The 57671-nt window shown below is 34.3% G+C and carries 52 protein-coding genes and 1 pseudogene; 28 read left to right on the plus strand and 25 right to left on the minus strand.

Annotation, left to right across the window (positions count from 1 at the left end):
• Both ACSV4D_RS15585 and ACSV4D_RS15590 read left to right on the plus strand, forming a co-directional pair.
• Window positions 1-1365, plus strand: a pseudogene (locus tag ACSV4D_RS15585) (hypothetical protein); the annotation flags it as partial.
• Between the two features lie 145 nt (window positions 1366-1510).
• The gene (locus ACSV4D_RS15590; protein WP_439228995.1) at window positions 1511-2026 is read left to right on the plus strand and encodes a hypothetical protein; all 516 of its coding nucleotides are present in this window, start codon (window positions 1511-1513) and stop codon (window positions 2024-2026) included.
• 55 nt (window positions 2027-2081) lie between these two features.
• Here ACSV4D_RS15590 and ACSV4D_RS15595 read toward each other — a convergent pair whose 3' ends face one another.
• The gene (locus tag ACSV4D_RS15595; RefSeq protein WP_439228996.1) at window positions 2082-3032 is read right to left on the minus strand and encodes a TerC family protein; all 951 of its coding nucleotides are present in this window, start codon (window positions 3030-3032) and stop codon (window positions 2082-2084) included.
• Between the two features lie 137 nt (window positions 3033-3169).
• Entirely contained in the window at window positions 3170-4186 is a 1017-nt protein-coding gene (locus ACSV4D_RS15600; RefSeq protein ID WP_408082812.1) for a glutamine synthetase beta-grasp domain-containing protein, read from the minus strand.
• A gap of 272 nt (window positions 4187-4458) precedes the next feature.
• Between ACSV4D_RS15600 and ACSV4D_RS15605 the strand changes: the two genes are divergently transcribed.
• From ACSV4D_RS15605 to ACSV4D_RS15615, 3 genes are all read left to right on the plus strand, one after another.
• On the plus strand, window positions 4459-6648 hold the full coding sequence (locus tag ACSV4D_RS15605; protein ID WP_408082811.1) for a glutamine synthetase III family protein: 2190 nt from the start codon (window positions 4459-4461) through the stop codon (window positions 6646-6648).
• Between the two features lie 159 nt (window positions 6649-6807).
• Window positions 6808-7986, plus strand: a complete 1179-nt coding sequence (locus tag ACSV4D_RS15610; RefSeq protein WP_439228997.1) for an AIR synthase related protein — start codon at window positions 6808-6810, stop codon at window positions 7984-7986.
• 108 nt (window positions 7987-8094) lie between these two features.
• On the plus strand, window positions 8095-8460 hold the full coding sequence (locus tag ACSV4D_RS15615) for a hypothetical protein (protein WP_439228998.1): 366 nt from the start codon (window positions 8095-8097) through the stop codon (window positions 8458-8460).
• Window positions 8461-8507: 47 nt separating this feature from the next.
• Here ACSV4D_RS15615 and ACSV4D_RS15620 read toward each other — a convergent pair whose 3' ends face one another.
• The gene (locus tag ACSV4D_RS15620) at window positions 8508-9992 is read right to left on the minus strand and encodes a PAS domain S-box protein (RefSeq protein ID WP_439228999.1); all 1485 of its coding nucleotides are present in this window, start codon (window positions 9990-9992) and stop codon (window positions 8508-8510) included.
• A gap of 85 nt (window positions 9993-10077) precedes the next feature.
• On the minus strand, window positions 10078-11973 hold the full coding sequence (locus ACSV4D_RS15625; protein WP_439229000.1) for a heavy metal translocating P-type ATPase: 1896 nt from the start codon (window positions 11971-11973) through the stop codon (window positions 10078-10080).
• Window positions 11974-12249: 276 nt separating this feature from the next.
• Here ACSV4D_RS15625 and ACSV4D_RS15630 point away from each other — a divergent pair, with 276 nt between their 5' ends.
• Window positions 12250-12690: a hypothetical protein gene (locus ACSV4D_RS15630; RefSeq protein ID WP_439229002.1), complete on the plus strand. Its 441-nt coding sequence runs from the start codon at window positions 12250-12252 to the stop codon at window positions 12688-12690.
• A 58-nt stretch (window positions 12691-12748) separates the two neighbouring features.
• Here the strand turns inward: ACSV4D_RS15630 and ACSV4D_RS15635 are convergent, their stop codons facing one another.
• From ACSV4D_RS15635 to ACSV4D_RS15665, 7 genes are all read right to left on the minus strand, one after another.
• Window positions 12749-12970, minus strand: coding sequence for a hypothetical protein (locus ACSV4D_RS15635; RefSeq protein WP_408082805.1), 222 nt, complete (start codon window positions 12968-12970; stop codon window positions 12749-12751).
• A 171-nt stretch (window positions 12971-13141) separates the two neighbouring features.
• Entirely contained in the window at window positions 13142-14311 is a 1170-nt protein-coding gene (locus ACSV4D_RS15640) for a peptidylprolyl isomerase (protein WP_439229003.1), read from the minus strand.
• A 36-nt stretch (window positions 14312-14347) separates the two neighbouring features.
• Window positions 14348-15466, minus strand: coding sequence for a peptidylprolyl isomerase (locus ACSV4D_RS15645; RefSeq protein WP_439229004.1), 1119 nt, complete (start codon window positions 15464-15466; stop codon window positions 14348-14350).
• Window positions 15467-15483: 17 nt separating this feature from the next.
• A complete protein-coding gene (gene gldI, locus ACSV4D_RS15650; RefSeq protein ID WP_439229005.1) occupies window positions 15484-16146 on the minus strand; it encodes a gliding motility-associated peptidyl-prolyl isomerase GldI in 663 nt (220 codons plus the stop codon).
• A gap of 5 nt (window positions 16147-16151) precedes the next feature.
• The gene (locus ACSV4D_RS15655; RefSeq protein ID WP_408082801.1) at window positions 16152-17156 is read right to left on the minus strand and encodes a DHH family phosphoesterase; all 1005 of its coding nucleotides are present in this window, start codon (window positions 17154-17156) and stop codon (window positions 16152-16154) included.
• A gap of 69 nt (window positions 17157-17225) precedes the next feature.
• Window positions 17226-18473 (minus strand): voltage-gated chloride channel family protein, encoded by a 1248-nt coding sequence (locus ACSV4D_RS15660; RefSeq protein ID WP_439229006.1) that lies wholly within the window; start codon window positions 18471-18473, stop codon window positions 17226-17228.
• Between the two features lie 110 nt (window positions 18474-18583).
• The gene (locus ACSV4D_RS15665) at window positions 18584-18970 is read right to left on the minus strand and encodes a RidA family protein (RefSeq protein ID WP_073246716.1); all 387 of its coding nucleotides are present in this window, start codon (window positions 18968-18970) and stop codon (window positions 18584-18586) included.
• A gap of 239 nt (window positions 18971-19209) precedes the next feature.
• Here ACSV4D_RS15665 and ACSV4D_RS15670 point away from each other — a divergent pair, with 239 nt between their 5' ends.
• From ACSV4D_RS15670 to ACSV4D_RS15725, 12 genes are all read left to right on the plus strand, one after another.
• Window positions 19210-19809, plus strand: coding sequence for a hypothetical protein (locus tag ACSV4D_RS15670; protein ID WP_439229007.1), 600 nt, complete (start codon window positions 19210-19212; stop codon window positions 19807-19809).
• 145 nt (window positions 19810-19954) lie between these two features.
• Entirely contained in the window at window positions 19955-20629 is a 675-nt protein-coding gene (locus ACSV4D_RS15675; RefSeq protein ID WP_439229008.1) for a hypothetical protein, read from the plus strand.
• 124 nt (window positions 20630-20753) lie between these two features.
• A complete protein-coding gene (gene guaA / locus ACSV4D_RS15680) occupies window positions 20754-22283 on the plus strand; it encodes a glutamine-hydrolyzing GMP synthase (RefSeq protein ID WP_439229009.1) in 1530 nt (509 codons plus the stop codon).
• A 111-nt stretch (window positions 22284-22394) separates the two neighbouring features.
• On the plus strand, window positions 22395-24272 hold the full coding sequence (locus ACSV4D_RS15685; RefSeq protein ID WP_439229010.1) for a LysM peptidoglycan-binding domain-containing protein: 1878 nt from the start codon (window positions 22395-22397) through the stop codon (window positions 24270-24272).
• Window positions 24273-24283: 11 nt separating this feature from the next.
• Entirely contained in the window at window positions 24284-24517 is a 234-nt protein-coding gene (locus tag ACSV4D_RS15690; protein ID WP_073246726.1) for a DUF3820 family protein, read from the plus strand.
• A gap of 143 nt (window positions 24518-24660) precedes the next feature.
• Window positions 24661-26274 carry a CTP synthase gene (locus ACSV4D_RS15695; RefSeq protein WP_439229011.1) on the plus strand — a complete coding sequence of 538 codons (1614 nt, stop codon included), beginning with the start codon at window positions 24661-24663 and terminating at the stop codon, window positions 26272-26274.
• A gap of 65 nt (window positions 26275-26339) precedes the next feature.
• On the plus strand, window positions 26340-28232 hold the full coding sequence (gene yidC / locus ACSV4D_RS15700; RefSeq protein WP_408082793.1) for a membrane protein insertase YidC: 1893 nt from the start codon (window positions 26340-26342) through the stop codon (window positions 28230-28232).
• 93 nt (window positions 28233-28325) lie between these two features.
• On the plus strand, window positions 28326-29039 hold the full coding sequence (locus ACSV4D_RS15705; RefSeq protein ID WP_439229012.1) for a toxin-antitoxin system YwqK family antitoxin: 714 nt from the start codon (window positions 28326-28328) through the stop codon (window positions 29037-29039).
• 102 nt (window positions 29040-29141) lie between these two features.
• Window positions 29142-30329: a tRNA 2-thiouridine(34) synthase MnmA gene (gene mnmA / locus ACSV4D_RS15710; RefSeq protein ID WP_408082791.1), complete on the plus strand. Its 1188-nt coding sequence runs from the start codon at window positions 29142-29144 to the stop codon at window positions 30327-30329.
• 85 nt (window positions 30330-30414) lie between these two features.
• Entirely contained in the window at window positions 30415-32028 is a 1614-nt protein-coding gene (locus ACSV4D_RS15715; RefSeq protein WP_439229013.1) for a S8 family serine peptidase, read from the plus strand.
• 7 nt (window positions 32029-32035) lie between these two features.
• Entirely contained in the window at window positions 32036-32980 is a 945-nt protein-coding gene (locus ACSV4D_RS15720) for an NAD(P)H-dependent flavin oxidoreductase (protein ID WP_439229014.1), read from the plus strand.
• 10 nt (window positions 32981-32990) lie between these two features.
• Window positions 32991-33410 carry a hypothetical protein gene (locus ACSV4D_RS15725; RefSeq protein ID WP_439229015.1) on the plus strand — a complete coding sequence of 140 codons (420 nt, stop codon included), beginning with the start codon at window positions 32991-32993 and terminating at the stop codon, window positions 33408-33410.
• A 10-nt stretch (window positions 33411-33420) separates the two neighbouring features.
• Here the strand turns inward: ACSV4D_RS15725 and ACSV4D_RS15730 are convergent, their stop codons facing one another.
• Complete coding sequence (locus ACSV4D_RS15730; protein ID WP_439229016.1) at window positions 33421-33861, minus strand: DUF4268 domain-containing protein; 441 nt, start codon at window positions 33859-33861, stop codon at window positions 33421-33423.
• An 86-nt stretch (window positions 33862-33947) separates the two neighbouring features.
• Between ACSV4D_RS15730 and ACSV4D_RS15735 the strand changes: the two genes are divergently transcribed.
• Together ACSV4D_RS15735 and ACSV4D_RS15740 are read left to right on the plus strand one after the other, a co-directional pair.
• Window positions 33948-34598 (plus strand): NUDIX hydrolase, encoded by a 651-nt coding sequence (locus ACSV4D_RS15735; protein ID WP_439229017.1) that lies wholly within the window; start codon window positions 33948-33950, stop codon window positions 34596-34598.
• Window positions 34599-34659: 61 nt separating this feature from the next.
• Window positions 34660-35472 (plus strand): lysophospholipid acyltransferase family protein, encoded by an 813-nt coding sequence (locus ACSV4D_RS15740; RefSeq protein WP_439229018.1) that lies wholly within the window; start codon window positions 34660-34662, stop codon window positions 35470-35472.
• Here the strand turns inward: ACSV4D_RS15740 and ACSV4D_RS15745 are convergent, their stop codons facing one another.
• On the minus strand, window positions 35473-36477 hold the full coding sequence (locus ACSV4D_RS15745) for a DUF3810 domain-containing protein (RefSeq protein WP_439229019.1): 1005 nt from the start codon (window positions 36475-36477) through the stop codon (window positions 35473-35475).
• Between the two features lie 168 nt (window positions 36478-36645).
• On the opposite strand from ACSV4D_RS15745, the gene ACSV4D_RS15750 reads away from it, so the two are divergent.
• The gene (locus ACSV4D_RS15750; RefSeq protein ID WP_439229020.1) at window positions 36646-38109 is read left to right on the plus strand and encodes an aminoacyl-histidine dipeptidase; all 1464 of its coding nucleotides are present in this window, start codon (window positions 36646-36648) and stop codon (window positions 38107-38109) included.
• Between the two features lie 78 nt (window positions 38110-38187).
• On the opposite strand, the gene ACSV4D_RS15755 is transcribed toward ACSV4D_RS15750, so the two are convergent.
• From ACSV4D_RS15755 to ACSV4D_RS15800, 10 genes are all read right to left on the minus strand, one after another.
• Window positions 38188-38952 carry a carboxypeptidase-like regulatory domain-containing protein gene (locus ACSV4D_RS15755; RefSeq protein WP_439229021.1) on the minus strand — a complete coding sequence of 255 codons (765 nt, stop codon included), beginning with the start codon at window positions 38950-38952 and terminating at the stop codon, window positions 38188-38190.
• An 86-nt stretch (window positions 38953-39038) separates the two neighbouring features.
• Window positions 39039-40904, minus strand: a complete 1866-nt coding sequence (locus ACSV4D_RS15760; protein ID WP_439229022.1) for a DEAD/DEAH box helicase — start codon at window positions 40902-40904, stop codon at window positions 39039-39041.
• A gap of 206 nt (window positions 40905-41110) precedes the next feature.
• Window positions 41111-41689 (minus strand): non-canonical purine NTP diphosphatase, encoded by a 579-nt coding sequence (locus tag ACSV4D_RS15765; protein ID WP_439229023.1) that lies wholly within the window; start codon window positions 41687-41689, stop codon window positions 41111-41113.
• A gap of 271 nt (window positions 41690-41960) precedes the next feature.
• Entirely contained in the window at window positions 41961-43469 is a 1509-nt protein-coding gene (locus ACSV4D_RS15770; RefSeq protein WP_439229024.1) for an FMN-binding glutamate synthase family protein, read from the minus strand.
• A gap of 145 nt (window positions 43470-43614) precedes the next feature.
• The gene (locus ACSV4D_RS15775) at window positions 43615-44412 is read right to left on the minus strand and encodes an NYN domain-containing protein (protein ID WP_439229025.1); all 798 of its coding nucleotides are present in this window, start codon (window positions 44410-44412) and stop codon (window positions 43615-43617) included.
• 153 nt (window positions 44413-44565) lie between these two features.
• Window positions 44566-45078, minus strand: a complete 513-nt coding sequence (locus ACSV4D_RS15780; RefSeq protein WP_408082774.1) for a pyridoxamine 5'-phosphate oxidase family protein — start codon at window positions 45076-45078, stop codon at window positions 44566-44568.
• Window positions 45079-45096: 18 nt separating this feature from the next.
• Window positions 45097-45477, minus strand: a complete 381-nt coding sequence (locus ACSV4D_RS15785; protein WP_408082773.1) for an STAS/SEC14 domain-containing protein — start codon at window positions 45475-45477, stop codon at window positions 45097-45099.
• Window positions 45478-45604: 127 nt separating this feature from the next.
• On the minus strand, window positions 45605-45955 hold the full coding sequence (locus tag ACSV4D_RS15790) for a DUF2200 domain-containing protein (RefSeq protein ID WP_439229026.1): 351 nt from the start codon (window positions 45953-45955) through the stop codon (window positions 45605-45607).
• 35 nt (window positions 45956-45990) lie between these two features.
• Complete coding sequence (locus ACSV4D_RS15795; RefSeq protein WP_439229027.1) at window positions 45991-46191, minus strand: YqaE/Pmp3 family membrane protein; 201 nt, start codon at window positions 46189-46191, stop codon at window positions 45991-45993.
• 22 nt (window positions 46192-46213) lie between these two features.
• Window positions 46214-46576, minus strand: a complete 363-nt coding sequence (locus ACSV4D_RS15800; RefSeq protein ID WP_439229028.1) for a hypothetical protein — start codon at window positions 46574-46576, stop codon at window positions 46214-46216.
• A 962-nt stretch (window positions 46577-47538) separates the two neighbouring features.
• Here ACSV4D_RS15800 and ACSV4D_RS15805 point away from each other — a divergent pair.
• Together ACSV4D_RS15805 and ACSV4D_RS15810 are read left to right on the plus strand one after the other, a co-directional pair.
• Window positions 47539-48807 carry an aminotransferase class I/II-fold pyridoxal phosphate-dependent enzyme gene (locus ACSV4D_RS15805; protein ID WP_439229049.1) on the plus strand — a complete coding sequence of 423 codons (1269 nt, stop codon included), beginning with the start codon at window positions 47539-47541 and terminating at the stop codon, window positions 48805-48807.
• Window positions 48808-48926: 119 nt separating this feature from the next.
• A complete protein-coding gene (locus ACSV4D_RS15810; protein WP_408082768.1) occupies window positions 48927-49403 on the plus strand; it encodes a hypothetical protein in 477 nt (158 codons plus the stop codon).
• 65 nt (window positions 49404-49468) lie between these two features.
• Here ACSV4D_RS15810 and ACSV4D_RS15815 read toward each other — a convergent pair whose 3' ends face one another.
• Window positions 49469-50587, minus strand: coding sequence for a GTP cyclohydrolase (locus ACSV4D_RS15815; protein WP_439229029.1), 1119 nt, complete (start codon window positions 50585-50587; stop codon window positions 49469-49471).
• Between the two features lie 13 nt (window positions 50588-50600).
• On the minus strand, window positions 50601-51554 hold the full coding sequence (locus ACSV4D_RS15820; protein WP_439229030.1) for a transporter: 954 nt from the start codon (window positions 51552-51554) through the stop codon (window positions 50601-50603).
• A gap of 120 nt (window positions 51555-51674) precedes the next feature.
• Between ACSV4D_RS15820 and ACSV4D_RS15825 the strand changes: the two genes are divergently transcribed.
• From ACSV4D_RS15825 to ACSV4D_RS15845, 5 genes are all read left to right on the plus strand, one after another.
• The gene (locus ACSV4D_RS15825) at window positions 51675-51956 is read left to right on the plus strand and encodes a DUF4834 family protein (protein WP_439229031.1); all 282 of its coding nucleotides are present in this window, start codon (window positions 51675-51677) and stop codon (window positions 51954-51956) included.
• Window positions 51957-52001: 45 nt separating this feature from the next.
• Entirely contained in the window at window positions 52002-54425 is a 2424-nt protein-coding gene (locus ACSV4D_RS15830; RefSeq protein ID WP_439229032.1) for a YfhO family protein, read from the plus strand.
• Window positions 54426-54472: 47 nt separating this feature from the next.
• Window positions 54473-55759 carry a glycosyltransferase family 4 protein gene (locus tag ACSV4D_RS15835; RefSeq protein WP_439229033.1) on the plus strand — a complete coding sequence of 429 codons (1287 nt, stop codon included), beginning with the start codon at window positions 54473-54475 and terminating at the stop codon, window positions 55757-55759.
• Window positions 55760-55768: 9 nt separating this feature from the next.
• Window positions 55769-57238 (plus strand): lipopolysaccharide biosynthesis protein, encoded by a 1470-nt coding sequence (locus ACSV4D_RS15840; protein WP_439229034.1) that lies wholly within the window; start codon window positions 55769-55771, stop codon window positions 57236-57238.
• 130 nt (window positions 57239-57368) lie between these two features.
• Window positions 57369-57659, plus strand: a complete 291-nt coding sequence (locus ACSV4D_RS15845) for a hypothetical protein (RefSeq protein WP_408082761.1) — start codon at window positions 57369-57371, stop codon at window positions 57657-57659.
• Window positions 57660-57671: the final 12 nt, after the last annotated feature.

Here is a 57671-nt window from a genome sequence, read left to right on the forward strand (position 1 = left end):
CCACTGGTGACAACTACTTATACCGTAACTAAAACGCATATTGCTTCCGGTTGTAGTGATACTGACGAAGTAACTGTGACAGTGAATAAAGTGTTACCAAATGCTAATGCAGGAAATGATGGGCTTATCTTATGCGGTACAAGTACTGTATTGCTTTCAGGGTCTTCGACTACTCCAGGAGCTACGTTTGCCTGGGTAGCCAGCAATGGAGGTAATATTGTTTCAGGTGCTGATACAGCGACTCCAACTGTTAATACTGCCGGTACTTATACTTTAACCGTTACTAATCCGGCTAATGGTTGTACAGCTACTGATGATGTCATGGTAACTGTTCAGGTTTGTTCCGATGCATTATGTACTTATACCCAAGGTTACTATGGAAACATTGGTGGTATGTCTTGTGCTCCTGATGGATTAGGTGGATTTGCGAGTTATACAACCAAATCGCTTATCGAAAAAGCCTTGGCTAATTATGGAGGCGCTATGTATATTGGTATAAAAGATGTTCGCCATGTTTCAGTCATGAATACGATGACAGATATTGATGCAGTTATAGCGGTGTTGCCAGGTGGTGGCATGAGTAAAGTGCTTCCTACCGGACCTAATAATGGATTGCATTCAATAAGTAATCTTCCTCAAAGTTTGTTGAGAGATGGAAACATTAATAATACTTTATTAGCGCAAACTATTGTTTTAGGTTTGAACTTAGGAATCAATTCGAATTTGGGTAACTTTGAACTACAGGCTGGAACTTTTGCAACCGCAGATTCTGAAGGAGGTTGCGGATCTGATACCGCCAAAGCACGTTCTTGTAATCCTGATGGTACAGTAAATAATGAATATGAATTTTATAGTATTCCTGCTAATATTGTAACTGCTTTAGGCGGTAATGCTACTGTTCAGGGATTATTTGCCTTAGCAAATCAGGCTTTAGGTGGCGGAAGCACTAATGGAGTATCGTTAAGTGCTATTGCAGATGCGGTTGATAAAATCAATAATGCTTTTGATGGTTGCAGGATACCAATGGGTTATGGTATTCAGCCATTAGAGTGTCCGGTAATTGAGCCCGTTGCGTCTGACTTAACAGCTAAAACAATTGAAGCTGCCGGTTTTATTGCTTACCCTGTTCCAATTGAGGGGCAATTGTCAGTACAATGTACTTTTGATTATACTTCCGGTGTTACTATTGAAGTGTTTAATAGTAAAAATCAATTGGTTTATACTAAAACAGAAGCTCAATGTACTAATGGTACAATAATTACAGTAGATTATAATTTTAATAGCGAACAACAACAGGTTTTCTATATAAGATTAACAACTAGCGAGGGATCTACAGTTCATGATGTAATATCTGCTGCTAAATAGTTACTAATAAATTTAAATTAAAGGAGTACCCGTTTGTGTAACGGGTACTTTTTTTATTGGTAAAAGAGAAAAGTTGTTTGTAAATTAAATTTTGGCACAATTAATGAATTAAATTACATATCTTAATCATAAAAAAAAAAATATCATGAAAAAAATAATAACACTTTTTGCCTTTGTTGGCCTTTTGGCTTTTTCTGCTTGTTCATCTTCAGATGATTTTGATGAAGATAATGATGCTATTCCATTAGTTTTTGAAATTGAAAGTGAGGATTTTGTATTTAATAATGTTGATGGTTATAACTTAAGTTATACTTTTCAACAATGGATTGGAGACGATTTGTATGATGATGAAACGGTTCTGATTTACAGGCTTGAGGATGTTCTTAATTCAGGTGCTCCGGTATGGCAGTTGATACCAAGAACGCTTTATCTTGATGAAGGAGAGCTTGATTATGATTATAATTTTAGCCCAATCGGATTTAAAATTTTTGCCGGAGGTAATTATAATTTGAATTTAACGCCTCAATATTTAAATAATCAAACTTTTAGAGTTGTTATAATTCCTGCAGTTTTTGCAACTTCATTAGATACAACTAATTATAATGAAGTGATGAATACCTTAAAACTGTCTGAAAATCAGGTTAAAAAAGTCAAATTGTAAGAGCTTAATTTAACGCATAAAAAAAGGAAATCTTTCGGATTTCCTTTTTTTTGTGTTATACTTTTTTGTTGCGTTTTTCTTTTCGAATCGAAGCAATAATCCCCGACAGCAGAGCAATTGCAATAAATGCTAAAGAAGCCCATTCCGGCAGGTGTATAAATTTATGAAGTATCATTTTTAAACCCACAAAGGTTAAAATAGCAATTAAGCTATATTCTAAATAACTGAATTTTTCCAGCATATTTGCTAAGAAGAAGTACATAGAACGTAGTCCTAAAATGGCAAAAATATTCGAACTAAATACCAAAAAAGGATCGGAAGTAATGGCTAAGATAGCCGGTACGCTGTCTAATGCAAAAAGAACATCCATTACCTCAATAAGAATCAAAGCTACAAATAACGGCGTAGCGGTATTAATGTTGTCGATTTTAACAAAAAAATGCTCTCCTTCAATTTTTGTTGTGATTGGGGTGAGTTTTCTTAAGTATTTGTATATTGGTGAGTTGTGCGGATTGTATTCATGGTCTTCTTTTGTGAAAAACATTTTGATAGCTGTGTAAATCAGGAAAGCACCAAACAAATAAGTCGTCCAGGCAAATTTGTTGATAATCATAACACCAAAATAAATCATAAGACCTCTAAAAAGGATAGCGCCAATGATTCCCCAAAATAAGACACGATGCTGGTATTTTTTAGGTATTCTGAATGAAGAAAATATAATAGCAATTACAAATATATTATCGATACTTAAAGAGAGTTCGATCAGGTAGCCGGTTATGTACTTCATTGTGGCAGCCATCGGTTTCAGATGATCCGGATTTTCTATATAATGATTTTGGTATAACCAATACACAACACCTGAAAAAAGGAAAGATAAGGAAACCCAGATTCCGGTCCATTTTCCGGCTTCTTTAGAACTAATTACATGAGGCGTTTTGTTGAATACTCCAAGGTCAAGTGCCAGAAATATTAAAATTGCTGTTAAAAAACAAATCCAGACTAGCATAGAAATTTTTTTTGATGATTTACAAAGATAATTTTTTGAACTCTATTATGTGTTTATTCTTTGTTAATCTGTTTATTGATTAATAAAAAAAGTGCCTCCATTTCTGAAGGCACTTTAGTTTTATAAAGAAGAAATTATTACAATGCAGATTTAACTGTTTTGATAATTCTTGCAGCAATTTTGTATGGATCACCGTTAGAAGCTGGTCTTCTGTCTTCTAACCATCCTTTCCATCCTTTTTGAACAGTCATTAAAGGAATACGGATAGAACATCCTCTGTCTGATACTCCGTAAGAGAAATCGTTGATAGAAGCAGTTTCGTGTTTACCTGTTAAACGTTGGTCGTTGTAAGCTCCGTAAACAGCAATGTGTTCTTTAGTTACAGGACGGAAAGCCTCACAGATTTTTTCGTAAACTTCCTGAGAACCACATGTTCTTAATACTTCGTTAGAGAAGTTAGCGTGCATACCAGAACCATTCCAGTCAGTATCACCTAGTGGTTTTGGGTGGTATTCAATATAGTAACCATATTTCTCAGTCAAACGGTCTAATAAATATCTTGCAACCCAGATTTCATCACCTGCTTTTTTAGCTCCTTTTGCAAATAATTGGAATTCCCATTGTCCGCAAGCAACCTCCTGGTTGATTCCTTCAAAGTTGATTCCTGCAGCGATACATAAATCAGCATGCTCTTCAACTAATTTTCTACCGTGAGTGTTTTTTCCACCTACAGAGCAGTAGTACATTCCTTGTGGAGCAGGATATCCTCCAACAGGGAAACCTAATGGTAATAAAGTTTTAGTATCCATGATGAAATATTCCTGTTCGAAACCAAACCAGAAATCATCATTGTCATCATCAATTGTAGCTCTACCGTTAGATGGGTGTGGAGTTCCGTCAGCATTCATAACCTCACACATAACTAAGTATCCGTTGATGCGGTCTGGATCCGGATAGATAGCAACTGGTACTAAAAGACAATCAGAAGAACCACCTTCAGCTTGTCTTGTAGAAGAACCGTCAAAAGACCAGTTACCAATTTCTTCTAAAGTTCCCTGAAAATTTTCATGCTCTTCAACTTTAGTTTTGCTTCTAAGATTTTGAGTTGGTTCGTATCCATCTAACCAAAGGTACTCTAACTTTATTTTTGCCATAATAATATAAATTAATTTTCTTTATTTTAACTGAGGTGCAAATATATAATAATTTTTTTAGTGCTGAAAACCCTGGGGTATCTTTTGTTTGAATGAATGTTATTTTTCACATTACTATATTTTGGTGGGGGGTATATTCAAAAAAAAGCAATTTTGATACTAAATAAAATATAATTTGATAATGGCTCATCCTTCTTTTTTTAGTTCAACTTTCTTTATCTTTGTGTTTTTTAATTATAAATTGATTATTAACAGTTTAAAAAACACTCCTGATGTCAACAATACGTTTTCAAGCGCTACAAGAAGCTTCTAATAGAAAAGCAGTACATTTTGAAGAAACAAACAGAAAGTCAAGCATTTTTGGCTCAAATGTATTTAATGAAAAAGCAATGAAGCAATATTTGACTTCGGATGCATTTAAAGCGGTACAGGGAGCTATTGAAAGTGGTACAAAAATAGACAGAAAGCTGGCAGATTATATTGCTATGGGTATGAAAGAATGGGCACTTGCCAAAGGAGTTACTCATTATACCCACTGGTTTCAGCCTTTAACCGGCACAACAGCTGAAAAACATGATGCTTTTTTTGAAACTTCTTTTGATGGTAGTGATCCTGTAGAAAAGTTTGGCGGAGCTCAATTAGTACAACAGGAACCGGATGCTTCGAGTTTCCCTAACGGCGGAATCAGAAATACATTTGAAGCCCGAGGTTATACTGCCTGGGATCCAACCTCTCCTGCGTTTATTTATGGTACAACATTGTGTATTCCAACAGTTTTTATTTCTTATACAGGTGAGGCTTTAGATAATAAAATTCCTTTATTAAGAGCTCTAGCAGCTATGGATGAGGCAGCTACTGAAGTCTGTCGTTATTTTGATAAAAATGTAAAAAAAGTTACCGCAACTTTGGGTTGGGAGCAAGAATATTTCCTGGTAGATAAAGCCTTAGCGCATTCCCGTCCTGATTTGATGATGACCGGAAGAACATTGTTAGGACATACTTCAGCTAAAGGGCAGCAGCTTGATGATCATTATTTTGGGTCGATTCCTACACGGGCTTTGACTTATATGCGTGATTTGGAACAGGAATGTATGCTGCTTGGAATTCCGGTAAAAACCCGTCATAATGAGGTGGCTCCTAATCAATTTGAGTTGGCCCCTATTTTTGAAGAAACCAATTTAGCGGTAGATCACAACTGTCTCTTGATGGATATTATGCAAAAAGTGGCTGAACGCCATGACTTCAAAGTGCTTTTGCATGAAAAACCTTTTAAAGGGGTAAACGGTTCCGGGAAGCACAACAACTGGTCATTGGCAACAGATACCGGAGTCAATCTTTTGAGTCCAAGTAAAACCCCAATGAGTAATTTGCAATTTCTGACTTTCTTTATTAATACAATTAAAGCGGTAAATGATTATGAAGAATTACTTCGTGCATCGATTGCAACGGCAAGTAATGATCACCGCTTAGGAGCTAATGAAGCGCCACCGGCCATTATTTCGGTATTTATTGGAGAACAGCTAACCAAGGTTTTAGCCGAATTAGAAAGTGTGACCAGAGGGAAATTATCCCCTGAGGAGAAAACCGATTTGAAACTCAATGTAGTTGGGAAAATTCCGGAAGTAATTCTGGATAATACAGACAGAAACAGAACATCACCTTTTGCTTTTACCGGAAATAAATTTGAGTTTAGAGCAGTGGGTTCTTCAGCAAACTGTTCCAATGCAATGACTACTTTAAATACTATCGTTGCTAAGCAATTACGAGATTTTAAAGTAGAAGTTGATGCTTTGATTGATTCGAAAGCAATGAAAAAAGACGATGCAATCTTTAATGTTTTAAGAGAATATATCAAGGTTTCTAAAGATATTCTTTTTGAAGGTGACGGCTATAGTGAAGCCTGGGAAAAAGAGGCTAAGAAAAGAGGATTGAGTAATTTTAAAACTACTCCCGAAGCTTTAAAAGCCAGAGCATCAAAACGAGCCTTGGATTTGTTTTCTGAATTAGGAATTATGAATCATGTGGAAGTAGAAGCGCGTTACGAAATTGAATTAGAAGAATACACTAAGAAAATCCAAATTGAAAGCAGAGTCTTAGGTGATATTTCTAAAAATCATGTGATTCCAACGGCTATTCGTTATCAAAATACTTTGATTGAAAATGTAAAAGGTCTGAAAGATATTTTTGGCAATGAATTTGAATCTATAGCTAAAGAACAAATAGGTCTGATTAAAGAAATTTCACTTCATATCGAAGGCATTAATGCTAAAGTGGAAGAAATGCGAAATGAAAGAAAGAAAGCTAATATGCTTAACAATGCTCAAAAAACGGCAGAAGCTTATTGTAATAAAGTAAAACCGTATTTTGAAATTATTAGAAACCACTGCGATAAATTAGAATTATTAGTAGATAATGAGTTGTGGACCTTAACTAAATACAGAGAGTTGTTGTTTACGAAATAAATAGAAGTTAGAGGTTAGGCGTTAAGTGTCATGGGTAATGAGAAGCAACTCTTAAGACATAACTCTTAACACCTAACTTTTCCTCCTTTAACTTCTAAAAAAATAATTATCTTTGCCGCAAAACCAAGTTGCCTTAATGCAACTACACAATTACAATTCATGAGTTCAGATACTTCAAAAAGATATGCACAAAGAGGTGTTTCGGCATCTAAAGAAGATGTACATAATGCTATAAAAAATATAGATAAAGGATTGTTTCCTCAGGCATTTTGCAAAATTGTTCCTGATTATCTAACCCAAGACGAAGAATATTGTCTGATTATGCATGCCGACGGAGCTGGAACTAAATCCTCGCTGGCTTATATGTACTGGAAAGAGACAGGAGATATTTCTGTCTGGAAAGGTATTGCTCAGGATGCATTGATTATGAATATTGATGATTTATTGTGTGTAGGGGCAACCGATAATATTTTGCTTTCTTCAACTATCGGAAGAAATAAAAACCTAATTCCTGCTGAAGTAATTTCGGCTATTATCAACGGAACCGAAGAGTTAATTCAGGAGTTGGCTTCATTTGGTGTGAGCATTCATTCAACAGGTGGTGAAACTGCCGATGTGGGTGATATAGTTCGAACTATTATTGTCGATTCTACTGTTACAGCCCGAATGAAACGTTCTAAAGTAATTGATAATGCTAATATTCAGGCTGGTGATGTCATCGTTGGATTGGAATCTTTCGGGCAGGCTTCTTATGAAAAAAGCTATAATGGCGGAATGGGAAGTAATGGATTAACATCCGCTCGTCATGATGTTTTTGGGAAATATTTGGCAACAAAATACCCTGAAAGTTACGATGCTGCTGTTCCTGAAGAATTAATTTATTCCGGTCAGGTAAAATTAACTGATGCAGTAGAAAATTCTCCAATCGATGCCGGAAAATTAGTGCTTTCTCCAACGCGTACTTATGCTCCAATTATCAAGAAAATTTTAGACCAATATTCGTCTGATGAAATTCACGGTATGGTTCACTGTAGCGGTGGTGCCCAGACTAAGATTTTACATTTTGTAGAAAATTTACATATTATAAAAGATAATTTGTTCACAGTTCCACCTTTGTTCCAATTAATTCAGGAGCAGTCAAAAACAGACTGGAAAGAAATGTATCAGGTTTTTAACTGTGGACACCGTATGGAAATTTATGTTCCAGAAGCCGTAGCACAGGATATAATTGCTATTTCAAAATCATTCAACGTGAACGCTCAAATTGTTGGTCGTGTTGAAGCTTCGGATAGTAAAAAGCTGACTATTGTCAGCGAATACGGAACTTTTGAATATTAATTAGGGAGTTGCTAAGAAACTAAGACGCTAAGTTACTGAGATTTCATATTTCAGTTTATAAAGTATCTCAGTACTTCAGAATCTTAGAGACTCAGAAACTTTAACAACATGTACGAATTAGTTTTTTGGAAATATTTAGAAGAAGTTTATCTGAATCATCAGGAGGTCTATGAAGCTATTGGTGAACAGGAAACCATTGATGGATTAGAAGAACTTCCTGTATCTGTTATTATGAACCGAATTGCTTCTGTTTTTTCCAAATGGGAACGAGTAGATGAGAATAGCTGGAAAAATAATGACGGAGTAGGTGCTTTTCAGGTAAAAACTACGGCTCAGACGGTTGAAATAGATTGTTACGGAACATCCGGAAAAACCATGGATAAATTAGTAGATATTATGGAAGAATTCAAATGTCCTCTTTTTGACCCTCAAATTCCTGTCCGTTACGACGAAATGTACGAAGAGGAAGAGTAAAATACAAAAGCGTTAAGATTTAAACTTAACGCTTTTTTTTGTTTTTATCACTTTTTAGTGGTGTCGTTTGTATCGTTCTCTTCTTCTTTATTTTGCTTAGGAGTGTTTTTAAAACCAATCAATTTACGGTATTTGGTTTCAGTTTCTTCAAGTTCTTCCTCCATTTTTTTGTATTTGCTAATATCTTTAATGGTTATTACCGCTGCAATCACTTTATTGTCCTGATCAATCAAAGGACGTCCACTAATGAGCACTCTTCTTTTTTCACGGGAATCAGGGTCCCAGAGTACTAAATCTACATCGTCAGTGATTTCACCATTAAATGCACGTTCCATAGGTAAATTTTGTGCAGGGAATATGGTTTTCTCATCGGGGAAATAGAGTTCAAAATGGGCTGTTAAATCAGTCGAAATTTTATCATCTTCTTCAATGCCAAAAATATCATTTGCCATATAATTAGCCAGAATTACTTTTTTATCCGCATTAGCTACTATAACTCCTTCGCCAATATTTTCAACTATAACCCGTAATTTTTCTTCATTTTCAGACAATTCATCTACGGCTTTTTGCTGTTCCTGTTCCAACTTCACTTTTTCAGTGATATCTCTGGCTGCAGAATAAATAATTCCTTCTTTGAGATCAATACTGCTGTTCCAGTCCAGCCATCGGTAGCTACCGTCTTTGTGTCGGATTCTGTTTTTAAAACTGATAACCGTGTTGCCTTTTTTTATTTTGGAAAATACTTCATCTGAAACTGAACGGTCATCCGGATGTGTGAGATCTATAAATTTTATCTCATCCATGTCTTTTTGAGTGTATCCCAGTGTATTTGTAAAGGCAGCATTTATTTTGATAAAATGATTGTTTTTAGCAACGGTAAAAATATCAAAAGACATATTGAAAAAAGCATCGGTGGCTTTTAAAGAATCCTCCAGTTTTTTTCTTTCCGTGATATCAGTAGAAATCCCCCCGATTGCATAGATTCTTCCTTTAGCATCAAACAACGGGAATTTTACAGCCAGATAGGTATGAGGACCGTCTTTTTCCTGGATGGTTTCTTCGGATTTTAATTCGACTAATTTTTTTGCTACTTCTAAATCAGAATTCCGGTAAATTTCGGCAGTTTCTTTTGGTAAGAAATCAAGGTCTGTTTTTCCGATAATCTTATCGTTTTCAGTTCCGAATAATGTGTCAAAATGTTTGTTGACTAATAAGTATTCCCCATTTAGTTTTTTTATAAAAATAGGATTCGAAGTATTATCAATAATAGATTGTAGTAATTGTTGGTTTTCTTCCAGTCTTTTTTGTACTGTTTCCTTAGCTTTTAATTGTGCTCTGATAATAAAATAAACTACAATTAATAAAAACGCAGAAAGTATAAACAGTATTATTTCTATTACTTCCAGTTTAGAGTCCATTGTAGTATCCCGGTCAGGATCTAATCGCATCAGAAATATAAATGCGGCTGTTATGACAACTAACAGATTAATAATAAAACCAGGAAATATTTTTTTTTCAAGTGAAATGTTCATGATGAAATAATTTTTATTTGGTTTTATGAAGTTAACAAATATTATTCTGATTCCCGGTTTTTGCTTTGTAATTTCAGCAAAAGTCTCATGGCTTTACTTTTTCAAATCGCATTAAATTTAAACTGAATATAATGACAATCAGAGTTACGCCTACATCAGCTGCAATGGCCAGTACTAAATTACTGTATCCAAAAACAGCCAGTAAAATAAATATCAGTTTTGTTATAATAGCACCAAACGTATTGATTTTTATTTGCTTTATTGTCTTTTTACCCAGCCTCACAAGGAATGGAATTAAGGAAAGCTGATCATTCATTAAAGCAATATTAGCAGTTTCTATTGCGGTATCACTTCCTGCGGCTCCCATGGCGATTCCTACGGTGCTCAATGCTAGTGCAGGCGCATCATTAATGCCGTCTCCTACCATCGCAATTTTATCATACTGCTGCAATAATGCTTTTATTTCTTCTGATTTTTGTTCAGGTAGTAAACCGCCAAAAGTTTTTGTAATCCCTACTTTTCGGGCTACATAATGTGCCGCTTTTTCACTGTCGCCGGTAAGCATAATAACCGAGATGTTTTGTTCCTGTAATTGTTTAATAGCATCATAACTATCCGGTTTAATTTCATCGGTTAATCCGATAATGCCGTTCACTTCTTTGCCAAAACTAATAACTACACTTGTTTTGCCTTCACCGGATAATTTAGCTACAATAGACTCTACTTCTTCAGATATAGTATTGTATTCCCGGATAAAATCTAATTTGCCAATCATTACCGTATCTGTGCGACAGGCTTCCATTTTTGCAATAGCTCCTTTTCCAATGACGGTTTTAAAATCTTTTGCTGTCTGAGGCTGAAAACCTTCTTCTCTGGTAGCTTTGATGATGGCTTGCGCCAATGGATGCTCTGAAAATAATTCAGCTCCGGCAGCACAGGAAAGTAATTCCTGACGGCTGGTTCCCACCAGTGGAAAAACATCTGAAACTACAGGATTTCCATAAGTAATTGTTCTGGTTTTATCCATGGCAACAGCCTGGATATCCGCTAAGGCTTCGATATATTTCCCTCCTTTGACCAGAGCACCTTTTGCGGAGGCATTCCCAATAGCAGCATAAATGGCCACCGGTGTAGAGATGACTAATGCACAGGGACAGGCAATTACTAAAAGTGTTACGGCCTGTTGAAGCCAATGATCAAAATCTAATTGAAGCAGAAATACAGGAATAATAAAAATTAAAAGGGCTATTCCGATAACAATAGGTGTATAGAGTTTTGAAAAACGCTGAATAAATTTTTGAGTTTCACTTCTTGCAGCTCCGGATTCAAAAGTAAGTTGGATAATCTTGGCAAAAGTAGTATCCGTAGAACGTTTAGTGGTTTTGATTTCAATAAAACCATTGCTATTGAGTGTTCCTGCAAAAACAGTATCACCCGGTTGTTTATCTTTGGCTATGGGTTCGCCTGTTATCGCTGATTCATCGATTAAACTTGTTCCCCAGGTAATTTCTCCATCTAGTGGAATAATTTCCCCGGCTTTAATCTGGATAATGCTTCCTGTTTCAATTTCTTCAATAGGTATTTCCTTATTTTCTGTTTTTACAAATGCAGTTTTAGGAATGCTTTTGATTAATTTATTAAGAGCAGATTTTGAGTTTTCCAGCCCAATATCTTCCAGACGTTCACCTAAAACATACAATACAATCACAACGGCTGCTTCAGGATATTGCCCCAGATAAAGCGCGGCGATTACTGCAATAGTCATCAGTAAATTAATACTGCTAAAATTTAGTTTTAATAGTGATTGTAATCCTTTAAGGATGACCTCATGACCAATTATAATTATGAAAGCACTAAAGACAAATGGCTCGTAGGGCATAGGCAAATGGATTCCCAGAAGGGATAATATTTCAAGAATGATTACAATGGTAACACACAGGAGTAAAAAAATAAACTTTTTATCTTTTAAAGGTAAATTCATAGGACACATTTTTTATTCGAAAGTAAGTTTGGAAATAATATTTATTTTCTTCGAATTTTAGCGCAAAATTGCCAATGGTATTAGATTGACCATCTTTTAAAACAATTAGATGAAACCATTTTGGGGCATTTCATCTAATGTCTTTATTTACTAATTTACTGAAAATTTATGTTACCGCCTTTATCTTTAATAAAACCTTAAGATTATATAATATTGCTTCACGGGAAATGTGTAATAAAAGAAAAAGTTTGCGACATTTGTACAAAATACGAAATAATGAAAATAAACCTTAAAAACGGAATTGATAAACTCATTTTCGGTATGAAGCAAAAAGATGTGGAAGCCGTTTATGGAAAACCTGACAGAAATTATAAAGACGAAGATGATAATATAATTTTTGTATATAATAAATTCAAAATGCGTCTGACTTTTTACAAAGACGAAGATTTTAAAATGGGTTACATCGTAGCTTCGGCTGCTGATTTAGAATTATTTGGCAACAAAGTTATAGGCAGAAATATCAAAGACGTGAAAAAAGATTTAGCACCGAAAGGTATTACAAAATTCGCTCAGGAAGAATTTGATACTTTTGAAAACTATTTTGATGAAAACCATTGGTTGTTATTTCAAACCGAATTTAATGAAGTTGTCAAAGTTGAAGTAGGTGCAATTATCAATGATAAAGACGAATTTGACTGGAAATTTGAAAAAAAATAAATATACCTTTAATAAAAAACGAACCCTTTCATTTTTTAGATTGAAAGGGTTTTTTTAGTTATTTTGATTTATTCAGGCTATATAAACCACCTCCTAAAAGTAATACTGCAAAGCCAACATATAAATACCCTTTTTGTTGTCCCGACTCATCAGAAGCTTCAATTTTTATACCCAGAAAATTAATCTCATTAGTGTTTTCCTGTATTTTATTTATTCCTATATAACCTATGAATAAACTAAGAATGATTAATACGACTGCAATAATTTTGGATAGATTCATAATTTTATGTTTTTTGAATTTATCTAATATAATAAAAAAAATAAAGACAGCAATAGCAGAAAACGGTTTAGTTACTTGTTTGATGAAATTAAAAAGCGATTTTCAATCATTTCCATAAAAAAAGTCCGCTTTGCATTTACAAACCGGACTTAATTTTTTATAATTCGAAAGTTATTTTGTTATTTCTGTTTGTTTGTCAAAAATTTCTATTTCAAAAATTAGTGTGGCATTAGGTGGTATCACTCCGCCGGCACCACTTTCTCCATAAGCTAATCCGGCAGGGATAAAAGCAGTAATTCTATCTCCAAAAGAAAGCAAATCTATTGCTTCAATGAATCCCGGAATCATACCGTCTTTTTTGCCTGCTTCAAAAGGAAAAGGTTTATAACCGCCCTGCACGGCTCTCATTTCGTTATATTGATTATATGCTTTTGCCACTTCTTCGCGGCTGCTGTCAAATAATTTTCCGTCTTCTAAAAAGCCTGAATAATGAAAATATATAGTACTGCCGGGTGTGGGTTTAACGCCTGCTTCTTTTTTGGTTATTTTATAAGCCAAACCAGATGGAGTAGTGGTTGCCGTTGTTTTTAAATTAGCAAAAAAAGCGGCTTTCTCAGCCGTTAAAGCGGCCATTTTTTCTTTCTGTATTTTCTCGGCCTCGGCTTTAGCTTCTGCTTCTTTTCTTTCTTCTTCGTCTTTATTGTTGTAATAATCAGCAAATACTTTTTCGGCTTTAAATTTCTTGGCTAATTTCCCTTTTTGAGTAATAGTGATATTTTTAATAACGTCATCCTGAGTAATACTGTTGACTACATCCATTCCTTCAATAACATGACCAAAAATAGTATGTTTTCCGTTAAGCCATGGCGTATCTTTGTGTGTGATAAAAAATTGGCTTCCGTTTGTTTTCGGACCTGAATTGGCCATTGCGAGTATTCCGCCTTTATCAAATTTTAATTCAGATATAAATTCGTCTTTAAAAGAATAACCGGGTCCTCCGGCGCCAGTTCCTTGCGGATCACCACCCTGAATCATGAAATCACTAATAACACGGTGAAATTTTAAACCATCAAAGAAAGGTTTGCCTTTTGATTTCTTATCAGTTACAAATTCATTTTTGCCTTGCGCCAGACTAATAAAATTGGCTACTGTAACAGGTGTTTTTTGAAAATCTAATTCCAGAATTATAGCTCCTTTATTAGTGTTTATTGTTGCAAAAATACCGTCTTGTTTAATAGGTTTGGCTTTTTCAGTTTTTTTGTTAACCAGTTTTTTGGTAGTTTCCTGTGCCTGTAGATTTGCTAAAGCAAAAAAGGCTAAAAATAATAATTTCAGTTTCATTGGGTATAATTTATGCTAATAGTTTTTTTACAGGGATTAATTGGCCGACATTAACTCTATTTCGAAAGTCAGATTTGCATATGGAGGTATAATATCGCCGGCACCTCCGGCTCCGTAAGCCAGATGGGAAGGGATAAATAAAACGGCTTTGTCTCCCGGAACCATTTTAGTAAGTCCTTCTATAAAACCTGGTATCAAACCGTCTTTTCTTCCTGCCTGAAAAGGAATGGGTTGGTAACCGCCTTGTTCTGCTCTGGCAGGATCGTATTTTCCAAAAGCACGGGCTACACTTTCAACCGAAGTGTCAAATAACCTTCCGTCTTCCAGAAAACCGGCATAATGGATAAATAGAGGTGTGCCTTTTACAGGCTTTTTGCCACTTCCTTTTTGGGTAATAATGTATTTTAGTCCCGAAGCAGTTTTAGTTGCTTTTGCTTTTAAAGCATCAAAATAAGCTGCTTTTTCTTCAATTACTTTTCCATATTTAGCTTCATATTCTTGTTGGTTTTTTGCTTCAAGATCCATTTGCTCTTTTTGCTTTTTGGATTCAACAGAAAAATAATCATAGAAAGTTTTAACAGCATTGAATTTTTTTGCGGCTTCTCCTTTACGGATGATAGTAATGGACTCGATTAAATCATTTTCTTCAATTTTATTGACAACTTCCATTCCGTTGTCTACTACATGACCAAAGATGGTGTGTTTGTTATCCAGCCATGGAGTTGGAACATGTGTGATAAAAAACTGACTGCTGTTTGTTGCAGGACCGTTATTAGCCATTGCTAAAAGTCCTTCTTTGTCAAAAACTAAGTCGCTAAACTCATCTTTAAATTTATAACCGGCATCTCCCGAGCCTGTTCCCAGCGGATCTCCTGCCTGTATCATAAACCCTTTAATAACCCGATGGAATTTTAAACCGTCATAAAACGGACGTCCTTTAAGATGTTCGTTCGTGACAAAATCATTTTTTCCTTCGGTAAGTGTAATGAAATTAGCAACAGTAATAGGTGCTTTTTTGTAATCTAATGCTAAATAAATATCCCCTTTACCGGTTTCAATTTTTGCATATAAACCATCAGCTAAATTTTTATTTTCTTCTTTACAACAAATAAAAGTTGTAAGGAGAAGTAAGGCAAATAAAACGGTTTTTTTCATAATAGATTATGTTAAACTTATTGTTGTAAGGTATCTTGTGCCGTCGGTTTGGTTTTCATAATGACTTTTTTTCTTTTTTTAATACTGTCTAAATTTAAAGAGCTATTTTGCTCTAATTCCTTCCTGTAAACAGCTTCAGGTTTGAAATCATTTAAAGTTACTGTGCAAATTAAAGGCTGATTAGGACCAATTTTTTTATTATCACCATGATAGCCATAGGCGATATGGGAAGGAAAAAGAAAACTGACTCTTTCATTTTTACGCATCAGTTTGATGCCTTCTCTTAATCCTGTCATGATTTCCTGTTTGTCTACGCGATACACCTGAGATCTCAATTCTACTTCGGTGTAGATTATATTGCCATCAAGATCTTTTAATTCATAATTAAAAAAAGCCACATCTCCTTTTTTAGGTGTTAATGTATCCGAGGTATTTCTTGTTTCATAAGTATACCAGTAGCCTTTTGTAGAAGCAAAGTAGCTAATATTAGGATTTTTTTTCATTACAGCTGCAATGCGATCTTCTTCAGTAGCAATTAGTTTTTTATTTCTTTCTACTGATTTTTTCATAAAAACACCAGAGGCTCTTGATACGGGACGTCTTGCATCCTGATGCTGTTTACAGGCTGAAAAACTAATGCAGAAAAGACAACATACAACAATTATTCGGATGACTTTCATAATGTTTATATGGTTAAGTTGTGTACTATTTTTTCAAATTTTTGGATGGTTTCTTCCATAGATATTTCTGATTTCCCTCCGGCAGCATTCCGATGTCCGCCACCGTTAAAATAAGTTCTTGCAAATTCATTTACATCAAACTCTCCCTGAGAACGGAAAGAAATTTTAATAATGTTTTCGTCTGCGTTTTCGATAAAAATAGCAGTAAACTGAATTCCCTTTATGCTTAAACCATAGTTTACAATGCCCTCAGTATCACCTTTTACATAATTGAAACTATTTAATTCTTCCTGAGTTAAAGTAGTGTAAGAGGTTTTGTATTCCGGAATTACTTTTAAGTTTTGCAATGCTTTTCCAAGTAATTGCAGGCGGTGGTACGAACTATTGTCGAAAAGCAGGTTAGGGATAGCAGTATTTTCTACACCTAAATCAATTAATTCGGCTACAATTCTATGGGTGTTTCCGGTAGTGTTTGGGAATCGGAAAGAACCGGAATCGGTTAAAATTCCTGTATAAATACAAGTTCCTATGGTTTTGTCTATTTGGTCTTTTTTATCTAAAAGCGAAATAAAATTATATATCATTTCGCAGGTAGACCCAAAAGAAGTATCGGAATACATATAAGTTGCATAATCATCCGGTTTCTGATGATGATCAATCATTATAAAAATGGTGTTAAGCACTTCCAGCACTTTTTCCATTTCTCCAACACGGTGAAAAGCATTAAAATCAAGTGTAAAAACAATATCGGCCTGTTCTAATATACAGGTACAGTTTTCTTTGTTTTTTTCAAATATTTGTACTGTTTCTGAACCTGGTAACCAAGCTAAAAAATCAGGAAATTCGTTGGGCGAAATTACAGTTGCCTGGTGATTGTTTTTTGTTAAAAAATGATATAATGCTAAGGTTGAGCCCATAGCATCACCATCAGGATTTCTGTGCGGAATAATAGCAATTTTTTTTGGCGTAGCCAATAAGGATACTATCGCTTGTATATCTTGTATTTTCATAGGTTGCGAATTTACATTTTTTTAATGTAAACTATGAAATCATTTAAAAATTAACTTCTTTTTTAGAACTTAAAAATACTTTAGCCGGCCTGCTTTTATTTTTTCGTATAAATGGTATTTTACTCCCCGGGCATTTTGGGAATGATAAATACCTACAGAACCCGAAGCGAGGTACGCAATAAAGCAGGCAATTGCTATAAAAATGGCACTTTCAATACCAAAAAGTTCGATGCCCATAACGGTGCAGGCAACCGGAGTGTGTGTAGCACCTGCAAACACTGCAACAAATCCCATTCCGGCTAAAAGTGCTATTGGTAAAGGGATAAAAACCGATAAAGCACTTCCTAAAGTGGCGCCTACAAAGAATAAAGGAGTTACTTCACCACCTTTAAATCCGGCTCCTAAGGTAAATCCGGTAAATAGTATTTTGAGTAAAAAATCATAATATTCGTTGGGTTTGTTAAAAGCTTCGACGATGTATGGAACTCCTAGTCCCATAAATTTGACAGCATCGAAATAATAAAAAATCAAAGCTAAAATAAGTCCTCCGATCAAAGGTCTCAATGGTGGATAAGAGATGATTCTTGAAAACAAAGAGCCCCAAAAATGCGTACTTCTTGAAAACAGCATGGCTGCTAAGCCAAATAAAAGGCATGAAGGAATAAGCCAAAGGAAATTATGAAGAGTTAGCGGTGGTACAACAGGAATACTGTAAACGGTATGATGAACGCCCCAGAGTTCGACGGTATAAAAAGCAAAATACGCCACTACAAATGATAAAACGGCGCTTTTCAGACTAAATTTAGACGATAAAATAACTTCAAGTGCAAAAATAGCTCCAGCAAGTGGTGTGCCAAAAACAGAAGCAAATCCGGCACTGATACCTAAAATAACAAGAGTTTTTCTGTCGGAATTATCAAGGTCGAATATTTTTGTAAATTGATCAGCAATGGCGCCTCCCATTTGTACAGCTGTTCCTTCACGCCCCGCTGATCCTCCAAAAAGATGCGTAAAAACAGTTCCAATCAGTACAAAAGGAGCTATTTTGAATGGAATTACTTTTTGAGGAAGTCTGTATTCTTCCAGTAAAAGATTATTACCTTTTACAACATCTTTACCATAATAATGATACAACATTCCAATCAATAATCCGCCAATAGGCAAAAGTCCAATAAGCCAGATATAATCCGTTCTAAGCTGAGCTGCCCATTCTAAAGCGACTAATAAAAAAGCAGAAGCCGAACCGGAAAATAAGCCTATTAGAGTACAGATTAAAATCCATTTACCAAAAAGGAAAATTGTTTTTTTTAAATCCATTATTGTTTAGGGTCTTTGAACTTGTTTATAATCTCCGAGCGCAATAAAAGCAGTTTTAGTAGTCTAAAAGTTGCTTTTATTGCGCTCGGAGAGAGATTTTAGAATTTTAATTATTCTGCGATAACAGCAGTTAATTCAATTTCAACAAGATATTCAGGAGCTACTAACTGGTTAATTCCGTAAAAACCGGTCGTTGGTTTGATGTCTTTAAAAAATGTTGCATGAGCGGTTGCTACTGCTTCAAAAGTACTTACATCAGTTGTGAAAATACGGGTACGAATCACATCTTTCATGCTTGCATTTAAATCCTCTAGTACTTTTTCAACTCTTTCTAAAATATTTAAGGTTTGAGCATGAGCGTCATCTGCTTTTACTTTGTCACCATCAACAATAGCTACAGTGCCTGAAACTTCAATAATGTTTCCTATGCGTACTGCACGACAATATCCCATTTTGTCTTCCCACGGCGATCCTGTTAAGATGTTTTCTCTTTTCATTTTAATGTATTTAATTAGTTTTTAGAGGAATACGCCTCTGGTTTAAGTTTTGAATATGTCGTGCAATTTATAAAAAATACTAAAATAAAAAACATACATAGCTATAAACAAATATTGCATTTGTATTTTTTTGATAGACTGTTTTTACAATAAAATCGTAACTTTATTGTTATCTATTAGGATTAAGTTCAGAAAAGTTGTTTTTTTTGGATATAGTTTATAATTAAATTTATAAAAAGATGAATCAATATTTTAGTTTTAAAAGTCAGGTTTTTATTTTAGGTTTGATGTTCGGAGTTCTTTCTACAGCCTATTCTCAGGAAGAATTCAAAACATTTAAGGCTGCACCCATTAAAAAGAAAGAGGTGAAAGCTGAAGAAAAGAAAGATGTCAAAATATCTACAGCAGATTATAATAAAATCAAATCGTATGTGATAGAAGATGTTGCCGAAAACACCTATGAAGTTCCAAAAAGAGAAGAATATGATGCTGAAAAATTAGCTAAAAGAGATCAGGATTTGGGGATAGTTAAAGTAGCTTCAGGAATTGCAAAAGTGAGATACCGTGATGCAGCTTATGTGGATGGAGATAAAGTAAGAGTGTATCTGAATTATGTGATCATTCAGCCGGAAGTGCTTTTGAATGGTGAAGAACAAGGTTTTGATATTGAATTGCAAAAAGGAGTGAATCGTATCGATTTTGAAGCAATTAATGAGGGTTATGCTGCACCAAATACAGCCGAATTTAAAATCTTTGACGATGCCGGAAATGTACTTTCATCCAATCAATGGAATATTGCAGAAGGTTACAAAGCAACTATTATTTTAGAAAAAGAATAAGGTTTTTATTCTGTGAGGTTAAAATTTCTTTAATGTTCCTGCGAGATTTGTTTTGTAAAATTAAAGCTTGGTATATTTGTTGATATTCAGGAAGTAATTAATAAAACAAAGTTGGTATAATATGAAGCAGTTTCTGTTGTTTATAATGATATGTTTTACATGGATTAATACCTATGCTCAGAGTGAGTTTGGTTCTGCGAAATTTAAAGCTATTGCACCATTAAATACAGCACCGGTACCTAAAGAAACCAAACCATCAAATACGGATGCTCCGTTAATAAAAGCACCGGATCTTTTTAAAAAACCAGATGTCGTTTTGCCTTCTGGCTCTAAGTATAAAATTGGAGAAACAAAATCTTTTTCGATGGAGCAAACCAATAATTTTGCTAATCCGGGAGACCGGGTGAAAGAGAAGATGACGAAAGATTTGGATAAAACACTCATTAGAGAAGGTTTGAGAGAAGATGATCGTCTTTTGGTAAAAATTGATAAAAACTTTGGAGAAATCAGGACTAAATCTAAATATTTTGTTGTTAAATATCGTGATTTTGTATACATAGATGGGGATTTGATTAAAGCAACAATTAACGGCCAGATGATAGGAGATATAAAGGAATTGTACTCCAGTTATGGTCAGTTTATTTTTGATTTAAAAGAGGGTTTCAACACTTTTGAAATGGAAGCTTACAGTAAAGGAACTTCGGGAGGGAATACCTGCGAGTTTAAAATCTATGATGACAAAGGAGTTTTAGTTCGTTCGGAGTTTTGGGACAACTGGGATAAGGGTGTTAAAGGAAAATTTGTTATTGTAAAAGAATAATGAAAAGATTGGTTTAGGGCTTTTTTTTCGAAAAGAAATCTGGTGTGAAAACAGAAAATAAAAAAAATAAAAAATTTCAAAATTCCGTTTTTCCATTCCAAATTTTAAAAGTAATTTTGCGCCCATGCAACACAACGTACTTATTTTAGATTTCGGGTCGCAATACACTCAGCTGATTGCGCGTAGAGTTCGCGAATTAAATATATTCTGCGAAATTTTTCCATATAATAATTTTCCATCGGATTTATCCAGTTATAAGGCCGTAATTTTAGGAGGAAGTCCTTTTTCTGTTCGCGCAGAAGATGCTCCACATCCTGATTTATCACAAATTAGAGGAAAATTGCCAATGCTTGCCGTTTGTTACGGAGCGCAATATTTGTCTCATTTTAGTGGAGGTGAAGTGGCTGCGTCTAACACCAGAGAATACGGCAGGGCTAATTTATCCTATATTAAGGAAGGTGAAGTGTTTTTTGAGGGAGTTTCTCCAAACAGCCAGGTTTGGATGAGTCATAGTGATAGTATCAAAGCTTTACCAACTAATGCTGTAAAATTAGCAAGTACACACGATGTGGAATTTGCGGCTTACAAAATTGAAGGGGAAACTACTTATGCTATTCAATACCACCCAGAAGTGTATCATTCTACTGATGGTTCAAAAATGTTAGAGAACTTCTTAGTGAAAATTGCGGAGGTTCCTCAAAACTTTACACCAAATGCTTTCGTTGAGGAGATTGTAGCTGAAATGAAAGAAAAAATCGGAAACGACAAAGTTGTTCTTGGACTTTCAGGAGGTGTAGATTCTACTGTAGCGGCAGTTTTATTAAACAAAGCAATCGGTAAAAATCTGTATTGTATTTTTGTAAATAATGGTTTGCTTCGTAAAAACGAGTTCCAAAGTGTATTGGATCAATACGAAGGAATGGGATTAAACGTTAAAGGAGTAGATGCATCGCAACGTTTTTATGATGCTTTAGCAGGAGTTACTGATCCGGAATTGAAAAGAAAAGCCATCGGAAATGCTTTTATCGAAGTCTTTGATGATGAATCACATAAAATTGAAGATGTTACCTGGTTGGCTCAGGGAACAATATATCCTGATGTTATCGAATCGGTTTCTGTAAAAGGACCATCGGCTACTATCAAATCACACCATAATGTGGGTGGTTTGCCGGATTATATGAAATTAAAAGTGGTAGAACCTTTGCGTATGCTTTTTAAAGATGAAGTACGCAGAGTGGGAGCGACTTTAGGAATTGATCCTGAATTATTAGGAAGACATCCTTTCCCGGGACCAGGATTGTCTATTCGTATTTTAGGAGATATTACCTTAGAAAAGGTACAAATTTTGCAAGATGTAGATAAAGTTTTTATTGACGGATTGAAATCCTGGGGATTGTATGATAAAGTATGGCAGGCAGGAGCTATTTTGCTTCCTGTAAATAGTGTTGGGGTTATGGGTGACGAACGTACTTACGAAAAAGTAGTAGCGTTACGTGCTGTAGAATCTACCGATGGTATGACTGCTGACTGGGTTCATTTGCCTTATGACTTCTTGATGAAAGTATCTAATGATATTATCAACAAGGTAAAAGGGGTGAATCGTGTTGTTTATGATATTAGTTCAAAACCACCAGCAACAATTGAGTGGGAATAATAGAGACCTGTTAGTTTCTTAATTATTATAAAAACGGTATCAGATTTTAGAATAAAATTTGGTGCCGTTTTCTTATCTTTAGTACAATAATTTTTTAAAAGAAATAATCGAATGAAGTGTTTTTTTGCCATTTGGATTCCTGTTTTACTGTTTGCTAATGCTGTTTTTTCGCAAGAAATGATTACTCATAAAGTAGAGCGGGGAGAAACGATAACTGAAATCGCTAAAAAGTATCAGGTAACTCCTTACGATATTTATAAACTAAATCCGGATGCTCAGGATAAGCTGAAACCCAGAATGAAGCTTTTGATCCCTTCTAAATCAGGACTTACAGTTGCTGCTGCTCAGGCTCAAATTACACATAAAGTTTTGCCTAAAGAAACTTTATACGGAATTGAAAAAAAATATGCTATTTCGGATGCTGATTTGAAAAAAGCGAATCCTTTTTTAGAAACAGATGGTTTGCAAATAGGTCAAACTTTAGTGATTCCGTCTAAAAATAAAGCAACGGTACAAAAAGCAATTTATCATGATGTACAACCAAAAGAAACGAAATACTCGATTGCTAAAAAATATGGAATTACGATTGCGGAATTAGAAAGGAAAAATCCTGAGATTATACCTAATCTTACTATTGGTTATCATTTGTTAATCAAAGGAAATCCATCAAAAAATGAAAGTACTCTTCAAAAAGAAGCTGCTCCTGTTTCAGTAAAAAAATACAATACTTATCAGGTAAAGCCTAAAGAAACCTTGTATAGTTTGTCAAAAATGTTTGGTTTGAGTCAGGATGAGTTAGTTAAACTAAATCCGGAACTTAAGAATGGTGTTGAAATAGGAATGCTTTTAAAAGTGCCTGCAAATACTTCTTTTCCTGCGATTCAGGAAAATAAAGTGTATGCTGATTTGAGTCCTAAAAATGTGGGAGGACGTAAAAAGATAGCTTTGTTACTGCCTTTTAATGTCTCCAGAGTAGAAGGGGATACCGTAAATTCGATGACAGAACGATTGAAAAAAGACAAGTTTTTAAATATGACACTGGATTTCTATGCAGGAGCTTTGATGGCAATAGATTCGGCTAAAACACTGGGGTTGCCAATCGATGTCAGTATATATGATTCTGAAGAAACCAAGTATAATTCCAATGCTGCAGCTATTATCAATGCTAATAAATTACAAACAGCCGATGCATTAATAGGTCCTTTTTATCAAAATAATGCCGAAGCTACAGCCCGATTATTAAGCAGTTATAATGTGCCTGTGATTTCGCCTTTGTCAAAAGACTCCGGTAATCCAATAGCAAATTTATATCAAACTGTACCTTCAAATGATGTGTTAAAAACTGCTATGTTTGATTATATGCGTTCTAAACGCGGAAACGTTGTGGCTGTTGTTGACAGAAAAAAAAGTTCGATGAATTTATATCTGGCTCAGAACCAGCCTGATGTAAAGTTGGTAGCATTGAATGAAAACGGTAATATTTCTGCAGAAAGTCTTAGAAATACGCTGGTTACAGGAAAGATGAATTATGTACTAATGGAGACGGCCAGTATCTGGATGGTTAAAACAACTATTGCAGCTATGCTAAGTGTTATGCCGGATTATCAGGTGCAATTAGTAGTGTTAGAACCTAATGATGCATTGGATTCTGATGAAATCAAATTTTCAAATCTGGTAAAATTAAAATTAATGTATCCTTCGGTAACAAGAGATAATACTTCGCCGGAACGTATTGCTTTTGAAAATAAATTCAGAAAGCAGAATTTTATTTCGCCTAGCGATTATGCTACCAGAGGATTTGATGTTACTTTTGATACTATGATGCGTTTAATGCAGAATAAATCTTTTGAAGATACTGTCAATACTACCGCTACTGAACAATTTGAAAACAAATTTGAATATTATAAAAAAGACGGTATGGGTTATGCTAATAAAGGAGTTTACATTTTGTATTATGATACTGATCTGACCGAAAAAACAGCAAACTAAATTTTTTTTTGATGGATGCAAATCAACAGAAATTAGTAAAACTGGCGTATGCTAAAATGCCTTTTGGGAAATATGAAGGTCGTTTTTTGATTGATTTGCCCGAATATTATGTGGTCTGGTATCATAATAAAGGATTTCCAAAAGGAGAATTAGGTGAACAATTACAATTGATTTATGAATTAAAATTGAACGGATTAGAAGAATTGATACGAAATATTAAAAAAAGATACCCAAAACCTCATTGATTTAAGAAATTAATGAGGTTTTTATTTTTGCATTCATAAAAGTCAAATTTAGAAATTATCTCATTTCCAAATTAGCATAATCTAAATTTATAATCGTATTTTTGCCACGTTTTTTACACAACTACAATACAAACTAGAACAGCATGAATCAGACAAAATATATTTTTGTTACCGGAGGGGTTACTTCATCTTTGGGAAAAGGAATTATAGCAGCATCGTTAGCAAAATTATTACAGGCAAGAGGATACAGAACTACTATTCAAAAATTTGATCCTTACTTAAATGTTGACCCGGGAACGTTGAATCCTTATGAACACGGGGAATGTTATGTAACTGATGATGGAGCTGAAACTGATTTGGATTTAGGTCATTATGAGCGTTTTTTAAATGTTCCTACTTCTCAGGCTAATAATGTTACAACAGGAAGAATTTATCTTTCCGTTATCGAAAAAGAGAGAAGAGGAGAATTCTTAGGTAAAACAGTTCAGGTTGTTCCGCATATCACTAATGAAATTAAAGACAGAATGCAATTGCTGGGAAAATCCGGTGATTATGATATCGTTATTACTGAAATTGGAGGAACGGTAGGGGATATTGAATCGTTGCCGTATATAGAATCGGTGCGTCAGCTGGTTTGGGATTTAGGAGAAAATAATGCTATTGTAATTCATCTGACTCTGATTCCTTATCTGGCAGCTGCCGGGGAGTTAAAAACAAAGCCAACACAGCATTCTGTAAAAACGCTGATGGAAAGCGGAATTAAAGCTGATATTCTGGTGTGTAGAACAGAACATGAACTTTCGCAGGAATTACGCAGCAAATTAGCTTTGTTTTGTAATGTAAAAAAAGAAGCGGTTATTCAGTCTATCGATGCATCTACTATATATGAAGTACCTAATTTAATGCTTGAAGAAGGATTAGATATTGTTGCACTGAAAAAGCTAGATCTGCCTAAAAAAGCTGCTCCTGATTTAAAAACCTGGAATACTTTTTTAAAGAGATTAAAAAGTCCAAAACATACTGTAAATATCGGTTTGATTGGGAAATATGTAGAAATGCAGGACTGTTACAAGTCTATTTTAGAAGCATTTATTCATTCGGGTGCTGCTAATGAAACGAAGGTAAATGTAGTTTCTATTCACTCCGAATACATTGATGAAGAAAATATCGCTGAAAAATTCAAAGATATTGATGCTATTCTTGTTGCTCCGGGTTTTGGAGAAAGAGGAATCGAAGGAAAAATTGCTGCAGTGCGTTATGCACGTGAAAACAAAATGCCTTTCTTCGGAATTTGCCTGGGAATGCAAATGTCGGTTATTGAATATTCCAGAAATGTATTAGGGTATGCTGAAGCAAATTCGACTGAAATGAACGATCAGACCTCGCATCCTGTGGTGAACTTAATGGAAGAGCAAAAAAATGTAACTGATAAAGGCGGAACAATGCGTCTGGGAGCATGGAAATGCGAGATAAAACCGGATACTCTGGCTTACAGAATTTATGGGGAAACTACTATTTTTGAGCGTCACCGTCACCGTTATGAATACAATAGTGCCTATGTATCTGAATTAGAAAATGCAGGATTAAAAGCTTCAGGTATCAATCCGGATACAGGATTAGTAGAAATTGTAGAAATTGAAAATCATCCTTTCTTTATTGGAGTTCAATACCATCCTGAATATAAAAGTACGGTAGCAAATCCGCATCCTCTTTTTGTGAATTTTGTTGCTGCGGCTGTAAAAGCAAGAAAAAAATAGTAAAGTATTCTGCATTAGAATAAAAATAATCTGACCCAATAAGTCATAAAATAATTCATATAAAAATGGAAGAAAAAAAGTTTGACCCCAATTCGTTAATTGGTTTTGTATTGATTTTCGGTATATTGCTTTGGATCATGTACCAAAACAAACCTTCTGAAGCGGAACTGGCTGCAGAAAAAGCCAAAAAAGAATTGGTTGTTAAAGATACTAAAACGCAACAAAATGCAGCAAAATTAGTTACTGCTCCGGTAGCATCAAATGATACTCTGCAATTGGCAAAACTTCAAAAAACTTTAGGAAGCTTTGCTTATTCTGCTACTTTGCCGAGTGCGAAAGAGGAATTTACTACCATTGAAAACAAATTAGTAAAACTTAAAATAGCAAATAAAGGAGGTTATATTGCTGAAGCAACTCTGAAAAATTTTGAACGTACTAAAAAAGGATCTGGAGAGTTAGTCAAATTAATTAAGGATAATAATGCACAATTTAATTTAGAATTAGCCACTGCGGATAACCATACTTTAAACACAAAAGAACTTTATTTTGAACCAACCTTGACTAAAAATGGTGAAGACCAAATTTTGACAATGCGTTTAAAAGCAGCTCCTAATGCTTATTTAGAATATAAATATGTATTAAAAGCAAATGATTATATGCTGGACTTTGATATTCAGACACAAGGTTTGGGTACTATTTTAAAAACAGCAAAACCGTTACAGTTAGAATGGGAATTTAAAACCTATACTAATGAAAAAAGTATCTCTTATGAGAACCGTTATTCTGAAATATATTTTGAATATGAAGATGGTAAAAGTGATTATTTAGGTCAGGGACACGACAAAACAGAAACAGCGGAAGAGGTTAGTTATGTCGCTTACAAACAACATTTCTTTTCTTCTATTTTATTATCATCAACTCCTTTTGCAACAGCTGAATTGTATTCTGATAATTTAGTGAATGATGAAGAGATTGATACTACTTTTACCAAGCATTTCAAAGCAGTAATGCCACTGGCTTTCAAAAATGGAGAGATTGATCAAAAAATGAACTGGTACTATGGTCCTACAGATTATAAATTATTAAAATCTTATGATAGAAATCTGGAAGACATTGTAGCCTTAGGCTGGGGAATTTTTGGTTGGATTAACCGTCATCTGTTTATTCCAACTTATGGATTTCTGAGTATGTTTATTTCACAGGGATGGGCTATTGTATTGTTTACTATTTTAGTAAAATTACTAATGTCTCCTATTACGTATAAGTCGTTCCTGTCTCAGGCAAAAATGAAAGTGTTGCGTCCTGAAATCACTGAGATTAGTGAAAAATACAAAGACGAACCAATGAAAAAGCAACAGGAAACTATGAAGTTGTACAACAAAGCCGGAGTGAATCCAATGGCGGGTTGTGTACCCGGTTTACTGCAGATGCCAGTTTTTTATGCTTTGTTTCAATTTTTTCCATCAGCTATTGAGTTAAGACAAAAAGGATTCTTGTGGGCAGATGATTTGTCTTCATTTGATTCGGTTTATAAATTACCTTTCCATATTCCTGCTTATGGAGATCATATTAGTTTGTTCCCTATTTTAGCCTCTATTGCTATTTTCTTTTATATGAAAATGACAACCGGAGATCAGCAAATGGCAACACCGCAACAGGAAGGAATGCCTGATATGGCTAAAATGATGAAAATAATGGTGTATATTTCGCCATTAATGATGTTATTATTCTTTAATAGTTATGCGTCAGGATTGAGTTTGTATTATTTTATTTCTAATACCATTACAATCGGAATCATGTTAGTAATCAAGAATTACATTATTGACAGTGATAAGATTCACGCTCAAATTCAGGAAAATAAAAAGAAAGAGCCTAAGAAACAAAGTAAGTTTCAACAAAAGCTTCAGGAAGCGATGGCGCAACAGGAAGCGATGAAAGCGCAAAAGAAAAAGAAATAATATAAGACTAAAAAAATCTCGTTCATTCGGGATTTTTTTAGTTTACAGATAATTATAATCCGAATCATTCGTTTAAGTTGTTAAAATAGTTTTATGAAATCAATATCTAAAATAAGGTTTGTTTTTTTATTGTTTTTAAGCTTTTGTAATCTTCAGGCACAGAAAGCTTACAATAATCTGGATGCCAATGGGAAAAAAGATGGTGTATGGAAAGGTTTTTATGCGGAGTCTCAAAGACCTCGGTATGAAGGAACTTTTTCGCATGGTAAAGAAATAGGGGAATTTAAATTTTTTGATGATACTAAAGCTGGAACCGTAATTGCTACCCGAACTTTTAATCCCGATGATAATGCAGCTTATACGGTTTTCTATGATCAGAATAAAAATAAAGTCAGCGAAGGGAAGGTAGTCAATAAAATGTTTGAAGGAGAATGGAAATATTACCATAAAGACTCTAAAAGCATTATGACATATGAGCATTATAAAAATGGAAAATTAGAAGGGTTGCGTTCTGTATTTTTTCCAAGCGGAAAAATTGCCGAAGAAACCCATTATAAATCAGGTTCAAAAAATGGCAGTTCTAAAAAATATTCCGAAAGAGGAGTTGTTTTAGAAGAAGTTGCTTTTAAAAATGATCAATATGATGGTGAAGCTGTTTTTAGGGATGTTGACGGCAATATCGTTTCAAAAGGTAAATTCACTAACGGAAAAAAAACCGGTATCTGGCAATTTTTCGAAAATGGAAAATTGACTGCAGAAGAGAATTTGAGCCTTTATAAATCAAAAGAAACGGCAAAGAAAAAATAGTTCTTTTGTTCTTAAATGTTTTTAGTATACAAACGAAATGTGATAATGAACAGAATCGTTTGAAAACTTTGTACCTTTGCAGGCATTAAAAATAAATTTATAATGAAACGTGTTGTAGTAGGACTTTCTGGTGGTGTAGATTCAAGTGTTGCAGCTTATTTGTTGCAACAGCAAGGTTATGAGGTTATTGGGCTTTTTATGAAAAACTGGCATGATGATTCGGTAACGATATCTAATGATTGTCCGTGGTTAGAAGACAGTAATGATGCTTTGTTAGTAGCTGAGAAGCTGGGAATTCCGTTTCAAACCGTTGATTTAAGTGAACAATACAAAGAAAAAATCGTTGATTATATGTTCAACGAATATGAAAAAGGAAGAACTCCTAATCCCGATGTGCTGTGTAATCGCGAGATAAAATTTGATGTTTTCATGAAAATTGCCTTAAGTCTTGGAGCCGATTATGTGGCTACAGGACATTATTGCCGCAAAAGTGAAATTGATGTTGACGGAAAGCCGGTTTATCAATTACTGGCCGGTGTTGACAATAACAAAGATCAATCTTATTTCTTGTGCCAGTTGTCACAGGAGCAATTAGCCAAAGCGCTTTTTCCTATTGGAGAATTAACCAAACCTCAGGTTAGAGAAATTGCAGCAGAAATGGAATTAGTTACTGCAGAGAAGAAAGATTCTCAGGGATTGTGTTTTATTGGTAAAGTACGTCTTCCGGAATTTTTACAACAAAAATTACAACCTAAGCCGGGAATAATTGTCCAGATTGATAAAAATAATTCCGTTTATGACATTGGAATACCTAAAGGTTTGTCAGATGAAGAAACCTTGTCTCTGGCAGCAAGTCCAATTGCTTATACACCGGATATGGGAAAAACAGTAGGCAGACATCAGGGAGCACATTATTTTACCATCGGTCAGCGTAAAGGCTTAAATGTAGGAGGAACTGCTGAAGGTTTATTTGTGATAGCTACGGATGTTGATTCGAATATTATTTATACCGGAATGGGAAGCCATCATCCGGGTTTGTTTAGAAAAGCTTTATTTGTAGAAAAATCTGAAGTGCATTGGATTCGTGAAGATTTGGCTCTGGCCAATGGAGATTCGATGAAAGTAATGGCCAGGATTCGTTACAGGCAGCCTTTACAAGAAGCTACATTACATCAGTTTGCATCCGGAATGTATGTTTCTTTTGAAGAGCCACAGTCGGCTATAACCGAGGGACAATTTGTAGCCTGGTATCAGGAGGATGAATTATTAGGTTCCGGAGTGATTTCTTAGTGATACTTTCAGAAAAAAATAATAAATTTAAGTGATTAATTCTTTTATAGATTAATCACTTTTTTTTTAAACGGTATCACACTTTATGAGAAAGTCTCGTTTGTTATTTTTACTATTATTTCCTCTTTTTGTTTTTTCGCAGGAAGAAGCCTGGGTATATTTTAATGCTAAAGCAAATGAGCATTATTTTTATAATAATCCGTTAAAAATGCTTTCACAGCGTGCTTTAGACCGAAGGAATACTCAAAATATTGCTTTGGATTTTAAAGATATTCCTATCGATCAGAATTTTATTAGTATCATAAAAAAGGTTTCGGGAATCCAAATTATGGCTAAGTCTAAATGGATGAATGCCATTCATGTAAGAGGTTCTCAGAATGCAGTGAATGCATTAAAAAAGTATGGTTTTGTATCTAAGATAGATTTTGCCAATCCTGTTTTAAATCAAATAAATAAAGGTTCAAAAATTGTTATTAAGAAAAACAAGCATTTAAAAAAAGAAAAGCATATCCCTACTGATAATGAAACTGCTGATTTGCAAATAAAAATGCTGAACGGACAGGTTTTACATCAGCAAAAATATACCGGTTCAGGAAAAATATTAGCTGTGCTGGATGCCGGTTTTTTAGGTGTTGATAAAATAGTTCCGTTTAAACGGTTAAGGGATAATAAACAAATTTTAGGAGTTTATAATTTTGTAACCAGAAGTGATGCAGTTTATACTAAGGATTCCCATGGTACCAATGTGCTTTCCACGATGGGTGCTTATACTGAGAATTCATTAACAGGTACAGCGATAGGTGCTTCTTATTATCTGTTTGTTACCGAAGATGTAAGTGCTGAAAATCCGGTGGAGGAATCACTATGGGTAGAGGCTGCTGAAAAAGCAGATAGTTTAGGAGTGGATATTATAAATAGTTCATTAGGGTATACGGAGTTTGACAATCCCGCATATAATCATACTTATGAACAAAGAAACGGAAGTACAGCTTTTATTTCTCAAGGAGCCGAAATTGCTTTTAGCCGCGGAATGCTTGTAGTTGTTTCGGCAGGAAATGAAGGAGCAACTAAGGATCCGTATATAGGAGCTCCGGCAGATGCTGCTTCTGTTATTGGAGTAGGAGCAGTAAATGAACATAAAAATCGGGTAAGTTTTAGCTCTGCAGGTCCCACATCTGATGGTCGGATAAAGCCTGAAGTAATGGCTCTGGGGCAAAATACAGTAGTGTCTGATGAGAATGGAAATAATATTTATCTTAATGGAAGTTCTTTTTCGGCTCCGCTTATTGCCGGAATGCTTGCCTGTTTGTGGCAGGCCTATCCAGAGAAAACAAATCAGGAAATAAAAGAAATGCTGCTTGAATCATCTGATAATTATAATACACCGGATAATCTGTATGGTTATGGAATTCCTGATTTTAATTTGGCATTGACCAACAAAGTAAATTTAAAAAATGAAAATCTGCAGTATTTTGTCGCTTATCCGAATCCTGCCTCTGATGTTGTTTCTGTTCGTTTTCCTGCTGATTTTAATAAAGGGAAAATACTTTTTTATAATGTACTTGGACAAAAAGTTTTAGAAAGTAAGGTACTGGATTTAGAAACCAATTTTTCTTTAGAACCTTTAAGTAAAGGACTTTATTTCTATAAAATTGAATCGGATTTCATTTCCAGATATGGGAAAATAATTAAAAATTGATTGGCAAATGAACAGAATAACAACATTATTTAATATAAAATATCCTTTGATTCAGGCGGGAATGGTTTGGGTTAGCGGTTATAAATTAGCCAGTGCAGTAAGTAATGCCGGAGGTTTGGGATTGATAGGTGCCGGTTCAATGTATCCGGAAGTTTTAAGAGAACATATTCGCAAATGTAAAAAAGCTACTTCAAAACCTTTTGGAGTCAATATTCCGATGTTGTATCCAAATATCGAAGAAATTATGAAGATAATTGTTGAGGAAAAGGTGCAAAACGTGTTTACTTCGGCAGGAAATCCTATGACCTGGACACCTTATTTAAAGGACAATGGAATTACAGTAGTCCATGTGGTGAGCAGTACCAAGTTTGCGTTGAAAGCACAGCAAGCAGGAGTAGATGCCGTCGTTGCTGAAGGTTTTGAAGCAGGAGGGCATAATGGTCGCGATGAAACCACTACTTTTACTTTAATTCCGATGGTGAAAGAACAAATAAAAATTCCTATTATTGCAGCCGGTGGTGTAGCCAATGGAAACGGTATGCTGGCAGCAATGGTTCTGGGGGCAGATGGTGTGCAGGTAGGAAGCCGGTTTGCTGCTTCAACAGAATCTTCGGCGCACGATAATTTTAAGAAAATAATTCTGGATACAAAAGAAGGTGGTACCCAATTAACATTAAAGGAATTAACGCCCGTCAGATTGATAAAGAATAAGTTTTTTAAAGATATTGAGGAATTATACACCCACTGTCCAACTGTAGAAGATTTGTCCGGATTATTAGGAAGAGCCCGTGCTAAGAAAGGTATTTTTGAAGGTGATGTAGATGAGGGAGAATTAGAAATAGGTCAGGTAGCCGGATTAATTCACGAAATAAAGTCAGCTGAAACTATTGTTTTAGATATGATGAGGGAATATGAATTTGCTAAAAAACAAGTTGCCAATTTTTTATTTTAAATAAGTCAAAATGACACAAAAAAAAAGCTTTTATTTTTACATCACTTTATTGTTTTTTGCAATTGGTTTCCAGCAGTCTTATAGTCAGGTATATCGATTCAGGACTTCAGGATTCAGTGTTTTAGAGAAAAATGAGAATGGAAAATGGGGGAAATGGTCTGAGTTGGGATTAGTCAATATTGCTGTCAATTTAGATACTGACAAGAACAGGATTGTAGTATATTCTCAAAATATTCAATTGTATAATATACTAGTTTATCAGCCTGAATCTGAATCTGAAAGTGATTTAGTGTATTCTTTTAGCTGTAAAGATAACGATGGTGTTGATTGTACAGTTTCAATTATTACCCGTAAAATGCAGAAAAACCGCAAACAACTTTATATCACTTATCCCGATCACGTGATTGTGTATAATATTTTTGCGATGTAAAATCGGAATATTATTCGATTTCAATATCTTTTATAAACTCATCATATTCCAGATAAAAACGCTCCAGGGCATCCATTTTTTCATTGAAAAAATCAAAAATAATCTCCCAGTGATTGCGGTTGCTAAAACCAACGCCTGATTTTTCAACCCAAATCCTGCTAATGGTTTTTCCATTTTCTAAAACATAGTCTTTTTCGAATACTAAATCACTGATGAATTCTTCCTCTAAAATGTTTTTTAAAGCTTCTAACTTTTCAAAGTAAGCAATTCTCTTTTCGGTATTGCGAGGCTCAATGTCTATAAGTACCTGCGCTTTTTTGTTGTCCACATAAAATTTAAAAGAGAAGTCTTTAATTTTAGTGTCATATAACAACCATTTTCGTGGGTGTTTTTCGGCAAATGTCACCCAGAATTCTCTCTTTAAGCGTTGCGTTTCTTCTTTACTGTACATTATATTAAGCTTTCATCTTTAGAAATTTGTTCAGGCTTCTTTTCTAAAGTATATTTATGTTTTATTTGCAAAAATAGACTTTGATTATGGATTTTCAGCATTTTTTAAAAATTATACCTAATTTAGTTCAGGCATCGCTTCCTGCTTTTGCTTCTCATGAAAAGATGATGCCTCTTGAGCGCAAACAGCTTTTGAAGAGAATTAATCTGGAAGAAAAACACCCAAGAGAAGCTGCTGTAACGATGTTGTTTTATCCTAAAAATCAACAAACTCATCTTGTACTTATTGTCCGCAATTCATATGAAGGCGTTCATTCCGCACAAATTGCTTTTCCGGGTGGTAAATTTGAAACAGGAGATATAAATTTAAGAGAGACTGCTTTAAGAGAAACAGAGGAAGAGATTGGAATCAGTCGCAGTAAAATCCAAATAGTGAAAGATTTTAGTCCGTTGTATATTCCGCCAAGTAATTTTATGGTGTATCCTTTTTTAGGGGTTTGTACCGAAGAACCGGCTTTTATTTTGGATCCTGAAGAAGTAGCGTCAATTATTGAATTGCCTCTGGAAGTTTTTCAGGATGATGCTATTTTATCTGTCGAAAATTTGTCAACGTCATATGGGGCTTTCATTGAAGTTCCGGCTTTTAAGATTGATGAACATATTGTGTGGGGAGCTACTGCAATGATGCTCAGTGAATTGAAAGATGTGTTGTTAAGCGTTTTTGAGGATGCTGAATAATAGAGCGCTTTCTATTATTTTTGTAAATTTATAAGCTAACATTTAAAATTTAAAACTGTTTATGAGACTTATTAAAAGAAATCCTTTTGGACACATTTTATTTCTAAAAAAATGGCTGATCCGTTTTTTTGGAAGTTTTACTCATAGACGCTATCGGGGTTTTAATGAATTACAGATTGAAGGTTCGGAGATTATTCGAAAATTACCCGATACTAATGTGCTTTTTATCTCTAACCATCAAACTTATTTTGCTGATGTGGTGGCAATGTTTCATGTTTTTAATGCCAGTTTAAGCGGACGAATTGATTCAATTAAGAATATTGGTTATTTATGGCAGCCTAAGATGAATATTTATTATGTTGCCGCTAAGGAAACCATGCGTTCGGGGCTGTTACCTAAAATATTATCTTATGCCGGAGCCATTCCTGTTGAAAGAACCTGGCGTTCTGAAGGGGTAGATGTGACGGAGAAAAAAGCGGTAAACCCGAATGATACCGAAAACATAAAAAAAGCGCTGAACGACGGTTGGGTTATTACTTTTCCGCAGGGAACTACCCGTTCTTTTAAGCCTGTCAGAAAAGGTACCGCACACATCATTAAACAACATCGTCCTATAGTAGTGCCGATTGTTATTGATGGTTTCAGACGCTCATTTGACAGAAAAGGAATCCGAATGAAAAAGAAAGGAATTTTACAGTCTTTTATCATTAAAGAACCGCTTGCTATTGATTATGAAATAGATACCATTGACGAAATTGTAGAAAAGATAGAGTATGCCATAGAGCAGCATCCTTCTTTTTTAAAGGTTATTCCAGCTGAAGAGTTAGAAGAACAGGAACAATTAAACAAATTGCGTCAATGGGAAATAGAATAATTATAAAGTTTTATTTTTATAATAATTCACTAATAAATCAACAAATTTACTATAACTGTTTATTCCTTCTTCCTGTTGGTTGATTTTTAAATAATGGTCATAAAAAGTATGGAATCCTCTTTCCACAGGGGTTTGATACTGCATCCAGAATTGTTCTGTTTCCTTATAGTTTTTTATGATTCCGGGATGAATAGTTTTTAATAATTCCTGATGAACTTTTTTATTTCTAAGATACCAATTGTTCATACAATACCGCAATGCAAAACTGTAACCGGAATATTTAAAATATAAATCGTCATTGTTTACCGAAGCAAGAAAGCCAATAAAGTTGCATTCACTTTCACTGGCGAATCCCATTTGATGTGCCATTTCGTGACAACTGGTTGTGGGTAAATTGTACATAGGCATTAAATAATTTACCTGAGCTTCATTAGTAAACGGATTTAAATAACCACCAAAACCCATGTAAGTTAAAGGTAAACTAAACAGGGATTTTTTTATGCTTTGATTAGTATAAGTAAAGGCAGGGTGTTTTTTTGCCAGATTTTGATAACCATTCCTGTTTTTTTGAAAAGTGGCTTCATGCGTATATGGATAGATCACTTTTAATCGGTTATTTTTAGTGATGCGGTTTTGAATTTGATTCGTTTTTGCAATAACTTTTTTGGTAAAATCTAATAAATCAGCATCAGTATAATCACGTTCAATTTTCATTTTTTCAAAAAGAGGAACTCTGTAATAATTAATTGCCCAGATAAAATAAAAGAAGAAATGAAAAACAGAAACAAAACTCAATATCTTTAATAACAGGTTTTTCCAGTTTAATTTCCAATTCTTCCGGTTGTACCAAAACCATTTTACACAAAATACAATCAGTATAAAATATAAAATATCGCCCACTGAAAACGGAATCCATCCCAATACTATTCTCAAAAAATCAGAAAGTAACGGATATAGTCCGTTGCTGTAAAAAGATTCTACTAATTCGGGAAAAAAAAAGAGCATTTTTAGAATCAGAATCTGAAAAATAAGCAGTATTGGTAATAAATATTTTCTTTTCAAAATGACATTTTATAGAGTTGTAAATATAATTACAATAATTAATTTATTATCCGAAAAGGATTTTAAACTTTGTAACTTTGAGTTTTTAAATCGAAAATACAACACAACAATATGAGTCAGGAAATACGGGATTTAGAACCACAGGTTTTGTGGAATAATTTTGCTACTCTTAATGCAGTCCCAAGGCCTTCAAAGAAAGAAGGACGTGTAGTGGCATTTATAAAAGACTTTGGTAAGAAGTTAGGATTAGAGGTTTTTGAAGATAAAGTTCAAAATGTAATTATCAGAAAACCGGCAACGACGGGAATGGAGAATCGCAAGCCTGTAGTTTTACAGGGGCATTTAGATATGGTGCATCAAAAAAATGCGGAAACCGTTTTTGATTTTGATACACAAGGAATTGAAATGTATGTAGATGGTGACTGGGTGCGTGCTAAAGGAACAACTTTAGGAGCAGATAATGGACTGGGAGTTGCAGCAATTATGGCTGTTTTAGAAAGCAAAGATCTCGCTCATCCTGCTATTGAAGCCTTATTTACAATTGACGAAGAAACAGGAATGACGGGTGCCATGAACTTAGAAGAAGGTTTGTTACAAGGGCAAATTTTGTTGAATCTGGATACTGAAGAAGATGATGAAATCGATATTGGCTGTGCCGGAGGTGTTGATGTCACTGCCGAAGCAGAATATGATGAGGAAGAAACTCCGGAACATTCGGTAGGATATAGCATAACTGTTAAAGGACTTAAAGGGGGGCATTCCGGGATTGACATTCACAAAGGTTTAGGAAACGCTAATAAAATTATGAATAGACTGTTATTTGACGGTTTTGATAGTTTTGGTTTGCAAATTTCTGAAATAAAAGGAGGAAGTTTACGTAATGCAATTCCGCGTGAAAGTGTAGCAAAAGTGATTATTGCTTCGGTTTATGATGAAGCTTTTGTGTTTGATATGCAGCAAATTGTAGGCGAAATTAAAAATGAACTGAAAACTACTGAACCGGATTTAGAAATTGTTTTCGAAAAATTAAAAAATACACCTGCAAAAGTGATGCCTCCAATGGCACAATATTACTTTGTACGGTCAATGGCTACTGCTGCAAACGGGGTGCATAGAATGAGTGCCGATTTTGATAATCTGGTTGAAACTTCCAATAATATTGCAAAAGTTGATTTGGGTAAAGGGAAATTATCAGTGCAGTGCTTAACGCGTTCTTCGGTTGAATCGGCTAAGTTTGATTTGGCTAATGAGCTGCGTTCTGCTTTTGAATTAATGGGCTGCGAGGTGGAGGTTTCGGGTTCTTATCCCGGATGGACACCTAATGCGCAATCGGAGATATTGGATGTTTTAGTTCCAATATATGAAAAGCTAAATCAAGAAAAACCTAAAGTAGTGGCTTGTCATGCCGGTTTAGAATGCGGGATTTTAGGCGCTAATTACCCGGATATGGATATGATTTCTTTTGGTCCTACCATTCATGGAGCTCATTCACCCGATGAAAGAGCAAGTATTACTTCTTCCCGGAAATTCTGGAAATTTTTAGTAGAGATTTTGGCAAACATTCCGTTAAAATAATAGTGTAGCAGTGTGCTGTTTTTTAATCTAAAAAAAATCCTCAATTATTTCAATTGAGGATTTATCTAAACTAAAACTTTATTTTTTCAAAACTTTGTATTGTTCATAACAGCCGCTTATGGCATCCATAATTTGGAGGTCATTGGCAGTTTGAATGAAAGACTCCGAATAATTGCATCGTTGTAAAATTTCAGGAATTTCATTTTTATCTATACCCAGCAGCACTGCCAGTGTTTCGCGGTCAAACTTAGATTCTAAAAGATTTCTTACGGTGTCGTCTTTTTTGATTTCTTTTAATTTTTTTAACTCAGTGGCTTTTTTTCCAAAGAAATTATAAAGCATATCGGCAGGGTTGAATATAGAACCCAAAACTTTTCCAAAAGCTCCCGGAGAATATTCACCTGCTTCATAACCATTGTTCAGTCCTGAAATACTGTATTGATAATTTTTGTTGATAGGAATCGTTTTAGAATCAACTTCTAAATAACCGGTGAGGTTAAAGGGACGGATAACAACCTCTTCTAACGCAATTGCTTTTTCGGTCAGATATATTTTAGCTATTTTGTTTTTTATCCAGTCATTTGTTACTTTCACTCGTAGTGACTGAAATCCTAAAAGGGACAAATGTAAGGTGTCGTTAGGGTGGATATCAATTTCAAAATATCCGCTCATGTCAGTTCTGGAACCTCTTACTCTGTTGATATTGATGATGTTTACACCTGATAAGGGAGATTTAGTATTGTCGTTATAGATATAGCCGGTTACTTTTTGGGAAGTAATTTGATCCTGAGCAAAAGTGACTGTAGAGAATACTATAAAAAAGAAAACTACAAAATATTTCATAAACTGGTTTAAAACTTTAAAAGTAATAAATCGGCTTTAAATATTTTGTAGTTTATTATTTTAATTATAAGAAAATTAACGAATCGTTAATCTCTTCTTGGTCTTCTTGGTCTTGGAGCATCCCCAAAACTTTCCGAGCGTCTTGCAGGTCTTTCTGAAGAACCTCCTTCACGTCTTGAAGCACCTCTGTCATTTCTGAAACCAGCTTCTCTTGGAGCTGAATTTCTGTCACTTCTAAAACTGCCTTCTCTGCGTGGAGCAAAACTTCCTTCGCGTCTTCCGCCTTCGCGTCTTCCGCCTGAATTTCTTCCATTATGATCACGTCTTCCACCACCATCATTTTTAGAAATCTCAACATTGATACGACGACCTTCTAACTGTACGTTGTTCAGTACTTCCATTACTTTGTCAGTATGTTCCGGATCAGTGTTAAAGAAAGAGAATCCTTCTTTTACATCCACTTTGAAAACATCATCACGACCTAAGTCTAATGTTTCTTTCAGGTAATCTTTTAATGACATCCAGTCAAAATTATCTCTGGAACCAATGTTTACAAAATATCTTGTAGCACCGCCATTATTGTTTTCTCTTGGTGCACGGTCGTCTCCACGATCACGTCTGTCAGATCCTGAAGCAGAAATATCTCTTGTTTTCTTATAGTAGTTTATAAAACGGTTAAACTCAACAGAAACCATTTTCTTAATTAACTCTTCTTTAGACAAACCTTCTAATACATCATTGATAGCCGGTAAGTAGTTGTCAATTTCATGATCTACTTCAGTATCTTTAATTTTATTTGCTAAGTGTAATAATTGGATTTCACAGATTTCAATTCCTGACGGAATTGTTTTTTCTTCAAATTTTTGTTTGATGATTCTTTCGATAGAAGAAATCTTGCGTAATTCACTTTTTGTTACAATTACAATAGAAGTTCCTAATCTTCCGGCACGACCTGTTCTTCCTGAACGGTGGTTGTACGTTTCAATTTCGTCCGGCAATTGATAGTTTACTACGTGAGTAATGTTATCAACGTCAATTCCACGAGCCGCTACATCTGTTGCAACAAGCATTTGGATTTGTCTACCACGGAAAGATTTCATTACCCCGTCACGTTGTGCCTGAGATAAATCTCCGTGTAAAGCTGCAGCGCTGTATCCGTCTTCGATTAGTTTTTCGGCAATAGCTTGTGTATCACGTTTTGTACGACAGAAAACCACTGAGAAAATGTCAGGGTTTGCATCAGCTAAACGTTTCAGAGCTTCGTAACGGTCACGGGCATTTACCAGATAAAATTCGTGAGAAACCGTCGCAGAACCAGAGTTTTTAGTACCTACGGTAACTTCTGCAGGGTTAGTCATGAATTGTTTTCCAATTCTGGCTACTTCCGCAGGCATAGTTGCAGAAAACAACCAGGTGTTTTTTTCATCCGGTGTTGTTGAAAGGATGTTTACGATGTCCTCATAGAATCCCATATTCAGCATTTCGTCTGCTTCGTCCAGAATACAATAATTAATCTGAGTGATGTTTACTAATCCTCTGTTAATCATATCCTGCATTCTTCCTGGTGTAGCTACAATAATTTGAGCTCCTCTTTTAATTTCTCTGGCTTGTTCTGTAATACTAGCTCCTCCGTAAACTGCTACCACATTAATACCTTTTTCGTATTTAGAGTAGTTTTTAAGTTCGTTGGTAATCTGTAAGCAAAGTTCGCGCGTTGGAGATAAAATCAACGCCTGTGTATTTCTGTTGTCGGCATCAATTTTTTGAATAACTGGAAAACCAAAAGCTGCCGTTTTCCCTGTCCCTGTCTGAGCCAACGCAACTAAATCTGTATCTTTTTCCAATAATAGGGGAATCGCTTTCTCCTGTACTTCTGACGGATTCTCAAATCCTAGATCTAAAATCGCCTTCAGTAACGATTCACTCAATCCTAATTGTTCAAATTTATTCATTATGTATTTTTAAAATAGGGTGCAAAATTACTGTTAATAATCCATATAAACTAATGCATTTCTAAGTTTTAATGATTTAATATCTTTTGATTATCAGAAAGTTATGTTTTTAAACTTAAAACTGCACCTTTGGTTTATGAATTTTAATGGTAAACAACAAGTGTATTTTAGAAAAAAATAAATAAAAATTGTTGGATTTTAAATAATTATTTTGTTTCTGTTAAATAAGAAATGAGTAATTGGGTAGCTTTGCTGCGATGGCTGATTTGGTTTTTTATTTTTAAATCTAAATCAGCAAAAGTTTGCTGATAGTCTTCGGGCTGAAAAACTGGATCATATCCAAATCCTTGATTTCCTGATTTTTTCATCGTAATTTTCCCCTTTGCTATTCCGGTAAATAATTGTTGTTTTCCGTTTACATTTAATGCAATTACAGTTTTAAATTGTGCGGTACGGTTGTTTTTGTCTTTGAGATTTTCCAGCAAAAGATTCATATTGTCTTCTGCATTACGCTGCATCCCTGCATATCGTGCAGAATATACACCTGGTGCTCCGTTTAAGGCTTCCACTTCCAGTCCGGTATCATCAGCAAAACAGTCATAACCGTATTTTTGAGTTACATAATTAGCTTTCAGTATGGCGTTTCCTTCTATAGTGTCAGCTGTTTCAGGAATTTCTTCATGGCAACCTATTGCTTCGAGACTCAAAACCTCAATTGTTTCAGGTAATAGTTGTTGAATTTCTTTAATTTTATTTTTGTTATTGGATGCGAATACAAGTTGCATAATTTAAGATTTTAAGAAATGGTGATATTTAGTATTAAATATTGTATAACTAGCTGTTATTCAGGTTAATTAGATGTTAAATCGTTTCTGGAAACAAAATTATTATGAATAATTGCCGTATCTTTACACTGTGGTTTTGATTCACTATGTGTGTATGTTAATTTGGGTAGAAAAATGAAAACACACTATCAACACCTTTTTAGTTAATTATATAAGTTGAGAATAGTAAATCAAAACCAATGTTGGAGGGCTTTAACAGCCCTCCTTTTTTTTAATGCTGGCTGACATTTGTTAAATTATTGGGGAAATACAAATCAGAAAGATGGCTGAACTCATCACCACGCATAAAAATAGAAATATCAGCTTCTGCAAAACTGGTTTTTCCGGCTGCAGCCAGCAATTCATTAGCCGCATGAAGGGTATTTCGATGATAATGATATACCCGTTCAGATTTATCTGTTACTACTAAACCTTTCATCAGCATTTTATTCTGGGTAGCTACACCTGTAGGGCATTGATTGTTATGGCAACGCAATGCCTGAATACATCCCAGTGAAAACATGAATCCTCTGGCGCTGTTGCACATATCTGCTCCTAAAGCAATAGCATGTAAGACAGAATAACCGGAAATAATTTTACCACTTCCTATTATTCGTATTTTATCGCGGATGTTGAGATTAACCAATGTTTTATTAACAAATATTAAAGCGGGCTCAAAAGGCATTCCCACACCATCAGAAAATTCTAAAGGTGCAGCTCCGGTTCCTCCCTCAGCTCCATCTACAGTAATAAAATCCGGATAACAATCTGCAGCGATCATTTCGTGACAAATGGCTTCAAATTCACTTGTTTTTCCGATACAGAGTTTGAATCCGATGGGTTTTCCATTCGATAATTCGCGCAGACGGGCAATAAATTCGATTAAGCCTCTGGCGTCAGAAAAAGCACTGTGAGCCGGAGGAGACAGAATCAGTGTATGGGGTAGTACGCCTCTTATTTTTGCAATTTGTTCCGTGTTTTTAGCTGCTGGTAATACTCCGCCATGACCTGGTTTGGCACCTTGAGAGAGCTTAATTTCAATCATTTTTACATTCGGATGGCTAGCTTTTTCTTTGAATTTTCCTCCGTCAAAATTTCCTCTGTCGTCCCTGCAGCCAAAATAGCCTGTTCCTATTTGCCAGGTAACATCGGCGCCCTGTAAATGAAAATCAGTTAATCCTCCTTCGCCGGTATTGTGATAGAAATGACCTCTTAAAGCGCCTTTGTTTAATGCTAAAATTGCATTTTCGCTTAATGAACCGAAACTCATCGCAGAAATGTTCAGCAACGAAGCTGAATAAGGCTGTTTGCAGTCTTTTCCTCCCACCATTACACGAGGTAATTCTTCATTTACTTTGGTTGGGAATACAGAATGTTTAATCCCTTCATAATTCGTATGATTTATATTTAATTGTGTTCCAAAAGGAGTATTAGAATCAATATTTTTAGACCTTTGATAGACCAGAGAGCGCTGATTGCGTGAAAATGGTTTCCCGTCGGTGGAGCGCTCGATAAAATACTGTTGGATTTCAGGTGAAATACTTTCGAAAATATACCTGAAATACCCTATAATTGGGAAGTTTCGGAGTATAGCATGTTTTTTTTGGACACTATTATAAAATCCTATACCTATGAAAACCACCATTATTACAGAAAACAAATACGATGTTTCCATGTAATAATTGAAAAATAATGAAATGGCTAATAATGAAATTCCAACGATGAAAATTTGCTTTCTCATTTGATAATTGATTTAAATTGCAGGCAAACACAAATTTAATCCAAAAAGGATTGGAGTTACTTATAGAATCTTTTAAAATAACCTTAAATTTCGGAGATGTACTGTGTTTAAAATAGCCGTTTAACTGTCTTAATATGAGTATTTATTAACTAAAACGTAAACGGACATAAACATGTTTTATCCCTTTTTTGTCTGAATCTCTTTCATCTATTTCAAGAATATCTGTGAGCGATTTTAACATGGGGGTCAGTTTTGTAAAACCGTAATTTCTGGGATCAAACTCGGGTTTTTTCTTTACAATCAGATTTCCTACGTCACCTAAGAAGGCCCATCCGCTATCATCGGCAATATCATCAATCGAATCTTCAATAAGATCAATTGTAGGTTCGTCTATTTTGTTTAGCGGTTTTTGTACAGACTTTTCAGTTGTTCTAACAGTGGTTTTTTCAACTGGTTTTTTAGAATCTACTACCGTTTTAGCTGTCTTTTTCTTAATTGCACCATCTAAAACTTCGATAAATATGAAGCGGTCGCAGGCACTGATAAAAGGTTTAGGTGTTTTTTGTTCTCCAATTCCGATGACTTTCATGCCGGATTCTCTTAATCGGATGGCTAAACGTGTAAAATCACTGTCACTGGAAACAATACAAAAACCGTCCAGTTTGCCTGAATAGAGTAAATCCATCGCATCGATAATCAGTGCGGAATCTGAAGAGTTTTTGCCTGTGGTATAACCATATTGCTGGATAGGAGTAATAGCGTGTTCTAATAAAACGCCTTTCCAGCCATTAGCATTGGGTTTGGTCCAGTCGGCATAGATGCGTTTTGTTGTGGGAGTTCCGTATTTAGTGATTTCTTCCATCATTCCCTTTACATTGCTGTATGGAACATTATCGGCATCAATTAATACGGCTAATTTGAGTTCTTTTGTATTTTGTGGCATTGCATTTTTTTAAGTGAGCTAAAGATAAATATTTTACTTTAGTTTTTGTTCTGTTTGCTGTTATTTCATTCTGCGTTCTTTTAAACAGAAAAAGGAGAAGTTTTTTGCTTCTCCTTATTTGATACTATTTTTACAGAAGAGTCAGGTTGTTTTTTATCTGATATTCAGATTTCCTTCAATTCCGTCACTGTTGTCCGTTGTTGATCCTGTTAAAGCGGCACCAATAAAGCTTAGCATTGTTACAAATTTACCGGCTTTGGTATCCCAGTAATAAGTTTCTTCTGGTGTAACTCTGATTACGGTTACTTTAGGATCTTCTTTTCCATCTTCAAACCATGCATTAGCCAGTGAGCTCCATTGTTCTTCTATTGTATTTTTGTCTTTATAAATAAAAGCTTTACCGTAAATTGACAGGTATTCGGCGTTTCCGTTATTCATAAAAAATAACTGTACTTTATTCTCTTCTTTTATTTCAAAATTTTTATTGCTCTCGGAGCTGCTTAGAAACCAAAGATTTCCTTGTTTGTCGCATTCCTGAAGACTCATCGGACGGGAATTCATTGGAAGTTCAGTTAAGTTGGTACAAAACATACAAACTCTGGCGCTTTCTGATAATTCTTTTAATTTTTCAATGGCTTTGGTCTGTGTTAAATTTTCTATTGACATGTCTTAGATTTTTAAAAGTTAATGATTGTTTTCTGTTCCGTCAGCACACCAAAGAATGGCGGTGTCTAATTCGTTCTTTGAAAAAGATCTGAATTCTCCGGGCATCAGAACACTAAATATTTCGGTAAAATTTTGCACATTGTTATTGTCTGTAACAATAGCGCAACGATTCCATTTGGAGAGGTTTTTTATTCCAAGAAGTAAGTCCTGCAGCCAGGCTTTAAAAGTGAAATCTCCAATTTCAGTATTGAGATACAAAAGGTAGTTTAATTCATTGAAAATTTTTACTTTTTGTTCCGCAGTGGGGAAGACCACGTTTTCAAAATCGGCCTGGGTTACCGTGCCGCGTGCTTCAAAAGCAGCAACATTATCGGGTGTGTTTTGTAGTATAGCTATCATGACTGTTTTATTTTAAGTCAAAAATATCACTTCTATACTTTTGGTATGTTACAGATTTTTACCGAATTATTACAGGATTTTGTTTGGAATCCTAAAACGTGATTCGGTTAAGAGGGAGTTAATTGATCTAACTGCGTAGAATTTTTTCCATTGTTTTTCCTTTAGCTAATTCATCAATTAATTTGTCCAGATAACGAATTTGCTGCATCAGTTTGTCTTCGATTTCTTCTACACGATAGCCACATATCACGCCTGTGATTTTAGAAACATTCGGGTTTATTTGTGGTGCCTGAGCAAAGAATGTTTCAAAATCAGTTTGGTTTTCCAGAATATGTTGCAAGTTTTGCTCGTTGTATCCGGTAAGCCAGAAGATAATGGTGTCTACTTCCTGTCTGCTACGTCCTTTTTTCTCTGCCTTAGCAATATAGTGCGGATAAACTGAAGCAAAAGGCATTTTAAATACTTTATGATTCTTCATTTTTATTAAATAAATTTTAAGTGCTACTTGCAGACTTAGGTTTTAGATTTGATAGTTTTTATCAGTTCTTTATTTCTTTTATTAGCTCTTGCATTTTGTAAAGAGATGACTGCCCAAATGGCAGCAGGAATCCAACCAATAAGAGTTATTTGTAATACTAAACAAAGAATTCCAGTTAATATCCTACCTCTTAAAAAGAAAGAAACGAACGGAAAGAAAATGGCAATTAAGGTCATGGTTTAGTTTTTATTATTGATTTCAGTTATTTAATTGAAAAACTATTTCCCAAGTGATAACTGTGAAAACTCCATTTGCAACAATCAATGTTATAATTCCATATGGATCATAAACAGGGAAAAGATTCAATTGGAGAATTAATATTGATAAAATAATACTTGTTATTGTTACTAAAGCGGGAAACATGATTTTTTTCCAAAAGGTATATTTTGTATTAAGAAAAGCAAACGCAATGTTTACAGCAAAAATGACTGAAACCATAATAACCACCATTGTGTTTCCTTTACTTCCATTTAATTGTTGAACTATAAAATCAATTACGATAGGAATTGAACAAATTATAGTTAGAAGTATAGTATAGCTTAAGATTTTTTTCAAGTTCATTTTTTTAGTTTTATGGTTAAAATATGATAAAATGGTAATTCAACTAAAATAGCAAATTAATTGTTGAACTTCGTTTCGCATTAAGAATAAAATAATCAAAATTATTAATGTAATTATATTAGTTTTGGATTCAATATATTTCTGTTTGTTAAAGTTTGAAGATGTTTTAAAAATTAAATATCCACCGATTATTAAGATTGGTAAATGGTCCAAAATCAGTTCAACATACCAAATTGCTGAAATTCTGCTTGCAGTCGCGCCTTCACCGTAAATTCCCCAAAAGACAAAAATTTCAATTATAAAGAGTAAAATGAGAATCACAAAGAATAGTATACTATTGATTGCAATACTTTTATATTCGGTTTTTAGTTTAGTGAGTTTTTGTAAATTCAAAATGAGTCGTTGTTAAGGTAAAAACATAAAGCTAATGCAAATAAATGTATACCAAACAGAAAGTATCTCCATTTCGGTTTGTGTATTAAAATTTGGCTATAAATCGGTATTTGGATTAAAGCGAGGACAAAACCAATTAAATTTATTTTTCTATTCAAATTTGTTAATAACATTGTAAAAGGGAAAATTATTTTAGCAGGAATATATGTGCCGTGTCCTCCACCTGCAAAAATTATTGAAACAAGAAGACATAAAAATGTAATAATTAATGTTTTTGCTACTGTTTTCATTTAAATGTGTGCTAACTTTTAAATGCTCGCTAAAAAATAGCGCTTATATTCTCAAAATCAGTTAGTTTGACGAAACTGTATTTTGGTTTGTATTTTGATCAAATATATTCATTTTTTCTTACAAAAAATATAAATTTCATTTTATTTAAAATGGAAAGTCATTGAAAAAATGCTAACATAAATAGCTCCTGAAAATAAATTTAGCTTAAAAGGTGCTAATAAAATTTAAATAATTATTTTTGCAAACTGTTAAAATTAATGTTATTACATCACGATAGTATGGTAAAAGATTTATTCGAAAGAATTCAGAGCAATAAAGGACCGTTAGGGAAATGGGCTTCGCAAGCAGAAGGATATTTTGTATTTCCTAAATTAGAAGGAGAATTAGGGCCTAGAATGAAGTTTGCAGGAAAAGATATTTTGAACTGGAGTTTGAATGACTATTTAGGTCTGGCCAATCATCCTGAAGTGCGTAAAGCTGATACTGATGCTGCAATTCAGTTTGGTGCGGCTTACCCAATGGGTGCGCGTATGATGAGTGGTCACACAACTTATCACGAACAATTAGAAAAAGAATTGGCTGAATTTGTAATGAAGGAATCAGCTTATTTATTGAATTTTGGGTATCAGGGAATGGTTTCTATCATTGATGCTTTGGTAACTAAAAATGATATTATTGTATATGATGTAGATTCGCATGCCTGTATTATTGATGGTGTTCGTTTGCACATGGGTAAGCGTTTTACTTATAAGCACAACGATTTAGATAGTATGGAGAAAAACCTCCAACGTGCTACTAAAATGGCTCAGGAAACCGGAGGAGGTATTTTATTTATTACCGAAGGTGTTTTTGGAATGCGCGGGCAACAAGGAAAATTGAAAGAAATTGTTGCTATGAAAGAGAAATACAATTTCCGTTTATTAGTTGATGATGCACACGGTTTTGGTACTCTTGGAAAAACAGGTGCCGGAGCAGGTGAGGAGCAAGGCTGTCAGGACGGAATTGATGTTTATTTTTCAACTTTTGCAAAATCGATGGCTAACATTGGAGCATTTGTAGCGGCTGATAAAGATGTTATTGATTATTTAAAATACAACTTGCGTTCGCAAATGTTTGCTAAGGCATTGCCTATGATTCAGACTTTAGGTTCTTTGAAACGTTTAGAGTTGTTGCGTAAATCTTCTGAGATTAAAGATAAATTGTGGGAAAACGTAAATACGTTACAAAACGGATTGAAAGAAAACGGATTTAATATTGGAGATACAAATACTTGTATTACTCCGGTATATCTTGAAGGAAGTATTCCAGAAGCTATGGTGATGGTAAACGACCTGAGAGAGAACTACGGTATTTTCTTGTCAATCGTGGTTTATCCGGTTATCCCTAAAGGAATTATCTTGTTAAGAATGATTCCTACGGCTTCTCATACCTTAGCTGATATTGAGGAAACATTAACCGCTTTTGAAGCTATCCGTGAGAAATTAGTAAACGGTACTTATAAGTCTATTGCTGAAAAAACAACAGTAGATATGGAAGCGCAAGCTTAATACAATTAAAACTTAGATTCTCTTTATGGGAATTATATAAAAGAATCCATTCATTATATGAGTGGATTTTTTTGTTAAAAAATATCTTTACATTATATTAATTTTAAAAAATTATAACTATGAAAGTGATATATATACTTAGTAATGTAGTGTTGTTTGTAATTCTTGCTTCTTCTTGTATGAATAAAAAAACTGATCAGGTAGTTGTAGCTCCGCAGCAAGCAGAAGCGCCAATAGAAACACCAAAAAAAGAATGTTATCAGGCTGTAATTGAAAAAGACACGCTGAGGCTGACACTTGATATCAATACGGTCAATGATGTGAATGGAGAATTAGATGCTTCTTATTTTGAAAAAGACAGAAGTTTTGGGACGCTTTTAGGAAATATGCGCGGAGACACCATTTTTGCCGATTATAAGTTTGAGTCTGAAGGAAAGACTTCTATCCGTGAAATGGCTTTTATTAAAAAAGATTCTAATACCTATGTTGAAGGTCATGGTGAAATGATTGATGCTAACGACAGAATGGCTTTTAAGGATAAAAGCAAAATTAAATTTGATGGAAATATTGTGTACCACAAAATTAATTGTGAATAATACTTTTACTTTTGTTCCAAATACCAAAAAAAATATCCATTAGGCTATACTAATGGATATTTTTTTTAAAGATCTTTTCTAAATGTTTTTCTTCTGCAATGTACTTTAGGATCAAAGTGTTTCCATAAATTATGAATAGCAATATTGTCTGCTAATTCAGGAGTTCTATAGCAGTTTTCAATACCTTTTTCTTTAAAAGTCTCATAATATTCATTGAAAATTATAGCGGTTACTGCTTTATTCTGATACTCAGGATGCACGCCTATTAAGTAAAAAAGCATGTCTTTGCTTTGTTTTTTTGCTTTAAGCAAATGAAATATTCCAAAAGGGAATAGTTTTCCTTTTGCTTTTTGTAAAGCTCTTGAGAAAGAAGGCATTACGATGCTGAAAGCAATGATGTTCTGGTCTTTGTCTTCTACAAATTTGATGTATTCCGGATTGATAAAACTGATGTATTTTTTCTTGAAATATTCTTTTTGGACTTCAGAAATAGCGACAAATGAAGATAGATTCGCATAAGAAGTATTAAATAAATCAAACATTTTATCGACATAAGGCATGACTTCTTTGGTGGATTTAAAGTTCAAAGCTTTTAATTGGTATCTTTTTTTAACCAATTCGTTTGCTTTTTGAAAAAACTCCGGTTGTACATTTGAAAACGGAAATTTACTTTCTACATATTCTTTTTCGGTTACATAACCCAGTTGTTCAAAATGAGCAGCATAATAAGGGTGATTGTACCAGGTTACCATCGTTCCCAGCTGATCAAATCCCTCAGTCAGGACACCTACTTTATCTAAATTAGAAAATCCCATAGGGCCTTCAACATATTCCAGATTGTTTTTTCTGCCCAGTTCGTATACTTTTTCCAGTAAAGCCTCAGTTACATTGATGTCATTAATGACATCAAACCAGCCAAAACGCACTTTTTTCTTTTGCTGACCATTAACTTCAGCCCAATTAATAATAGCAGTGATACGTCCTGCTATTTTACCGTCTTTATAGGCAATGTAAAAATAAGCTTCTGCATTATCAAAAGCAGGATTTTTAGTTTTGTCAAAAGTTTCTAATTCGTCGTTAATTAAAGGCGGAACCCAGAATTCATTGTCTTTGTATAAAGAAAAAGGAAATTTAATATATTCGGTCAGTTCTTTTTTTGTTATTGCTTCTTTTATTGTAATCATTTTTTTGTTTTCTTTATTCTATTGCGTCTTTTCTTTTTTGATCTCTTTTGGCTGCTTTTCTTACTGATCTGGGCTGAGAGGAGCTGTCTTCTATTTCCATTCGTACTTCCTTATAATTGGTGTCATAACGCCATGAAAAACCTATTCCTCCATAGAAAACTGTAGGCGTGTCTTTTAGATTATGGCTTATGGATGCGTCTATCTGCATATTTTTATTAATTAAAAAAGCAGCTCCGCCACGCAGGATGGCATCACTGTAAAAATCGCTCTTAAATCCCTGATTCTCTATGAATCCGGACCATTTTCGGCTAATGCCTTTGGTTAAAGTGATGATATAACCATAACTTGGATAATCTGTGCCAATATAATCAGCAATAATATTGGTTACAAAAACCCATGAACCATCACCCAAATGATTTTGGGTAACCAGCATCACCTTAGGAGAAATCATCGCATCGGGAGTAAAAGCATACGGATTGTTTTTAGTAGTAAAATTGGCACCGGCAAAAACAGAAACAGCAGGAATTAATTGGTGCCAGTTAAAAGAATGATTGGCTTTCCAGCTGTAGATGTTTACCTTTTTTTCATAATTCTTATAAGGATCATAAATGAGATATTTGGCTCCCAGAATACTTTGTTTTAAAGCTGATTTATTATATTGGTTAAAAGCGGTTACAAAATCTTCGTTTTGGTATTGAAGATTAGCAACCAGTTCTAATCTTTCCATTAAAAAACCATACCGTAAATCAAGATCTATCCCATACCCATTAGCATCATAACCTAATAATCGGTGGTTTTCATTAATGCCGTAAATACCGGTTTCTATCTGAATTACTGATTTCCCCACTGCGTATGCAGACATAGATTCTCCAGGTCTGTTAGAGTTAATTTCGTCGGTGTGCTGAGCATAATTGTAATTGACTAATAAGCTTAGGGCTAAGACTAATAAAACTTTAAATGAAGGCATGTTGTTTGGATTTTAAAAGTGATAGGCTTTCCAAATGTACTATATTTTATTATTTATTTAAGAATGATATTCCAATTTTGAGCGTAGTATTTGTTAAATTTGCTAAAAAATATTTTTATTATGCAATTGGCTTCTTTTTCAGGATTTATAAGAACATTATTTTATATCATAGCTTTCTATTATATTTTTAGGTTTCTGGCAAAATTATTTCTGCCGTTGATAGTTAAAAAAGTAGTGGAGAAAGCAGGAGAAAATATGTACCAGCAGCAACAGCGTCAACAGCAGAATTCCTGGCAAAAAAAACAGAATGACGAGACTGTTATTTATAATACGGATAATGTAAAGAAACCCCGGGAAACCAAAAAAGTAGGAGATTATGTGGATTACGAAGAAATAGATTAAATTTGCCTCAATAGTAATCCATATTTAAATAAAATTCCCGAAAAATTGAAAATAATAAATAAGTTATATCCGCACGCTATTGCCATTTTAGGTTTTATTTTAGTTTCACTCATTTATTTTTATCCCGTACTTCAGGGTAAACAGATTTTCCAATCCGATATTGCCCAGTATACCGGAATGGCGAAAGAACAAAATGATTTCAGGGCTGTAGAGCATTTGGAGCCCTATTGGACGAATTCGGCCTTTGGTGGAATGCCTACGTATCAGTTAGGAGCAAAATATCCATATGATTTTATAAGTGTATTGGATCATGCTTTACGTTTTTTACCGCGTCCCGCTGATTATTTATTTCTGTACTTCTTGGGTTTTTATGGTTTGCTTTTGGTATTAAGGATTGATCCTTTAAAAGCCTTTTTTGGGGCTGTAGCCTTTGGTTTTTCAACCTATCTTATTATTATTTTAGGTGTAGGACATAATGCTAAGGCGCATGCTATTGCCTATATGCCATTAGTTATTGCCGGTTTTATACTGGTTTATAAGAAAAAATACATTTGGGGTGGTTTGTTAACGATGGTGGCAACAGCATTGGAAATTAATGCCAATCACTTTCAGATGACTTATTATCTGTTGATTTTCCTGCTGATACTTTCCGTTTATTATACGTATGTAAGAATAAAAACTAAAGAATTCAAAGCCTTATTGACTTCGTTTGGTATCCTGGCTGTTGCAGGTATTTTTGCTCTGGGCGCCAATGCGACTAATTTAATGGCTACAGCAGAGTATGCGGATTTTAGTACCCGTGGGAAAAGTGAATTGACTTTTAATCCCGATGGTTCCAAAAGTACAGATACGAGTGCCATGACCCGCGATTATATTACTGAATACAGTTATGGGATAGCAGAGAGTTTCAATTTGATTGCACCACGACTTTTTGGTGGTTCTAATCATGAGGCTCTGGGCACCGACAGCAGTATGTATAATTTTATGATAAGTCAGGGTGTTCCTGCCGGACAGGCAGCTGATTTTGTCAGCGGAATGCCAACCTATTGGGGTGATCAGCCTATTGTTGCTGCTCCGGCATACATTGGTGTCGTAGTTTTCTTTTTAGGAATTTTGGCTTTAATCATAGATGAAAGAAGAATAAAATATGTTTTCCTTTCCGGGGCTGTTGTAGCATTATTACTTTCGTGGGGTAAAAATTTTCCAACCTTAACAGATTTTTTTATTGATTATGTGCCACTTTACAATAAGTTTAGAGCCGTTTCTTCTATTCAGGTTATTTTAGAATTATGTTTTCCTGTTTTAGCGATAATGGGATTACAGTCTTTTTTTAAAGCAGATAAAAATAGGCAATGGGAAGGTTTGTGGCAATCAGCAGCAATTGCTTTAGGGACTGTTATTATTCTGTTCCTGTGCAAGGGCATGTTTAGTTTTACAGGAGCTAGTGACAGTTATTTTTCTGAAAGTTACGGATCAAGTTTTGTAGATGCGCTTGTAAGCGACAGAAAAACGCTTTACAGTGCAGATTTGTTACGTTCTGGTTTCTTTATTGTTTTAACTTCAGGAATCTTATGGTTGTTTTTCAAAAACAGAATTGCACAGACAACGGCGCTGATTCTCGTTGGATTATTTATGGTTTCTGATTTATTCTTTGTTGCTAAAAAATATGTTTCGGCAAAAGATTTTGTCAGTGGCAGAGAAGTTGCGGTTCCTTTTGAGGAAACTCCTTCTGATGCTCAAATCCTCAAAGACACTACTCATTACCGTGTTTTTGAAGTAAATGGTAATTTTTCAAGTGCCAGAACTTCTTATTTTCATAAATCGATTGGGGGTTATCATGCTGCAAAACCAAGACGAATGCAACAATTATTTGACTACCAGATTGCAAAAAATAATTTGGAAATACTCAATATGCTTAACGTAAAGTATGTTATCCAGACCGATAAGGAAGGAAAAGAATTTCCTGTTGTTAATCCGGATGCTAATGGCAATGCCTGGTTTGTGAACGAAGTAAAATTAGTGAATAAAGCCAATGACGAAATGAAAGCACTGGATCATTTAAACACTAAAAAAGTAGCTGTTTTTAATTTGAATTTATACGGAAGTAAATTTAAAAATGCACGTTTAAAACGCAATATGGATACTACAGGAACTATTCAGTTACGTACCTATAAACCGAATTATATCAGATATATTTCAGATAGTAGAAATGAAGGTTTAGCCGTTTTCTCGGAAATTTATTATCCAAATGGCTGGAATGCTTACGTAGACGGAGTGAAAACAGAACATTTTCCGGTAGATTATGTTTTAAGAGCCATGATGTTGCCTAAAGGGGTTCATACTGTCGAATTCAAGTTTGAACCGGAAGTAATTAAAACCGGAAGTATTATTACACTTATCAGTGGTGCAGGAATGTTATTTTTACTAATTGGAGGGGTTTATTATCAAAGGAAAAATAATCTGGGGTAAGTGGTTGTTTCGGTTTTTATTTACGTTTAAACTTAATTATTAAGGCTTTGGATTCAAAAAAACTTTTGATTATTACCTATTATTGGCCGCCTGCCGGAGGTCCCGGAGTGCAACGCTGGTTGAAATTTGTAAAATATTTACCTGATTTTGGTGTTCAGCCTATTGTATATATTCCCGAAAATCCTACATATCCAATTGTGGATGAAAATTTACTTCAGGAAGTTTCTAATCAAGCAATTATTCTGAAGCAAAAAATTTTTGAACCTTACCAACTGGCTTCGTTTTTGTCTAAAAATAAAACAAAAAAAATGAATTCGGGGATTATTCCTAACCAAAAGAAACAATCTTTTTTAGATAAAGTTCTCTTGTGGATACGCGGTAATTTATTTATTCCTGATGCTCGTTTTTTTTGGGTAAAACCATCTGTTTCTTATTTAGAAAAATATATTGTTGAAAATAATATTGAAACTATTGTTACGTCAGGTCCACCCCATAGTTTACATCTTATCGGATTAGAATTAAGGCAAAAGCTAAATGTAAAATGGATTGCTGATTTCAGGGACCCCTGGACTACAATTGGTTACCATAAATCGCTGCGGTTGTCTGAGTTTGCAGCTCAGAAACATAAAGATTTAGAATCTAAAGTTTTAAATACTGCTGATTCCATTATTGTCACCAGCAAAACTACAAAAGCAGAATTTGAATCACTGACCACAAAGCCTGTTGCAGTAATTACAAATGGGTTTGATGTTGAAAAAGCAGAAAAACAGCCATTGGATTCCAAATTCAGTCTGGCACATATTGGTTCTTTTCTTTCAGCCAGAAATCCTAAATTACTATGGGAATCTTTAACGGAATTGTTAGATGAGATTCCGGATTTTAAATCACATTTAGAAATTAAATTAATTGGTGCTGTGAGTCAGGAAGTTCTGGATACCATAGCTGCTTCCGGTCTGGATTTATATCTGAATAACCTGGGGTATGTTTCTCATGACGAAGCTGTGTCGCATCAAAGAAAATCACAGGTTTTATTACTTATCGAAATTGATTCAGAAGAGACCAGAAGCATAATCCCCGGTAAATTATTCGAATATATGGTTTCTAACAGACCTATTATTGCTATTGGACCTCAGGGCTCTGACTTTGCCGAAATAGTAACTGATACCAATACAGGAGTATTTTTTGATTATTCTGAAAAAGTAAAACTTAAAAAGTTAATTTTGGACTTTTATAATCAATACCTGGAAGGGAAGTTAGAATCTCATGGTGTAGGTTTACAAAAATATTCAAGAAAAAATTTGACCGGACAGTTAGTACAACTTCTAAATCTCTAGTTTCTATAAATGGGAATCGTTTTAAATCAGTCTTTAAAGAATACTATAATTACGTATATCGGTTTTGGTATCGGCGCAGTGAATACCATTTATTTGTATCCTTTTTTTTTGGGTGCAACCTATTATGGTTTAGTTAATTATGTGCTTTCTGCTGCAGCTATTATTATGCCTTTGTTAGCCTTTGGAATGCAGAATACATTGGTTAAGTTTTTTTCTCAATGTAAAAATGAAAATGAAGAAAATCGATTTTTGTCATTTGCAGTTGTATTACCGCTATTATTGTCAATTCCTTTATTATTAATTTGTTGGTACTTTTATAATGATATAGCTGTTTATTTATCCAGAGAAAATAAGATTGTAAAAAGTTATTTATGGATAATTCCATTCATTGGTTTATGCATGGCTTATTTTGAAATTTTCTATTCCTGGGCCAGGGTTCAAATGCACTCAGTATTTGGTAATTTTATTAAAGAAGTAGGCTTAAGATTGTTTTCTTTAATATCCTTATTAGGAATTTATTATAATTGGATTAATGTTGAACAATTTGTTTATCTCACAGCTGCTATTTATTTTGTAGCTTTCTTAGTTACTATGTTGTATGCTTTTTATCTTAAGAAACCGAGTTTACAATTGACAATTCCTCATAATTCTAAAGATATTTTAGTGTATACTTTCTTTATTATTTTATCAGGAGGTGTTGCTAATTTATTATTAGATATTGATAAAATAATGCTCAATCAGTATATCAAAATTGAAAATATTGCTTATTATTCGGTGGCTACTTACATTGCATTGGTTATTTCGGTACCCAGCAGAGCTATGCACCAAATTGTATATCCAATTACCGCTAAGTTAATGCATGAAGAAAAACACGATGAACTGAATGATCTCTATAAAAAAACTTCTATCAATCTGCAAATTGTAGGCGGATATGTAATGCTTTGTATTTTTGTAAACATTAATCAGTTGTATGAAATGATTCCACCGGAATATGGAGGGGGAATATATGTCGTATTTATGATTGGCTTATCTAAGTATTTTGATTTGATATTAGGAAACAATAATGCTATCATCTTTAATACTAAATATTACAGAGCTGTTTTATTTTTAGGTGTTGTCTTAGTTTTTCTTACAGTGGCTTTAAATATGATTTTTATTCCGTTGTACGGAATCTTGGGATCGGCTTTTGCTACTCTCTTGTCTATAACTTTATACAGTCTGGCTAAGTTAGGTTTTGTTGTCAAAAGACTGCATTTATATCCGTTTACGAATCAGACACTCTATTCTTTAAGCTTGACCTTTATTTTGTTTATATTGTTTTACTTTTGGGATTTCCCATTTAATTCTATCATTGCAATTGGTTTAAAATCAATACTCGTTAGTCTGGCTTATGTGTATTTAAATTACCGATTTGTGATTTCCCACCAAATCAATGAAGTTATTGATGGTTTGTTGAAAAAGTTCAAAATAATAAAGTGATTTTTTACAAAAAAAAGTTTTAATAATGTGTTAATCACTAAAAGTGGGTATATGAAATCCTGATTTATGGTATTAATTTTGTGAAAGAATATACTTTATTAAAGTATAACAAGATTAAAACACCCCAATTATGATAAATATTCTTGATAAGCCCGAAAATTTAAAGTTAAATGAGGTTTTGGATAAAAAAATTAAGAAAGGTTTTGTTGTACAGGAAGTCAATAATAAGCTACCTTTTGTAGTACTATCCAAAAAGCCGACAAAAATTAATCATCATTTAAATTTTTTAATTTCTTGTGTCACTTTTGGTTTGTGGTCTATTCCCTGGATATATAAAAGCATAGAAGCTAAAAAAGAAAAAAAAATTATAATTGCTATTGATGAAGACGGAAATACTTTCGAAGATAGATGTTATAGTTAAAGAGTTTTAAAG

It is taken from the genome of Flavobacterium sp. ARAG 55.4 (assembly GCF_051846875.1).
In the GTDB taxonomy this organism is placed as follows: domain Bacteria; phylum Bacteroidota; class Bacteroidia; order Flavobacteriales; family Flavobacteriaceae; genus Flavobacterium; species Flavobacterium plantiphilum.

Excerpts from the sequence above, each read along its gene's own strand:
- ACSV4D_RS15845 (WP_408082761.1), top strand. The coding sequence starts at position 57,369 with ATGATAAATATTCTTGATAAGCCCGAAAATTTAAAGTTAAATGAGGTT.
- ACSV4D_RS15675 (WP_439229008.1), top strand. The coding sequence starts at position 19,955 with ATGATATGTTTTACATGGATTAATACCTATGCTCAGAGTGAGTTTGGT.
- ACSV4D_RS15750 (WP_439229020.1), top strand. The coding sequence starts at position 36,646 with ATGAGTCAGGAAATACGGGATTTAGAACCACAGGTTTTGTGGAATAAT.
- ACSV4D_RS15615 (WP_439228998.1), top strand. The coding sequence starts at position 8,095 with ATGTACGAATTAGTTTTTTGGAAATATTTAGAAGAAGTTTATCTGAAT.
- ACSV4D_RS15670 (WP_439229007.1), top strand. The coding sequence starts at position 19,210 with ATGAATCAATATTTTAGTTTTAAAAGTCAGGTTTTTATTTTAGGTTTG.
- ACSV4D_RS15800 (WP_439229028.1), bottom strand. The coding sequence starts at position 46,576 with ATGAACTTGAAAAAAATCTTAAGCTATACTATACTTCTAACTATAATT.
- ACSV4D_RS15625 (WP_439229000.1), bottom strand. The coding sequence starts at position 11,973 with ATGAATTTACCTTTAAAAGATAAAAAGTTTATTTTTTTACTCCTGTGT.
- ACSV4D_RS15815 (WP_439229029.1), bottom strand. The coding sequence starts at position 50,587 with ATGATTACAATAAAAGAAGCAATAACAAAAAAAGAACTGACCGAATAT.
- ACSV4D_RS15620 (WP_439228999.1), bottom strand. The coding sequence starts at position 9,992 with ATGAACATTTCACTTGAAAAAAAAATATTTCCTGGTTTTATTATTAAT.
- ACSV4D_RS15600 (WP_408082812.1), bottom strand. The coding sequence starts at position 4,186 with ATGGCAAAAATAAAGTTAGAGTACCTTTGGTTAGATGGATACGAACCA.
- ACSV4D_RS15745 (WP_439229019.1), bottom strand. The coding sequence starts at position 36,477 with ATGCTCTTTTTTTTTCCCGAATTAGTAGAATCTTTTTACAGCAACGGA.
- ACSV4D_RS15735 (WP_439229017.1), top strand. The coding sequence starts at position 33,948 with ATGGATTTTCAGCATTTTTTAAAAATTATACCTAATTTAGTTCAGGCA.
- ACSV4D_RS15655 (WP_408082801.1), bottom strand. The coding sequence starts at position 17,156 with ATGAAAATACAAGATATACAAGCGATAGTATCCTTATTGGCTACGCCA.
- ACSV4D_RS15795 (WP_439229027.1), bottom strand. The coding sequence starts at position 46,191 with ATGACCTTAATTGCCATTTTCTTTCCGTTCGTTTCTTTCTTTTTAAGA.
- ACSV4D_RS15660 (WP_439229006.1), bottom strand. The coding sequence starts at position 18,473 with ATGGATTTAAAAAAAACAATTTTCCTTTTTGGTAAATGGATTTTAATC.
- ACSV4D_RS15695 (WP_439229011.1), top strand. The coding sequence starts at position 24,661 with ATGAATCAGACAAAATATATTTTTGTTACCGGAGGGGTTACTTCATCT.
- ACSV4D_RS15805 (WP_439229049.1), top strand. The coding sequence starts at position 47,539 with ATGGTAAAAGATTTATTCGAAAGAATTCAGAGCAATAAAGGACCGTTA.
- ACSV4D_RS15775 (WP_439229025.1), bottom strand. The coding sequence starts at position 44,412 with ATGCCACAAAATACAAAAGAACTCAAATTAGCCGTATTAATTGATGCC.
- ACSV4D_RS15705 (WP_439229012.1), top strand. The coding sequence starts at position 28,326 with ATGAAATCAATATCTAAAATAAGGTTTGTTTTTTTATTGTTTTTAAGC.
- ACSV4D_RS15610 (WP_439228997.1), top strand. The coding sequence starts at position 6,808 with ATGAGTTCAGATACTTCAAAAAGATATGCACAAAGAGGTGTTTCGGCA.
- ACSV4D_RS15635 (WP_408082805.1), bottom strand. The coding sequence starts at position 12,970 with ATGAATCTATCCAAAATTATTGCAGTCGTATTAATCATTCTTAGTTTA.
- ACSV4D_RS15730 (WP_439229016.1), bottom strand. The coding sequence starts at position 33,861 with ATGTACAGTAAAGAAGAAACGCAACGCTTAAAGAGAGAATTCTGGGTG.
- ACSV4D_RS15725 (WP_439229015.1), top strand. The coding sequence starts at position 32,991 with ATGACACAAAAAAAAAGCTTTTATTTTTACATCACTTTATTGTTTTTT.
- yidC (WP_408082793.1), top strand. The coding sequence starts at position 26,340 with ATGGAAGAAAAAAAGTTTGACCCCAATTCGTTAATTGGTTTTGTATTG.
- ACSV4D_RS15665 (WP_073246716.1), bottom strand. The coding sequence starts at position 18,970 with ATGAAAAGAGAAAACATCTTAACAGGATCGCCGTGGGAAGACAAAATG.
- ACSV4D_RS15685 (WP_439229010.1), top strand. The coding sequence starts at position 22,395 with ATGAAGTGTTTTTTTGCCATTTGGATTCCTGTTTTACTGTTTGCTAAT.
- ACSV4D_RS15790 (WP_439229026.1), bottom strand. The coding sequence starts at position 45,955 with ATGAAGAATCATAAAGTATTTAAAATGCCTTTTGCTTCAGTTTATCCG.
- ACSV4D_RS15645 (WP_439229004.1), bottom strand. The coding sequence starts at position 15,466 with ATGAAAAAAACCGTTTTATTTGCCTTACTTCTCCTTACAACTTTTATT.
- ACSV4D_RS15740 (WP_439229018.1), top strand. The coding sequence starts at position 34,660 with ATGAGACTTATTAAAAGAAATCCTTTTGGACACATTTTATTTCTAAAA.
- ACSV4D_RS15690 (WP_073246726.1), top strand. The coding sequence starts at position 24,284 with ATGGATGCAAATCAACAGAAATTAGTAAAACTGGCGTATGCTAAAATG.
- ACSV4D_RS15840 (WP_439229034.1), top strand. The coding sequence starts at position 55,769 with ATGGGAATCGTTTTAAATCAGTCTTTAAAGAATACTATAATTACGTAT.
- ACSV4D_RS15785 (WP_408082773.1), bottom strand. The coding sequence starts at position 45,477 with ATGATAGCTATACTACAAAACACACCCGATAATGTTGCTGCTTTTGAA.
- ACSV4D_RS15825 (WP_439229031.1), top strand. The coding sequence starts at position 51,675 with ATGCAATTGGCTTCTTTTTCAGGATTTATAAGAACATTATTTTATATC.
- ACSV4D_RS15780 (WP_408082774.1), bottom strand. The coding sequence starts at position 45,078 with ATGTCAATAGAAAATTTAACACAGACCAAAGCCATTGAAAAATTAAAA.
- ACSV4D_RS15640 (WP_439229003.1), bottom strand. The coding sequence starts at position 14,311 with ATGAAACTGAAATTATTATTTTTAGCCTTTTTTGCTTTAGCAAATCTA.
- guaA (WP_439229009.1), top strand. The coding sequence starts at position 20,754 with ATGCAACACAACGTACTTATTTTAGATTTCGGGTCGCAATACACTCAG.
- ACSV4D_RS15595 (WP_439228996.1), bottom strand. The coding sequence starts at position 3,032 with ATGCTAGTCTGGATTTGTTTTTTAACAGCAATTTTAATATTTCTGGCA.
- ACSV4D_RS15820 (WP_439229030.1), bottom strand. The coding sequence starts at position 51,554 with ATGCCTTCATTTAAAGTTTTATTAGTCTTAGCCCTAAGCTTATTAGTC.
- mnmA (WP_408082791.1), top strand. The coding sequence starts at position 29,142 with ATGAAACGTGTTGTAGTAGGACTTTCTGGTGGTGTAGATTCAAGTGTT.
- ACSV4D_RS15760 (WP_439229022.1), bottom strand. The coding sequence starts at position 40,904 with ATGAATAAATTTGAACAATTAGGATTGAGTGAATCGTTACTGAAGGCG.
- ACSV4D_RS15630 (WP_439229002.1), top strand. The coding sequence starts at position 12,250 with ATGAAAATAAACCTTAAAAACGGAATTGATAAACTCATTTTCGGTATG.
- ACSV4D_RS15755 (WP_439229021.1), bottom strand. The coding sequence starts at position 38,952 with ATGAAATATTTTGTAGTTTTCTTTTTTATAGTATTCTCTACAGTCACT.
- gldI (WP_439229005.1), bottom strand. The coding sequence starts at position 16,146 with ATGAAAGTCATCCGAATAATTGTTGTATGTTGTCTTTTCTGCATTAGT.
- ACSV4D_RS15720 (WP_439229014.1), top strand. The coding sequence starts at position 32,036 with ATGAACAGAATAACAACATTATTTAATATAAAATATCCTTTGATTCAG.
- ACSV4D_RS15810 (WP_408082768.1), top strand. The coding sequence starts at position 48,927 with ATGAAAGTGATATATATACTTAGTAATGTAGTGTTGTTTGTAATTCTT.
- ACSV4D_RS15605 (WP_408082811.1), top strand. The coding sequence starts at position 4,459 with ATGTCAACAATACGTTTTCAAGCGCTACAAGAAGCTTCTAATAGAAAA.
- ACSV4D_RS15590 (WP_439228995.1), top strand. The coding sequence starts at position 1,511 with ATGAAAAAAATAATAACACTTTTTGCCTTTGTTGGCCTTTTGGCTTTT.
- ACSV4D_RS15765 (WP_439229023.1), bottom strand. The coding sequence starts at position 41,689 with ATGCAACTTGTATTCGCATCCAATAACAAAAATAAAATTAAAGAAATT.
- ACSV4D_RS15715 (WP_439229013.1), top strand. The coding sequence starts at position 30,415 with ATGAGAAAGTCTCGTTTGTTATTTTTACTATTATTTCCTCTTTTTGTT.
- ACSV4D_RS15770 (WP_439229024.1), bottom strand. The coding sequence starts at position 43,469 with ATGAGAAAGCAAATTTTCATCGTTGGAATTTCATTATTAGCCATTTCA.